Genomic DNA, 56,469 nt, shown 5'->3' with positions numbered 1-56,469 from the left:
ACCGCCGTTGGGCATCGTGAAGGACCCGGTGGTACCGGTTCCGCTGGCGATGACGGTATTGGTGTTCTGGTCGATGCAGCTCCAGGTGGAGGTGTATCCGGCGGCCGTGGGGCTGCTCGGGCGGGCACCGGCACCGGTTTCGGTGATGGTGTAGGTCGCGCCGGTGCGGCCGAAGACCGGGCCGACGACTTCGCTGGGCTGATTCTGCACTCCGGGGTCATTGCCCTCGGTGGTGTCTTCGAGGCCCGCGGGAAGTCCGCCGCCGGCCAGGGACAGTGTCACCTGCTCGCCCTCGACAGCCCGGCCGAGCGGGAAGTTCTTCTGCAGGGTCACAGTGCTGGGCGTCGCACAGGAGGCAAAGTCCACGGACCCTGCCTGCGTCAGGGGAACGGTCCGGACGACGTCGCCGGTTACCGGGTCAACAGCGCGGAGCGCGCTCCCGCTGCCGAGGTAGAGCAGTCCGTCGCTGGAGATCGCGATGCCGTTCACGGGATCCGGCGTGACGATGTTCGCCAGCTGCGTTCCGGTGACGGCGATCGGCGCCCCGCCGGTGGCGGGGATGGGCTGGTCGACGACACTGAGGATGCTTTCGGAATTGCCGCCGCCGACGACATACAGGTTGCCCTGCTGGTCAAAGACCCAGTCCCCGTTGCGCCCAGCCTGCGGGATGGTGCCACTGGCCACCAGGTTCAGGGACGTCCCGGTGGTGACGTCGAAGCCGTAGACCTCGAGCACATTGGTCCGGGTGTTGAACCCGCCGTAGTAGTAGAGACCGTTGGCGGGGTTGATCGCACCATGGGTGACAGGCGTTCCGTTGACGCCCGCTCCAAGGGGGGTTGTCTCGCCTGTGGCCCGGTCGATGCGGTAGATCGTGCGACCGTTGTCATTTGTGTTGGGCAGGACACCGAACGCGGCGGACCCGTCCCGGGATATACCCAGGCCGTTGAGGCTTTGGGTGGAATTCGGAATGGTGGCAGTACCGACGGATGTCTGTGCACCTGTGCCTGTGTCGACCTGCCAGAGGTTGCGGTCGCCCATGCCCTGGATCGAGTAGATCGATCCGCAATCCAGTGCGGGAGCAGCCTGAGCCGGTGTTGAGACCGACGGACTCAGGCTGCCGATGGTGAGCATTCCTGCTGCGAGTGCTCCGGTGGCGAGCAAGCTCAAGCTCTTCCGGGCAGCACGCATTGACGTGTACTTCATGAAATCCCCTCATTGAGTTATGGTCGGGCCCCCAGGCCCAACGAACAACCCTATGCTCAGAAAACCGTGATATTCGGGTCCCGAAATGAACACGGGATAACGGTCCGCTACCAGAACACCGAAGTTTGAAGCAGGATCCACACCTTTTTGAAGCAAGTCCGGACGCTTCCTCAAGAAATCCTTGGGAAAAGGCGAAGAGCGTAACTTTCAGCCGTGGCTCTGCACTGGGCGCCACAATCGTGCGCTTCTACGGATCGAGCAGGCGTGCCGCCACGCGCCGGACAGAACAGCGGCACCTCGGCGGAGCGGGATCAGAGGAAATCCTGCGCACTCGCGTGATGTTCCTCGATGGCCGGTGTACCGAGAAAGTCGTCGTCGCTGGCGTCGAGGGTGAGTGAGTCCAGATGCCCTATGTAGTCAGGCACGAGCAGCGCGTCGTCATCGCTGTAGTAGGCGCCACCGATCGTCAGATCGGCACAGTCGATCAACTCATTGATCGTCTGTGTGAGAAGGTCACGTTCCCTTTCGGGAAGCATCACCACTCCATCGAGATACTGCCGGACGTCCAAGGCATCGGCGCGTCCGGTCACGCTGATATACGCGGCGACGATGTCATCGAACTCCAGACCCGACGCCTGGAGCGCGTTGATGGTGCTCCATCGCTGCGCAAAGCCGCCCAGCACGCTACTTCTCCCTGATCACGAGCGAGACCCGCACCGGGAGGGGATCAACGAGTGCCATCAAGCACGGCACCCGTCGCTGAAGGATCTGTTGGCCCCACCGCACCGGCGGCTGCAGGAGCGCCCTCCTGCTCGACGTCCTCCTCAGCCTCCTCAGCATCCTGACACGGAGGGAGAGCTGGATCGCCCTCGATCTCCTCCGTGGTGCCCGGCGCAGGTACAGGAGCCGGCACGTCCTCTTCGCACGTGGGCTCGGGCTCGGGCTCCGGCGTGGGCGTCGGTGTGGGCTCAGGGCTGGGCGTAGGCGTTGGAGCGGCTTCCGGTGTCGGCTCAGGCTTCTCTTCCGGTTCGGAGTCGGGAACGGGTGCCGGAGGTACTGCCTGCGGCTGACCGGGGTTCGGGGCAGGCGAAGGAACCGTGACCGGTGGGCCTGGCCGTGGTGACGTCGGCGGTGTCTGGGGGGCCGAGGTAGTGCCGGTGGGCAGCTTCTCCGGTGTGGGCGGAACTCCTGAGTCGATCGGCGTTCGAGGAGCGGCCTCTGGTTGCCCCGTTCCAGAAGGTGCAACGGGTGTCGTGTGGCCCGCGCGGGTGACTGATTGCGCCCAGGACGGGATGTCCGTGGCTGAACCGGCACCAGGCGTGTAGTCCTTGAAGTGCTGCGGGCCGCTGTCGTGCGCGGCGGGTTGCAGCTTCCAGCGCTGGGGGTCGACGTGTTCGCCGTCGAGGATCGTCTCGAAGTGCAGGTGGCAGCCGGTGGAGGATCCGGTTGTTCCGATCGTCGCAATGGTCTGGCCGCCGTTGACGGTGTCTCCTGTGCTGACCGAAATGCCCTGAAGGTGGTTGTAGGTGGTGATGAGGCCGTTTCCGTGGTCGACCTCGATACGGTTTCCTCCACCCCAGGGGTGCCAGCCCACGGCTCGCACCGTGCCTGCGTCGGCTGACTGGACTGGGGTGCCGCAGGGGGCTGCGTAGTCCTGGCCGGTGTGGAACTCTCCTGCTTCACCGGTGATGGGGCTGATGCGGTAGCCGAACGCCGACGTCGGAACGAGAACCTCCAAGGGTGCGAAGAGCATGCCCTCCGCCGGTCGTTTCGTAGGCCCGGCTGCAAGTGCTCCGGCTTCCTTCAGGGATGCCGCGCGTACCCGGGCCTCTGCTTTGAGGCTTTCAGGTATTCCGCTGGTGGCGGTGCTCGTCGGCAGGAGAGGAGTGCCGACGGAACCTGTCGCCGGTTTGGTCGGACTGCCCGTGATGTCCTGGCTGCTGCCGATCCTCAGGCTGGCGGCGTCATGGGCTGGAGACGGTATGACGCCGGGAACTCCGATGAAGCAGACGACCAGCGCAATGCTGGCATTCGTTCGGACCCGGGACCTGCGACGCCGCGACGTGATTGCGGTGACGGGTGCGGAAATGGCCTGTTTCGGCGCGACGTGTACCACGTGGATATCCCCTTGTGAGTAGTGCTTGACGGCCGAGCAGGAGTGAGACGAGCTTCCCGCACATGAATCAGCCGCTGGCACCGACGTTATTCCAGAAACCTGTTCTACACGAGGCCTCAGGACACACATTACCCACAAGATTTGTCGAAGCTTGACAGGAGATGCCGAAGCTCCCGCCGCCCTTGAAAATGAGCTGAACAATCGGACAACGGCGATCAACGCCAGGGCTACCAGGAGCAGTGCAGCCGCTCGTCAGCGGCAGCAGTTCCCATCCTCTAAATCGGATGATGTGGAACCACTGCCGCTGCAGGTCGTCTCAGCTCTTGCGGAGCAGAGTCACCGTGAGGTGGAAGCCGGTGCCGACCGAGGCGATGACCACGTAGGGACTGTCGATGTCTTCGAAGTGGTGCGAGAGGTTCACGGGGTAGGTGGCCAGCGTCATGTTCCCGAAGCTTTCGAGAGTCTCGAGGTACTCCCGAGGGCGGATCTGCTCTGCCCAGTGATCGAGCAGGCCGCGGGAGCCCTGGTGGGTGATCAGGGCAATATCACCGCCCGTGATGCCGTTCCTCGCAAGGACGGTCCTGACCAGTTCGGGTAGGCCGTCCTTCATGATGCTGAGGTAGACGGCGACACCCTCGGTCGCGTCCATTTCGTAGGTGGGGAGCGGGAGGTTGTCCGGCCCTACCGGCAGGAAGGTGCGGCCGCCGGCGGTGAGCGGTCTGGTGTACATCCGCATGGAGTCGAACTGGTGGCTGAAGGTCCGCGACTGGTAGTCCACGAGCTCCATCCGGGCACCAGCACCAACGACCGCGGCAGCGGCAGCGTCGCTCGCGGTGACAGCGTGGCCCTTCGTGTAGTCGACGTGGCGGGTCCAGTTGGAGCCGCAGACCACCAGGACGAACTCTGCCCGTCCGGCATCGACGGCCTCGCCGGCGAGGATCAGGCTGAGCGCGAAGTTCGAGAACTCGCTGTTCACAGGGACCACCATGACGTCCTCGGACAGTCCGAGGTCCCGGTGCACGGTGAAGAGTGAGTTCGGTGTGGTGAACAGCGGGACGGACGCGTAGCCGTACAGCCTGTCGACCTGGTCAGGGCGGATCCCGGCATGTTCCAGGGCCTGCTGGGCGGCCGTGACCATGAGCGGCTCGATGGTCTCACCCTCGGCCAGATAGCGACGCTCGTGCAGGCCGACGAACAGGTCTGCCTCCACGACGCCCTGGTCGTTGGGTGTCCGGTCCAGCTGGGAGTAGATCGGATCGTCGTTGTCGCGAATGTTCGCCGGCAGGGCATGTCCGACGCCGAGCACCCCGGTTCCGGCTGACTTCTCAGAGAACATTGGTCAGCACCTCCACCCCGACAACATTGGTCGCATCGTCAGGTGCCTTGGGTGCGTGGAGGCCTTCAGCCCGGCCGCGCAGGGCCCAGGGAACCTCTTCGATGTCGACGTGTGCGTCGATCACGAAGGGTCCAGTGGAGCTCAGGGCGGCACTGATTGCAGCATCCAGTGCCTCGAGCGAATCGACCATCACGGCTTCGGCGCCCAGGCCCCGGGCGACGGTCGCGATGTCGATCGGGCGGGCGAAGACCGCGTCGTAGGACTCCGTGTAGATCATCTCCTGGAGGTTATGGACCATCGCGTGGCCGCCGTTGTTGAGCACGACCCAGATGACCGGGACCGAGTACTCCGTGGCAGTGTGGATCTCCATGCCGTTCATGGCGAAGGCCCCGTCGCCGACCAGTGCCACCACGGTGCGGGACGGATCGGCAAGCTTCCCCCCGATGGCGGCTCCCATGGCGTACCCCATGGATCCCAGGTTGAGCGAGACGTGCATGTCGCCGGCGTCCTTGAAATCGTAGAACTGACCGAGCCAGCTCAGGCAGTTGCCGTTGTCCCCGTAGATCACGACGTCCTCGGGCAGCTTCTCGCTGAGCCTTGCCACCACGGCGGAGGCCTGGAGTTGCTCATGGCCCTGCTGGAGTTCGTCCGCGGTAAAGCGGGGCCTCGGGCGCATCAGCGTCGTTCCGGCCGCTGCCTGTGAGGGAGCCGCCGAAAGCTGCTCTACCAGCATCCGCAGGACCTCATCGGCCTCGCCCACGACACCGACGTCCACGGGGACGTGCTTGCCGATCTGCAGCGCGTCCACGTCGATCTGGCAGACCTGCCGGTCCTGGAACAGGCGCTGGTTCCAGCCGTGGGTAGACATCTCGCCGAGTGCGCTGCCGATGACCAGGATCAGGTCCACGTCGTCGGACAGTGCGTGTTCGTGCGCTGCGGGGTTGCCACCGAAGCCGAAGACTCCGAGGGAGAGCGGGTGGTCCTCGGGGAAGACGCTCTTGCCTTTGAGTGTCGTCACCACGGGTATGCCGCCCCATTCGGCCAGCTTCAGGAGTGCCTCGTGGCTGCCTGCGATCTTCGCGCCCTGCCCGGCGAAGATGATCGGGTTCCTTGCGTTCCTCAGCGCATTACCGAGGTCCCACACGGCCATGGGATCAGGATGCGAACGCACCGGGGTGGCGGGCGCATCGACGTCGAGGGCCCCGGCTGGGGCGGGAGCGGTCATGAGGTCGGCAGGGATGTTCAGATGCACCGCGCCGGGCCGGCCATCCAATGCAGTACGGACGGAGTGGCGGGCGAGGCGTACGAGCTCGGCCGGGTTTGTCAGCATCGCCGAGAGTTTCGTCGCCGATCGGTACATCTCGACCAGGTCGATGCTCCAGTTGCCACCGCTGGAGTCCTGGAGCGCACCGGTGTTGAAGTTCGCGGTCGAGACCTGTGCGGTGATGAGCAGGACCGGCACCCCATCACACGATGCGCTGGCCACGCCGGTGAGAGCGTTGGTGCCACCCGGTCCGGTCGTAGCGCAGACCGCGCCAAGACCCCGGCGCGCCTGCGCGTAGCCCAGTGCCATGAACGCCGCGCCCTCCTCGTGCTTCGCCAGAACGGGGCGAACCGCGCTCTGCTTCGACAGGGCTTCGTAGAAGCCGAACAGCGGGCCGCCAGGTACCCCAAACACGTGAGACACATGGTTCGCTGCCAGAGTCCGCACCAGCGCGTCGGCCACACTGGGTTGATTCAGCTTGCTCATCGCGCACCTCGCAGCGCAATCGGGCAGGAACCTACCCCGGCGTACGCAACAGCGCAGCCGGCATCAATCATCGTTTTCAATGTTCCCCTTTGTGGAGTTCTTCCTGAGACGGAACCCATGGTTCCCGACGCAGGAGTCGAAAGACGATTCGACAGGCAATGTGCGCCCTGACGCTTGCGGAATGTCGGAGCCTGTGTGGGGGAGGGGCTGGGTCATCCAGAACCTCCGCCGGCGTCTGCGTGCCGGTCCGGATCTGCTCACCCTTCATGGTCGCGTCATCGATCTGAGCGATCAGGAACTGCCGGGCGATCTCGCGGGCGGAACCCTCGTCGATAACGTCGAGATCGAACGCTGCCCTGATACGGAAGCTGGCCATGACCTCGATTCCGGCACGGCAAGGAGCGGACGCCGGTCCGGCGGTGCAGAAGAGCAGGAAGGACCGCCACCGACGGAGCGGCAGCGGTCCCTCCACCAGGATCAGTCGGAACCGGACACGACGGCGGGACCGCTGGAGCCGTTCATGCTCGGCTTGTCCGCGTTCTTCAGCAGATCGCCCAGCAGCGCGATGATGTCGAGGCCCGTGGTGTCCTTCACCATCTGCGTGGTCTGGTGGACACCGCTGGAGACATTCTTGCTGAGCTGGCCCGCACCGTCGTTCGACACGACGGTCATGGTGTCGATCGCCGCCATCGGTGCTGCGATCTCGCGGGCCATCGCGGGCAGGACCTCGAGGACCTTCGACAGGATGGCTGCCTGGTTGAACTTCTCGTAGGCCTCGGCCTGTGCTGCGATACCTGCGGCTTCGGCCTTTCCTCGCGCTTCCGTCGAGCCGGCCTCGGCCTGACCGCGCGAAGCGATGACAGCGGCATCGGCGCGGCCCTTCGCCTCGTCGATAGCGGCCTCGGCGGTACCGCGTGCGGTGTTCGCGGCGGCGTCCGCCTCGGCCGCCACGCGGTCACCCTCGGCAACCAGTTTGCGGCGCGCGAGGTCGACGCGCGCCTCGATCTCGGTCGCTTCCGAAGCGCGACGTCGTTCCTCGAGCTTTGCGTCGGCCTGCTGGATAAGGCGGTACTTCTCGGCATCCGCCGGCTTGCGCACTTCGGTGTCGAGTTCGCGTTCGCGAAGCTCGGAGCGGCGCTGCGCAACCTGCTGCTCGCGCATGATCACCTGCTCCTGCTGTTCCGCCTGAGCGAGTGGGCCGGCCGCGTCAGCGCGCGCCTGGCGGGCGTCGGCCTCTTCCTTCAGCTCCGCACGGCGGATAATCAGCTGCTGCTGGGCGAGTGCCACCTGCTCGTCGGAGAGAGCGCGGGCCTGCTCGGATTCCTGCATCGAACGTGCTTCGGCGATCTTCGCGTTGCGTTCCGCGAGTGCAGCCTCCGGGCGGCCGAGGTTCTTCAGGTATCCGGAGTCGTCATCCACGGACTGGATCTGGAATGTATCGATCTCCAGGCCCTGGTTGTGCATGGAATGCTCCGCCTCCTCCTTCACGCTCTTCGCGAAGGTGGCGCGGTCACGGATGATCGACTCCACGGTCAGCGTGCCGACGATGGAGCGCAGCGAGCCCGAGAGGGTCTCCTGCGTGTAGTGGTCGATGGCGTCCTGCTGGTTGAGGAAGCGTTGGGCCGCCTTACGGACGGCGTCCGCATCACCACCCACCTTGACCTGGGCCACTCCCGTGAGGTGGAGCTTGATGCCGTTCTTGGAGATGCCCTCGATGCGCAGGGAGACCTGGCGGGACGCGAGGGACAGCGGATAGGCCCGCTGGGAGAACGGATTGATGAAGATGCGGCCGAAGACAACGCGCTGGCTGTCCGGATCCGGCTGCCCCTTGCTGTCCTTGGACGAGATGATGAGCGCCTGGTCCGGGCTGGCGATGTGCAGAGCCATGCGGGCGAGCACGATGGCGACGACGATGGCGACGAGCAATACCACCGCGCCGATGATGAGCGGGATGAACGTGAGATCCACTGCGACCCTTTCAACGGTCTTCGAATTGCCTCCGGCGCAGCTTCTGCCCGCCGGAGGATGATCAAGCTACTGCAAGCACTGTGTGATCTGACCCCCATGTCATTCGAAGTGGATAACCCGCGACCCCGGCGGACGCTGAGTCCTACCGCGTGGCCGCTCCTGCGAGGAACGCCTGCATCAGCGGGCCCCCCGAGGTCGATCCGAGTTCGCCCTCCTCGACGAACACCGCCACGGCGAGGTCACCCTGCAGGGCGACGACCCACGCGTGCGTCCGCGGGGGGTCGTCGCTGCCGAACTCGGCAGTACCGGTCTTCGCGAGCACTGGCTCGCCCGGAACGTCCCGCAGCAGCTGAGCGCCACCCTGCGCGACGACGGCGGCCATGAGCGTCTTGAGCGTGTCCGATTCCGCGGCCGTGAAGCTGCTCGGCGCAGCGTCCCGGGACGACTCGGTATCGGCGGAAGCACTCGCCGTCGCGTCGTCGGAAGGAGCCTGGCTCGCGGCGTCGCTCTCCGAGCCGGGATCGAGCTCCGTGGACTCGCCGGGCGCCAGGAGCGTCGGCGTGATGCGCGAGCCGGCTCCGACTGAGGCGGCCATCGTGGCGAGGGAGAGTGGCGAGACGAGCACCTCTCCTTGCCCGATCATCGCGGCGGCATGTGCGGTTCCTTCGGCCTCGCTCGGAACGGAACCGAAGAAGGCGGGCGTGCCGATGCTGGCCTCGACGCCGATCCCGAGGTCGGTGGCGGCCTTTGCGAGGTCGGCCTGTGTGATCTCGTCCCGCGCGGAGATGAATCCCGTGTTGCAGGACTGGGCGAAGGTCTCGAGAAGCGGGATGGTGCCGATGAACTGGGCGGGGTAGGTGCTGGCATTGTTGAACCGCCGGCCGTCCACGGTGACCTCCTCGGCACATTCCGTGGGCGACTGGGGCGTAAAACCGTTGCGCAGGAGGGCGAGGCTCGTGGCCACCTTGAACGTGGAACCCGGGGGGTATTGGCCGAGGAGCGCGGTCTGCAGGCCCTCACTGCCCGGCCCGTTGGCCGCGGCGAGGATCTCGCCGGTGCTGGGGCGGATCGCCACGATCGACGACGCCGAGGGCTCGTCTGCTAGCACTTCCTCGCCCAGGGCCTGCAGCCCCGGGTTGAGCGTTGTCGCGAGGTCCTCGCCGTCGACCGGGGGTTTCGCGAAGAGCCGCTGCGTCGGTTGTCCCGGGGCTTCCACGGCGACGGCATTGACCTCGAGGCCGGGCGTGCCCCCGAGGTGGGCGTTGTGCTGCAACTGCAGCCCGCTGAGCCCTGTGATGTCGCCGGCCCTGACGGCGCCGTCGGACTGCTCCACCAGTTCCTCGGTGGCTTCGCCGACGCTGCCGAGGAGCTCGCGTGCGAAGGTGCGGGTCGGGGCGAGTTCCAGTGTGTCGGCCTGGCCGAGGGCTCCCGGGATCGCAGCGATCTGGGCATCGGTCACGGTCCTGGTCGCGTCGTCACGCAGGACGAGGGCCACGACGAACGCTTCAGCTCCCGCGGACAGCACCTGTTCCTCGTAGGCGGCCGGATCGAGCTCGAGCAGCGTTGCGAGGGCGCGTGCCGAAGCGCCCTGTTGCTCCTCGGGAACGCGCGTCTTGTCGATGCCCACCCGGACGACGGGCCGCTCGGTGACGATGACCTCGCCGCCTGCTCCGGTGATCTCCCCACGATCCGCCGGCACGCTGGCCAGGGTCAGCTTCTCGTCCGGCATGAGGTTCGGGACGAAGACGGCGGGTTCCCAGGCTGCCTGCCAGACGTCCTCGACGCGCGTGAGCTCCGCCGTCGTGCTGTAGGTCCAGTCCTGATCGGTGTCGTCGAGGTCCCACGTGTAGTCGAGGGTCGCGGTCGCGCTGTCATCACCGGTCTCCTCGACGCCTGCGACCTCGACCTGCGGTGCCTGCGGCGCGAAGCCTTCGGTGATCGTGGCGAGCTGGCCGGTCACCTCGGCGGGTTCCACGGAGGTGAAGGCGGACTGCCCGACGTCGAGCTGGGCCAGTCCCTCGGCGAGCGTGCGGGCGGCGTCCTCGGCGGTCGGACCGTCATCGGTGCACCCCGCCAGCGTGAGGGCCAGGACCGCAGTAGTCAGGACACAGGTGGCGCGCTGGTATTTCCCCATAGGGCCCATTATGTCCGAGAACACCTGACGCCCCCCCTTGCGGGGGAGGTGTGCCGCGGAGGGGAATCTCCACGCTGGTGTTGCCGGCGCCATCGGTACACCCGGCGTACTGGCCCCACATTCGCCGAAGTAGGAGGGCTTGCCACACCTCGGAGCGATGGAATAATTTCTCCCTGGTCAAAGTTGAGTCAAGTACACTCAACACGATCGAGGATTCCCCTTGCCGGAAAGAAAGGAGCCGCGCGTGGATACCAACTTCACCACCAAGAGCCGTGAGGTGCTGTCGGCTGCCGCCATGAACGCATCCACGGCGGGCAACGCCCAGATCGAGCCGCCACACTTCCTGAAGGCGCTCATGGATCAGCGGGACGGCATCGCCGTCGCGCTGCTGAAGGCTGCCGGAGCGGACCCCGACTCCGTGAGCGTGCAGGCCAGTTCAGCGATCAAGGCCCTGCCGTCGTCGTCGGGCTCGTCCGTCGCTCAGCCGCAGTTCTCCCGCGGCGCCCTGCAGGTTGTGAACGCAGCGAAGCAGGAAGCGGAAACCCTCGGCGACCAGTTCGTGTCCACCGAACACCTCCTGCTCGCCCTCGCGGCCGACGGCGGAACCGCCGGCACCATACTGCGGTCGGCCGGGCTGACCCGGGAGGCCCTTGCATCCGCGCTGCCCGGTGTCCGGGGTGACCGCCGCGTCACGACCCCTGATCCCGAGAACACCTTCCAGGCGCTCGAGAAGTTCGGCGTGGACCTCACGGAGGTGGCGCGCAGCGGCAAGCTCGATCCGGTGATCGGGCGTGACGCCGAGATCCGCCGCGTCGTGCAGGTGCTCAGCCGCCGCACCAAGAACAACCCGGTCCTCATCGGTGAACCCGGCGTCGGGAAGACCGCGGTCGTCGAGGGTCTCGCCCAGCGCATGGTCGCCGGTGACGTGCCCGAATCGCTGCGGGGCAAGACCCTCATCAGCCTCGACCTCGGTTCGATGATCGCGGGCGCGAAGTACCGCGGCGAGTTCGAGGAGCGGCTCAAGGCCGTGCTCGAGGAGATCAAGGGATCGAACGGGCAGGTGGTCACGTTCATCGACGAACTCCACACCGTCGTCGGCGCGGGTGCGTCCGAGGGCTCCATGGACGCGGGGAACATGCTCAAACCCATGCTCGCCCGCGGCGAGCTGCGGCTCATCGGTGCGACGACGCTGGACGAGTACCGCGAGAACGTCGAAAAGGACCCGGCGCTGGAGCGGAGGTTCCAGCAGGTCTACGTCGGCGAGCCGTCGGTCTCGGACACCATCGGCATCCTGCGCGGGCTGAAGCAGCGGTACGAGGCGCACCACAAGGTATCGATCGCGGACTCGGCCCTCGTCGCCGCGGCGACGCTGTCACACCGGTACATCCCGGGCCGACAGCTTCCCGACAAGGCCATCGACCTCGTGGACGAGGCCGCGTCGAGGCTCCGCATGGAGATCGATTCCGCGCCCGTAGAGATCGACGAGCTGCGCCGTGCCCTCGAGCGCATGCACATGGAGGAGATGGCGCTGTCCCGTGAGAAGGATGAGGCGTCCGCCGAACGGCTGCAGGCCCTGCGTGCCGAGATGGCCGACCGCCAGGAGGAACTCGACGGGCTGAACGCGCGGTGGGAGGCCGAGAAAGCCGGCCTGAACCGCGTGGGCGACCTGAAGGCGTCCCTGGACGATCTGCGCTCGCAGGCCGACCGCGCCCAGCGCGAGGGTGACCTCGAGACGGCGTCACGCATCCTCTACGGGGAGATCCCGCAGGTGGAGCGTGAACTCCGCGAGGCCCAGGCGGCCGAGGAGCAGTCAACCAACGCGCCGGAGCTCATGGTTGCGGAGGAGGTCACCGCGAACGACATCGCGGAGGTCATCTCCGCGTGGACAGGCATCCCCGCAGGGCGCATGCTCCAGGGCGAGAGCGAGAAGCTCCTCCACATGGAGGACGTAATCGGAGCGCGCCTCATCGGTCAGCAAAAGGCCGTCGCAGCCGTGTCCGACGCCGTCCGCCGGGCCCGCGCAGGCGTGTCCGACCCGAACCGCCCCACCGGTTCCTTCCTGTTCCTCGGCCCCACGGGCGTGGGCAAGACGGAGCTCGCCAAGGCGCTCGCAGACTTCCTGTTCGACGACGAGCGTGCGATGATCCGGATCGACATGTCCGAGTACTCGGAGAAGCACTCCGTGGCGCGGCTGGTAGGTGCCCCGCCCGGATACGTCGGCTACGAGGAGGGCGGCCAGCTCACCGAGGCCGTGCGGCGCCGCCCGTACAGCGTGGTGCTGCTGGACGAAGTCGAGAAGGCACACCCGGAGGTCTTCGACCTGCTCCTGCAGGTGCTCGACGACGGGCGACTCACGGACGGCCAAGGCCGGACGGTGGACTTCCGGAACGTGATCCTCGTGCTGACGTCCAACCTCGGTTCCCAGTTCCTCGTCGATCCGTCGCTCGACGACGCAGCCAAGCGCTCGGCCGTGATGTCCGCGGTGAACGCGAACTTCCGGCCGGAGTTCCTGAACCGGCTCGACGACGTCGTGATCTTCGACCCGCTGAGCCTGGACGAGCTCTCGCGGATCGTGGAACTGCAGGTCAAGGCGCTGGGCGACCGGCTGCGTGACCGCAGGCTGGAGCTCGATGTCAGTGCCGCTGCCAGTGAGTGGCTCGCCCTCACCGGGTTCGATCCCGCCTACGGAGCCCGGCCGCTGCGCAGGCTCGTGCAGCGCGAAATCGGTGACCGGTTGGCGAAGGGCATCCTCGCCGGCGAAATCGTCGACGGTGACACCGTCGTCGTCGACCGCCAGGACCCTGACGTCGACGGTGACGCCGGCCTCGACGCCGGCGGGCTGCTGGTGCACGCCGCCCGGTAGTCCCATACCGGATGAGCGAAGGGGAGGAACATGCGTTCCTTCCCTTCGTGCGTCCTGCCCCGGTGGAGACTCAGGGATTGAGCAGACTCTGGCTCACGGTGTCGCCGTTCTCGATGACGGCGAAGCAGTCCACCCTGCGGTCCCCGTCCGCCCAGGTCTCAGCCGTCGGGGTCGCGCGGAGCAGCGTGACGTCGAGCTCGTCCACGACGACCTCCGGATTGATGTCCGCGGAGGCCGCTGCGCAGGCGGCTTCCGCGCGCAGGCCCAGCTGGTCGCGGCCGGGGAACTCCGCCGCGTCCGGATAGCTCTCGCTGGCGAGGAGTTGGGCGTTGTGGGGCTCCGTGCAGTCGACCAGCACGGCATCCTCGGTGATGTCCGTGAAGTCGGCGAGACATTCACCGGCAGCCAGCGACGACGGATCGACGCGCCCCTCATCGCCGGACCCGCCGAACAGCGACACCAGGAGCCAGATGAGGAGCCCGACGAGCACGACGGCGCCCCCGAGGACGAGGAGTAGCGGCAGGTTGCTGCTCTTGGTCCGTGTCCGGTCCCGTTTGGGATGCCCGTCCGTCTCCTGATCGACTCCGGAGGCTGATGGGATCCAGCTGCGGGGCCCGTCGATGCCGGCATCAGGTTCCGGGGAAGGGCTGACAGCAGACGATCCGGTGCGGCCGACTGCAGCCGGATCGGTGCCCGGGTACAGCCCCGGGTGACCGAGCCCGGGCTCGCCGCCCTCGGGGGAGAAGGCGTAGGGACCACCGACCGGACCGTCAGGGTCATGGTCCGCCTCCTGGCCCTGGCCCTCGTGGGTCTCCCGAGCCGCCTGATGCAGCTCTTCCCTGGCGCCCGGACGCGCGCGTGTCCCTGACGTCGCACCCTCCTCCGTGGCGTCGCCGGATCCTCCTCCGGAATCGGACATCTCCTCGCGCGAAGCGTCCGCATCGAGCTCGGGTGTCGCGGACCGCTCGTCGCCCGTGTCCTCCGGTTCGCCGTCGGAAGGAGCGGCCACGGCTGTGTCGAGGTCCGTCTTTGTGCCCGTGTCGGCGTCCTGATCCCTATCTCCCGCAGGGCCGCCCGGGGGAGCAGTGCCGTCCGGGGCCGCCTCGACGACGGGTGCATCCGCGGGCATCGGACCACCGACGAGGGTGCCGGTCTTCTCCGCCTCGGCGGCCACGGCGCGGGCCTCGGCGGCCGCGTCCTCCAGGGACGCTGCTTCCGCCGTGTCGCTGCTGATCTGCGCGGGTTCGAGCGCAGGTTCTGCCAGATCCAGGGTGTCGGGCGATACCGACAGTTCCGGCTCCAAAGACTGGGCGGAGACGTCGCCGTCGTCCAGCACGACGTCGTCTGGATCGACCACGGTCGGGACGTCCTGAGCGGAATCCAGGCCGGATTCGTGGCCGGGCTCCTCGCCAGAGTCCTGACTGATTTCCTGGCCGGGCTCCTGGCCAGAGTCCTGACTGATTTCCTGCCCTGGACCCTGTCCGGACTCTTGCCCGCGCTCGTGCCCTGGACCCTGTCCGGACTCCTGTCCGGGCTCCTGCGCGGGCCCCTGCCCGGGTCCCCCGGGTACCTGCTCCTCGTTGCTCATGATGGGGCGCTGTCTCCTTGGATTCCTGGTGCCGCGAAGCCGGGGCTCTGGTCTGGCTTCGACTCTATCCAAGATCACCCGCACACGGGCCTAGGTGGGGCCAGTCACGTTATGTACCCCCTGCACCAGCTCGCCCGCACGTGGCGTGCCTCCCACCTGATGGACAGGGCACTCGGATGCCACGGAAAGCATGTAACCTATAGTCACGACAAACTGACCAAATACTCCGGGGCCTCGCTGCAGCCTTGGGCCTCGTGCCCCAGTGACCACCTCCGGATCGACGCACAAAGGGGGTCACGCCATGGGGCGCGGCCGTCAAAAGGCAAAAGCTACCAAGCAGGCCAGGGACATGAAGTACTTCAGCCCGGCCACAGATTATTCGGCACTGCAGCGAGAGCTCACAGGCCCGGGTAGTCGCGCTTCCACTCGACGTACCGAACCTCTCGAGCCGGTTGAACCGGACTACTCGGAGTATGCGGACAAGTACGCCGACGAGCTCGACGACGACGGTGGGGAGAGCGGCACACGCCGCATCGGCTGATTCAGGTCAGTCCTTCTTCTGTGAACCACACACGGCGCATCAGGTCCCTCGGGACGATGCGCCGTTTTGTGTGTCCGGAAGTATCCGGCCGCCCTCCTGAGCGGCTCCCGCATGATCAGGAGGGCGATGCGAGCAGGGGTCGAAAGGCGAGTTCCGCCGCGCCGACGAGCAGGAGCTCGGGGCCGAGCGTTGCACGGCGCACGGTGACTCCGCCGGCCAGCGCCCGCGCATTCACGGCGTCCCCGAGCTGATCGCCGTGGAAGCCGAAGAGGGAGCCGAGGAAACCTCCGAGGACGATCAGCTCCGGGTCGAAGATGTTGACGAAATTCACCAGGGCGACGGCCAGGAGTTCCAGTTGTCGCTCTGCTTCGCGCCGGACCGCCGGGCCGGGGTCGTCGGACAGCACTCCCTCGAGCGCCTCGATGCCGCCGCCCTGGAGGCCTGCGGCGTCGAGCAGGCGCTCAAGGCGCACCTCCGCATCGAGGCAGCCCGAGCGTCCGCAGTGGCACGGGCTTCCGCCGGGGCTTACGAGCGTGTGGCCCAACTCGCCCCCGTAGCCGCGGCTGCCCACCAGCTGGGTGCCACCGGCCACGACGCCGCCACCGATTCCACTCGCGCTTCCGTTGAGGTACACGGCATGACCCACGCCGAGCGCCGCGCCGAAGATGCTCTCGGCGAGGGAGCCGAGCGACGCATCGTTCGCGGCGACCGAGGGAAGGCCGAGTGCGGTTTCGAAGGGGCCCGTGAGGTCGGCGTTCCGCCAGCCCAAGTGTGGTGCGATGAGCACGCGGCCGGAGCCCGCGTTGACGAGTCCAGGAAGGGCGATCCCCACGCCCACGATGCGATCGAGCCGATCGAGTGCGGGTGTCATATCGGCCACGATGGCGCGCGTCAGCTGCACCGCATTGTCAAGGGTGGGCAGTCGACCGGTCTCGCGACGCGCCCGCTCGTGCACTCGCCCTCCGAGTCCGACGACGCCGACGGTCAGCGCATCGATGTCAGGGTTCACCGCGATGACCGCCACGTCGGGATTCGCCTGCACGATGGGGCTCGGGCGCCCTACGCGCCCGCCCATCGCCGGCTCCGTCTCGCGTGCGAGCCCCTTCTCGACGAGCGCGGACACCAGCGCACCGACGGTCGACCGGTTGAATCCGCTGCGCCGCGTCAACTCGGCGCGGGACAGCGGTCCGCTGCGGTGCACCATGGTCAGGATGTGGGAGAGGTTCTGGGTACGAAGACCCTCGGTGCCGTTCACCACGCCTGATAGCGACTGCACAGCCCTGCGTTCTCCTTCGTCCTGCAGGGGCCCTGGCGCACCTGGCACTGTCCTATCGTATCCAGACGAGGTTGCGGCCCCCCGAGTCAGGCCCGCTGCTCGGCGGCTCGCGCTGCCCGTCCTCTCGGCTCGGCCGGCGCCGCCGTGCTCTGCCGCACCACGAGGCTGACCGCGAGGTCCAGGCGCAGATTGTTCGGCCGTTCTCCGTCACGCAACCGCAGGACCATCCGCGTGGCCTCCTCCGCCATCTGGATCAGCGGCTGGTGCACCGTCGTCAGGGCCGGGCTGGACCACTGCGCGAGCTGCAGGTCGTCGTAGCCGACGATGGAGAGCTCATCCGGAACCCGGATCCCTATCTGGCGTGCGGCGTCGAGCACTCCCAGGGCCTGGAGGTCACTGCCGGCGAAGATCGCCGTCGGGCGCTCAGGGCCGCGCAGGAGGGTGAAGGCGTGGTCGCGCCCGCCGTCGACGTGGAAGTTGCCGTACCGGATGAAGTCCGGCTCGATGGGCAGGGACGCCATGTTCATCGCCGAGCGGTAGCCGTCGATCCGGGCGAGGGAGCACATCATGTCCTCGGGGCCGCTGATCGCCGCGATGCGGGTATGGCCGAGGTCGATCAGATGGCGGGTCGCGATCATCCCGCCCGACCAGTTCGCCGAGCCGACCGATGGGACGTCGGGGGCCGGGTCCCCGGCCGGGTCGATGATGACGAAGGGAATGGCGCGGGCGTCGAGCTTCCTGCGGAACTCCTGTGGCAGGTCGGAGAAGACCAGGACGACGCCGGCCGGGCGCCTCGCCATCACTCCCTCGATCCACTCCGCCCCCGGTGCGTGCCGCGTGCCGGTCTCGGTCAGCACGACGCTCATGCCGTGCTCGCGCGCTACGTTCTCAACGCCGCGGATGAGTTCGAGCGCCCACGCGCTCTCGAGCTCGTGGAAGACGAGTTCGACGAGGCCGGCTTTCGCTGCCGACACCTTGCGTCGGCGGTAGCCATGCTCCTCGAGGAGCTCCTCAACTTTCGCCCTGGTTTTCGGCGAAACGTCGGCACGGCCGTTGAGAACTTTCGAGATAGTCGAGAGCGACACGCCTGCCGCCGTAGCCAGCTGGGCCAGTGTGACGCGCGGTTCTTCCGCCGGAATCGACATGTCGACAGCTTACATCCGGGCATCGGGCCGACGAGGAGCTGCCCTTCGTCTCGTCATGTGACCGCTCGCACACATGGTCTTGCGCATTCACGGTGCCGATACATACACTCATGCCATCACATAACTTTCGATAATAATATCGAAACTTTCGAGAGGCGTTCAACGATGAACAACCGAACCTGGATGTCACGCAGCCTTGCGGGCACCGCGGTCATGATGCTCGGCTTCACCCTTGCCGGATGCGGTGGCGGCGGCGGCGACGCGTCGAGCCGGCCTGAGAACGAACTGCACCTCGCCGTCTACGGGGATGCCAGCAACAAGGTCGAGCAGGCCATGGTGGACAAGTTCAACGAGACGTCCGACGTGAAGATCGTGCTCGACACGATTCCCGGCGCGGACTACCAGACCAAGCTGCAGACCATCATCGACACCGATTCCGCTCCTGACATCTTCTTCAACTGGGGAGGGGGAAGCATCGCGAACTTCGTCGAGGCCGACCTGCTGCTGCCCCTCGACGACTTCATCGAGGAGGATGCGCAGCTCAAGGACGCGTTCCTGCCGTCGGTCTTCGAGACCGCCGTCATCGACGACAAGAGCTACGGAATTCCCATGCGCGGGACCCAGCCCGTCATGCTCTTCAACAACTCCGAGGTCCTCAAGCAGGCCGGTATCGACGCACCTCCCGCCACCTGGGACGAGCTCCTCGACGCCGTGGAGAAGCTTAAGGCCGCAGGCGTCACGCCGATCGCACTCGGCGGCGCTGACCAGTGGCCGACCCAGATGTGGTTCCAGTACATGTTCGACCGCGTAGCCGGTGAAGGCCTGTTCCAGGCAGCGCTGGACGGTGACACCGACGTGTGGGAGTCGGAGGAGAGCCGGAAGGCGCTCGGCATGCTGCGCGAACTCGTTGACGCAGGAGCCTTCGGCACCAACTTCGACTCCGTCAAGTTCACCGACGGTGGGTCACCCACACTGCTCTCCAGCGGCCGGGCCGGCTTCGAGCTCATGGGATCGTGGGCCTACGCGACCCACCTCGATGCCAACCCCGAGTTCGCCGAGAACGTGCTCGGCTACAGCGAGTTCCCCGCGATCGAGGGTGGGGAGGGCGATCCGGACAACCTCGCCGGCAACACGAACAACTTCTACTCCGTCCACAAGGACACCCGGTACCCCGAAGAGGCAGCCGAGTTCCTGAAGCTCATGTACTCCGACGAGTTCGTGCAGGAGCAGATCGCCATCGGCAACCTGCCCACCACCACCAACACCGAGCAGTTCCTCGACGAGGCCTCCAACCCGGAGTACGCGAAGTACCAGTTCGACCTCGTCAAGGAAGCACCCCACTTCCAGCTCTCCTGGGACCAGGCCTACCCACCCGAGGCGACCGTGACCATCCACACCGCCGTTTCCCAGTTCTTCAGCGGCCAGATCGATGAAGACGGCTTCATCAAGGCCATGCAGAGCCTTTAGGACACCCCATGACAACGCTTGCCACCCGCAAGCGTCCAGCACCGGGCGGCTCTCCCCAGAGCCGCCCGGCCCGCTCGGGCGCTTCGTCCGTGGGCCGCCCTGGCTTCGCCTGGGCCCTGCCCGCCACCATCTTCTTCGCACTGTTCGCCCTGATTCCGCTCGCGGCGGTCGCCGTCCTGTCCTTCACCTCATGGAGCGGCCTCGGTGACCCGAAGTTCGTGGGGCTCGAGAACTGGGAGACCCTGATCGCCGACCCGGTGATGCTCAAGAGCCTGTGGCTCAGCCTCCTGTTCATCGTCCTCGGCGTGGTCACGCAGACGCCCTTGAGCATCCTGCTGGGCGTATGGGCGGCGGGCAACCAGCGCAACCGCGCGGTACTCAGTGCCATCTACTTCATCCCCTTGCTGCTGTCCTCGGCGGCGATCTCCGTCCTCTGGCGGGCGCTGCTGGACCCCAACTTCGGTATTCCGGGCCAGTTGTCGTGGCTCTTCGGGGACGGCAACCTGCTGGGCACCCAGAGCGGCGCGATCGGCGTCCTGATCTTCGTGGGGATGTGGCAGTTCACGCCCTTCCACACCCTGATTTACCAGGGCGCGGCGAAGGGAATCCCGCCCGTCCTGTACCAGGCGGCAGCGATCGACGGCGCGGGCATGATGCGCCAGTTCTTCTCCATCACGCTTCCGCAGCTGCGGAACACGGCCATCACGTCGATCATCCTCATGGTGGTCGGCGGCCTGACGACCTTCGAGACGGTGCTGATCCTGACCAACGGCGGACCCGGCACCGACACCACCATCACCGCCTTCTACATGTACCAGGAGGCGTTCCAGAGCTTCGACTTCGGTGTCGGTAGCGCGATCGCCCTGGTGCTCGTCGTCGTCGCAACTGTGATCTCCCTCGTGGTGGTCAAGGTGTCCGGCTACGACAAGATGAACAGCTCCCTGGAAGGCCTGTGATGAAGACCCGCCCAAACTACTTCGCCGGCATCGGCTCGTTCCTGTGGTTGCTGATCGTCGCGATCCCGCTGTACGTGATGCTCTCCGGCACCTTCCAGACGCGCGAGGAATTCGGCGACAACGGCCCGCTGTCCTTCCCGACCAGCTTCACGCTGCAGAACTACGTGGACGCGATCACGAGCGGTTTCGGCAGATACTTCCTCAACACCGTCGTGGTGACGGTCGGCGTCGTCGCCATCGTCCTGCTGCTCGTGCCGCCGCTCAGCTACGCGATCGTGCGCAGCCAGAGCCGCGCGGCATCGTTCGTGTTCCGGTTCTTCCTCCTGGGCCTCGCCATCCCGGCGCAGGCGGTGATCGTCCCGGTGTTCTACCTGATCAACACGGTGGGGCTCTACGACAACCTGATCGGCGTCATCCTGCCCACCGCGGCCTTCGCGCTGCCGATCTGCACGCTGATCCTGAGCGGCACCATGCGTGACATCACCGGCGAGCTGTACGAGGCGATGGCAATGGACGGTGCGAGCCCGGCGCGTGCCTTCTTCCGGCTGGTCCTCCCGCTGTCCAAGGGCGGGATCTCCACGATCGCGGTCTTCTCCGCGCTCCAGGCCTGGAACGGCTTCCTCTTCCCGCTGATCCTCACCCAGTCCGAGAGCACCCGTGTGGTCACTCTCGGCCTCTTCAACTTCCAGACCCAGTACGGCATCAACATCCCCGGCCTGCTCGCCGCGGTCACGCTCTCGATGGTGCCCGTGCTGCTCGTCTACCTGTTTGCGCGCCGCGCACTTGTCCAGGGCCTCATGGGCGCTGGCGGAAAGTAACCATGACTGAGACAACATTGAACGACGCCCCCTGGCGGGACACCGCCACCGCACCCGAGGAACGCGTCGAGGCGCTGATCGGGGCGATGACCCTGCGTGAGAAGGTGTCGCAGCTCGTCGGAGTGTGGGTCGGCGCCAACACCGAGGGCGGTGAGGTGGCCCCGCACCAGCACGAGATGAACGAGGCCGTGGATCTCGACGAGCTGCTGCCGCACGGGCTCGGCCAGCTCACGCGCCCCTTCGGCACCGCTCCGGTGGAGCCGGGTCTCGGCGCGCTGTCGCTGCAGCGCACGCAGGAGCGCATCGCGGCAGCCAACCGCTTCGGCATTCCTGCCCTCGTGCACGAGGAGTGCCTTGCCGGCTTCGCCGCGTGGAAGGCGACGGCGTACCCGGTGCCCCTGGCCTGGGGCGCCACCTTCAACCCCGACCTCGTCCGGACCATGTCCACCGCCATCGGCTCCGACCTCCGCTCCGTGGGCGTGCACCAGGGCCTTGCGCCCGTGCTGGATGTGGTGCGCGATGCCCGCTGGGGCCGCGTGGAGGAAACCATCGGCGAGGATCCGTACCTCATCGGAACGATCGCGACGGCGTACGTGCAGGGACTCGAACTGGCCGGCATCGTCGCCACGCTCAAGCACTTCGTCGGCTATTCGGCGTCGAAGGCGGGCCGCAACCTCGCCCCGGTCTCCATCGGCGAGCGTGAGCGGGCGGACGTGCTCCTGCCTCCGTTCGAGATGGCTGTCCGCGAGTCCGGAGTACGCTCGGTGATGCACGCCTACACGGACATCGACGGGGTCCCGACGGCGGCCGACGCCTCGCTCCTGACCTCGCTCCTCCGCGACACGTGGGGCTTCGACGGCACGGTCGTCGCCGACTACTTCGGCATCGCATTCCTCAAGGAACTCCACCGGGTCGCCGCGACGCTCGGAGAGGCGGCGGCCGCGGCCCTCACCGCCGGCGTCGACGTCGAGCTCCCGACCGTCCACACCTTCGGCGAGCACCTGATCGCCGAGATCGACGGCGGCAGGCTGGACGAGGGGTTGATCGACCGCGCCCTCCGCCGGGTCCTGCGGCAGAAACTCGACCTCGGGCTGCTGGATCCTGACTGGTCGCCCGTCCCGTCGGCCCTTCACGGTAGCGGAGCGGGCGTGCCGTCGATCGACCTCGATCCGCCGGGCAACCGTGCCATCGCGAGCGAGCTGGCCGAGCAGTCGATCGTCCTGGTCAGCAACAACGGCATCCTTCCCCTTCCGGAGGCTCCGAGGATCGCCCTGATCGGACCGAACGCCGATACCCACCGCGCCTTCCTGGGCTGCTACTCCTTTCCGGCGCACGTCGGCGAGCAGCACCCCGACGTCGCCATGGGGCTGACCATCCCGACGGTGGCGGACGCGCTCCAGCGTGAGCTCTCCGAGAGCGACATCACCATCGCGGCTGGCTGCACGGTCGACGGCACCGCGACCACGGGATTCGACGAAGCGCTTGCCGTCGCCGGCGGGTCCGACGTCGTCGTCGCCGTGCTGGGGGACCGGGCCGGACTCTTCGGGCGCGGTACGAGCGGTGAGGGGTGCGATGCCGAATCGCTGGCACTGCCCGGCGTGCAGCAGCAGCTGCTCGACGCGCTGATCGCGACCGGCAAGCCCGTCGTGGTCGTCCTGCTGACAGGTCGCCCGTACGCCCTCGGCTCCGCTGCCACGGGTGCTGCCGCCATCGTCCAGGGGTTCTTCCCGGGCGAGGAGGGTGCAGCGGCCGTGGCCGGCGTGCTCAGCGGGCGGACCAATCCGAGCGGCCGGTTGCCCGTCAGCATTCCCGGGACGCCGGGTGCCCAGCCGTCCACCTACCTCGCCGCGCCGCTGGCACAGTCGAGCGGCGTGTCCAACATCGATCCGACGGCGGCCTTCGCCTTCGGGCACGGCATCAGCTACACCCGGTTCACGTGGCACGATGCCGGGTCGACGGCGGACACCGCCGCGACCGACGGCGAGGTCACAGTCACGATGACGGTGACCAACGAGGGCGAGCGCGACGGCGTCGAGGTGGTGCAGCTCTACCTGCACGATCCGGTGGCGTCGGTCGTCCGGCCCGTGCAGCGGCTCATCGGCTATGCCCGGGTGGAACTGGCGGCTGGAGCGTCGGCGCGCGTCGCCTTCACCGTCCCTGCGGATGTCACGTCCTTCACGGGTCGCGACGGGGCGAGGGTCGTCGAGCCGGGGGCGCTCGAGCTGCGGCTCGGAGCGTCGAGCAGCGACATCCGCGCGGCCCTGCCCCTCGACCTGACGGGCACGGTGCGGACCGTGGACCACACCCGCCGGTTGCACTGCGACGTGCGGGTGAGCGCCGTCTGACGCCGGGCCACGGGCAGCCCTGGCATCAGCCTGGACGGGCGGCGGACACGCCGTACACCTGTGCTCCCCGCGACATGTCGATGATGCTCCGCACCGTCGACATGTCGCGGGGAGTTCATTTTTCGTTCATCGGGGCAACAATCGGTGTCATGGTGCCGTGCCTAGCGTCGGAGCCATGGACGCCATCAGCCGCAGAACACTCCTCGGCGCCGGCCTCGGTGCCGGTGCCATCATCGCCCTTCCGGGCGCTGCTTCCGCCAACGTCTCGACCGCTCAGGATTCCGGTCTCCGTACTGATCCGTTCACCCTCGGCGTCGCCTCGGGTGAGCCCTCACCCGACGGATTCGTCCTCTGGACGCGCCTCGCCGTCGACCCGCTCGCCGAGAACGGGCTGGGCGGCATGCCCACGCGTCCCGTCGTGGTGGCATGGGAGGTCGCGGAGGACGCCCGCATGGCGAGGATCGTCGCGCGCGGTGTGCGTAGGACGACCATCGACGAGGCGCATTCGGTGCACGTGGAGGTGTCGGGCCTGAGGCCCGGACGCGAGTACTTCTACCGGTTCCGCGCCGGCCGCCACCTCAGCATGACCGGCAGGACGCTCACGAGCCCCGCGCCGCGCGAGACACCCGCAGCCCTGGCGATGGCCTTCGCCAGTTGCGCCCAGTACGAGCACGGTTACTTCACGGGCTACCGGCGCCTCGCCGAGGACCACCCCGACCTCGTCCTGCACCTGGGCGATTACCTGTACGAGTACCGCAAGGACAGCTACGTCATCGACGGAGGGAATCCGCGCGACCATGCGGGGCCGGAGACGGTCAGCCTCGAGGGCTACCGGCAGCGTCACGCCCAGTACAAGTCCGACCCCGACCTGCAGGCGGCGCACGCGATCGCTCCCTGGCTCGTGGTGTGGGACGACCACGAGGTGGACAACAACTGGGCCGATGACGTCCCCGAGAACATGAACGCCGCGGAACAGAACGACACGCTGGAGCGCTTCCGCCTGCGGCGTGCAGCAGCCTTCAAGGCCTACTACGAGAACATGCCGCTGCGCGCCTCGTCCGTGCCGACGGGCCCGGACATGAAGATCTACCGCACCCTGCAGTGGGGACAGCTCGCCAACTTCCACATGATGGACACACGTCAATACCGCGACGACCAGCTTGCCGGCGACGGCTGGAAGAAGAACGTGGCGGAGCGGCTCGCGGAGAACCGCACCATCACGGGAGACGAGCAGGAGAAGTGGCTGCTCGACGGGTTCAGGAGTTCAACGCAACAGTGGGACATCCTCGGGCAGCAGGTCTTCTTCGCCGAGCGGGACCGCGACCGGGCCCCCGAGGTCGATGACGTGTCCATGGATGGCTGGGACGGGTACGCGGCATCGCGACGCAGGATCACCCAGGGCTGGGTGGACGCCAACGTGCGCAACGCCGTCGTCCTCACGGGTGACGTGCACAGGAACTGGGCGAACGACGTGAAGGTGGACTACAAGGATCCCCAGTCACCGACCGTCGGGACCGAGCTCGTCTGCACGTCCATCACCTCCACGGGCAACGGCAACGGCGCGACGAGCGATCCGGTGCAGGCATGGAATCCGCACCTGAAGTTCTACAACGACCAGCGCGGCTACGTGAACACCCGCATCACCAAGGAGTCGATGGCGGTCGATTTCCGGGTTCTCGACTACGTGACGACGCCGGGATCGCCGGTCGGCACGAAGGCGTCCTTCCGCATCGACGACGGCGTGCCCGGGCTGCAGCCGGCCGGGTGAGCCCCAGGCCCGGACCGGACATTCCGGCACCGCTCGTCCGCGTCAGCTGAGGCCGAACGGAAAGAGGCGCCACCCCGACAGGGGTGGCGCCTCGAGCCATCTCGGCTCGACGACTAGAAGGTCACCGAGTCCGATGCAGCGCGATACTGCTCCCGGATGACCGGTCGATGATCGACAGCGCGATCCTCGACCGTGTCCACCCGCCACTCCGGCCTCGAACCCGTCAGCGTCCACGCCGCCTGCACGGCCGCCCCGCGGGCCACGTACTCGCCCGGTGCGGGAATGCGCACAGGCAGGTCGAACACCTGCGCGGCAACCTCCTGGACGGCCTTGTTCTGCGCCGCCCCACCGATCAGCAGCAGGTGGCGCGGCGCCACGCCCGTCGCGCGCACGGCGTCCAGGGCATCGGCGAGTCCACACAGCATGCCCTCGATCGCAGCCCGGGCGATGTTCTCCCGAGTGCTCGAGGCGATGCTCAGGTTGTGAAAGCTCGCCTTCGCCGTCGGGAGATTGGGTGTGCGCTCGCCCTCGAAATAGGGCAGCAGGACGAGGCCGCCGGCACCCGGATCCGCAGCCTGCGCCAGGGCGGCGAAGCCGTCATGGTCGACGCCGAGGATCCCCGATACGGAGGACAGCACCCGCGCTGCGTTGAGGGTTGCGACCAGGGGCAGGAACAGCCCGCTGGCGTCGGCGAACCCTGCCACCGCGCCCGACGCATCCGCCACCGCATCCGCAGCGACCGCGAAGACCGTACCGCTGGTGCCGAGGGATACGACGACGTCGCCCTCCTCAGCGCCCAGCCCCAGCGCAGCACCCGCATTGTCGCCCGCGCCTGGTGCGAGGACGACCCGCCGGTCTGCCGAAGCGAGGTACGAGGAATGCACGGTGCCGGCGGAGGCGTCCGCCTGCAGGACGCGGGGGAGAACCACCGCGTCCTTGCCCTTGTCCTTGTGCGCGTCGCCCTGCGCCTCACGCGCAGGGCGTCCGAGGATCCGCTCGAACAGCTCGAGGTCGTAGCCATCCGTCGCAGGATTCCAGTAGCCGGTACCACTCGCATCCGAGCGGTCGGTGACCAGTTCCTCCAGCACAGGGCCGAGCGGTGATTCGCCCTCGGGGCCGAAGCCCCTCAGCCGCCAGGTCAGCCAGTCGTGGGGGAGCGCGACGGCGGCGATCGCCGCCGCGATCCCGGGTTCGGCATCGCGCACCCACCGCACCTTGGTGCCGGTGAACGACGCCACGGGAACAAGACCGGTGCGAGCGACGAGTTCATCGGCACCTAACTCGCCGATGAGGTCCCGCGCAGCGTCCGCTGACCGGGTGTCGTTCCACAGCAGCGCGTCGCGGAGGACCCTGCCGTCGGAGCCCAGCAGCACCATTCCGTGCTGCTGTCCCGCGATGGAGAGGGCGTCGACGTCATCCCCTAGTCCGTCGGCGCCGTCCAGTGCGGACAGCAGGGCCTGCCACCACGCCGCGGGGTCCACCTCCGTGCCCTCCGGGTGGAGGGCACGGCCGCTGCGGACCGCGGCGCCGGACAGGGTGTCGACGACGACGACCTTGCAGCTCTGCGTCGACGAATCGACGCCGGCAACGAGGGCCATGGGTCAGCGGGCTCCGAGCAGGTGCTCGATGAAGAGCTGCTGGAGCTTCACGAAACCGAAGCCCTTGCCGTTGAAGTAGGCGTCGGTGTCGAACTCCTCGTAGGAGGCGCGGTCGGCCCGCAGGGCCTCGTAGCCTTCGCCCTCGTTGAGGGTCGGCTCATTGATCTCGGACACGCGTGATGCGGCGAGTGCGGCCTGGACCTCGGGGTCGGCGCGGAACGCTGCAGCGCGTTCCTTGAGCAGGAGGTAGGTCTGCATGTTCGCTGCAGCCGAGTGCCAGACTCCGTCCATGTCCTCGGTGCGGCTCGGCTTGTAGTCGAAGTGGCGCGGGCCGTCGTAGGACGGGCCACCGGCGGGGCCGCCGTTCTCGAGCAGGTCCACGAGCGAGAACGCGTTCTGCAGGTCGCCGTGTCCGAAGACGAGGTCCTGGTCGAACTTGATGCTGCGCTGGCCGTTGAGGTCGATGTGGAACAGCTTGCCCTGGTACAGGGCCTGTGCGATGCCGTGCGTGAAGTTCAGCCCGGCCATCTGCTCGTGGCCGGTCTCGGGGTTGATGCCCACGAGCTCGGGACGCTCCAGCGTCTCGATGAAGGCCATCGCGTGCCCGAGGGTGGGCAGCAGGATGTCGCCGCGTGGTTCGTTGGGCTTGGGTTCGATCGCGAAGCGGATGTCGTAGCCCTTGTCGGTGACGTAGTCGCCGAGCAGGTTGACCGCCTCGCGGTAACGCTCCAGCGCGCCGCGGATGTCCTTGGCGGCGTCGTACTCGCTGCCTTCACGGCCGCCCCACATGACGAACGTCTTGGCGCCGAGCTCTGCCGCGAGGTCGATGTTGTCGAGGACCTTGCGGAGGGCGAAGCGGCGGACGCCGCGGTCGTTGCTCGTGAAGCCGCCGTCCTTGAAGACCGGGTGGCTGAAGAGGTTCGTCGTGACCATGGGAACGATCAGTCCGGTCGATGCCAGGGCGCCCTTGAGCCGGTCGATCTGCGCCTGGCGCTCGGTGGCGCTCGAGCCGAAGGGGAAGAGGTCGTCGTCGTGGAAGGTGATCCCGTAGGCACCGAGGTCGCTGAGGCGGTTGACCGCTTCGACGACGTCGAGCGGCGCTCGGGTTGCGGAACCGAACTGGTCTTGGGCTTCCCAGCCCACCGTCCAGAGGCCGAAGGAGAATTTGTCGTCGCGGGTGGGCTCGATCGCCATTGAGTGCTCCAGGGGTGTGTGACCAATATGTTGTCCTAATAAACATATTGGGTTTGCGCCCGAAGTCAAGCGGAAGTTGCCGGAAGCCGTATCAGCCGGCCGCCCGCACGCTCGCTCGGGTGACGAGGCGGGTGGACACTTCGATCCGGGGGCTCTCGACGGCCTCGCCCTTGATCAGGCGTACGAGCGTCCGGGCTGCGAGCGTGCCCATCTCGGACAGGGGCTGCCGGACGGTCGTCAGCGGGGGAGACGCCCAGCCGGCTTCCGGCAGGTCGTCGAATCCGATCACGCTCAGGTCGTCCGGGATGCGTAGTCCCTGCTGCCGTGCCGCCTCGTAGACGCCGAGCGCCATCTGGTCACTTGCGGCGAAGATCGCGCTCGGACGGTCGCGGAGCGCGAGCAGTTCCGTTCCGGCGGAGAATCCCGACTCGTAGTCGAAATCGCCGCTGATGACGAGTGCCGGATCGAAGGGGATGCCCGCGGCGTCGAGCCCTGCCCGGTAGCCGTCGAGGCGGGCACGGCTGCACCACAGCCCCGGACGGCCGGCCACGAAGCCGATCCGCCGATGGTTCTGCTGGATGAGGTGCTCGGTCGCCGTGACCGCTCCTGTCCAGTTGGTGGCGCCGATCGTGGGCACCTCGAGGTCCGGAACTCCGGCGGGATCCACCACGACCACGGGCAGGTGGAGGCGCTGCAGTTCCGCGTGGAGGAACGAATCCAGGTCGGTGGTCACGAGGATGGCGCCATCACTCGTCCGGGCTCCCAGGATGTCGAGCCACTTCCGCGTCGAGTCGGCGCTGCCGCGCCGGTGGATGGCTGACACGACGACGGACAGGCCGTCAGCGTTCAACGCCTCCTCGACGCCCCGGATGATCTCGACGGCCCAGGGGCTGTCGAGATCGTTGAACACGAGGTCGACCAGGCGTGACGGCGCCTGAGTCGCTCCACGACGGCGGTAGCCGTACTCACGAAGCAGGTTCTCGATGCGTTCGCGCGTCGCGGGGGCGACATCGGAGCGACCGTTGAGCACGCGGGACACCGTGGGGACGGATACTCCGGCCGCCGAGGCGATGGCCGAGATCGTCACGGCTTGCTGGGTGTTCTCCTGCACGAATCCTCCTCGGGCACCCGAAGACGCTGGTGTACACCCCGGGGACATATTTCTGCCGCGCCCTTGACCTCACCTGCGCGGTGTTCCTAACCTACAGCAACGGTATTTCCGGAAACTTCCGGAAACGTTCCGATCAAAGTATCGGACTGCCGCACCTCAGGTACCTCAAAGGAGAGCTCATGAAGGTTTACAAATCCATTGCCGCGGCAGTACTCGCTTCGGCAATGCTTCTTCCCACCGTTCCCGCCCTCGCGGCACAGGACCAGAGATCTCAGGCACCCGGCATCCAGAAGAAGGACACCCTCCGGTGGGTCGCGCCGCAGGATCTCAAGATCGGAACGGCCGTTGCCGGCGGCGGCCACCACGAGACCCAGGGCTATCCCGCTCCGTTCCCGAATGACAAGGAATACCTGCGGCACCTCGCCGCGGAGTTCAACTCGGTGTCGCCCGAGAACCAGCTCAAGTGGGAGTTCGTGCACCCGGCCCGCGACACCTACCGTTTCGCCGAGATGGACGCGATCGTCCAGTTCGCACAGGACAACAAGCAGGTGGTTCGCGGGCACACCCTGTTCTGGCACAGCCAGAATCCCGCATGGCTCGAGCAGGGCAACTACTCGAAGGATGAACTGCGGGCGATCCTCAAGGATCACATCCAGACCGTCGTGGGTCGGTACGCGGGCAAGATCCAGCAATGGGACGTAGCCAACGAGATCTTCGACGACAACGGAAAGCTGCGCACGACCGACAACATCTGGATCCGGGAACTCGGGCCCGAGATCATCGGTGACGCGTTCCGCTGGGCACATGAAGCCGACCCGCAGGCGAAACTGTTCTTCAACGACTACAACGTGGAGAGCCTGAACGCGAAGAGCGATGCCTACGTTGACCTCATCCCGAAGCTGCAGGCCCAGGGTGTTCCCGTAGACGGCTTCGCCGTCCAAGGGCACCTCAGCACCCAGTACGGGTTCCCTGCGGACCTCCAGGCCAACCTCCAGCGCTTCGACGACCTGGGGCTCGAGACGGCCATCACCGAGATCGACGTGCGCATGAGAGTGCCCGCGGGCACCCAGCCGACGGCAGCCCAGCTCGCTGAGCAGGCCTCGTACTACCAGCGTGCCCTCCAGGCGTGCGTGAACGTGGACGAGTGCAACTCCTTCACGATCTGGGGATTCACCGACAAGTACTCCTGGGTCCCGGTCTTCTTCGCGAATGAAGGTGAAGCAACGGTCATGTGGAACGACTTCACCCGCAAGCCGGCCTACTACGCGCTGCAGGACACCCTGGAGCAGGCATCCCCAGGCCGCGGTAACCGCTAGGAACGTGTAGCACCTCCCCCCACAATAAGCACGGCGGCCCGTCCCCATCCCGGGGGCGGGCCGCAACGACAGGAGAATCATGAGACAACGACGTCTGATTGCGGGCGCCACGGCGTTCGGTTTGATGACCGGCGCCGGCGCGCTCGCGCTGCCGGCTGCCTCCGCCGACGAACCGGCGGTGCTGCTGACGGAAGATTTCGAGGATGGCGACTTCAGCCCGCTGAGCCAGAACGGTGGGTCCGCGCTGTCGATCGTCGATGCGGACGGCGACAAGGCCCTGCTGGTGCAGGGCAGGGCGAACGACTACGACGGCTTCAAGACGCCGGCCAACCTCCTGCAGGCGGGAGGCAGTTACACGTTCTCCGCGCAGGTCAAGCTCTCGGCGGCAGCAGGCACGACGACGTCGGCCCGGTTCGTCGTGGAGCCCGCCTACACGTGGGTCGGCAACACCTCCGTCTCGGCGGATGCGTGGACGACTGTGACGGGAACCTTCAATGCCCCTGCCGGTGCCAGCCCTGCCGCGCTGCGGGCCTACCTCGGGACAGGAAACCTGAGTGCGCCCTATGACTACTTCGTGGATGACGTCGTGATCAGCGGGACGGGTGCACCTGCTGACGGCGGCGCCTGGCAGCCCACCCCCGATCCGGCCTTCGTTCCCGGCGGTGCGACCAATCCGACGACAACACCCCTCGCAGCCGCTCGCGGCACGGGCAATGTCGCAGCCCTGACGTTCGACGACGGCCCGAACCCGGGTGAGACCACAGCCCTCCTCGACTTCCTGAAGGACAAGGGCATCACCGCGACGTTCTGCGTCATCGGACAGAATGTGACGGCACCGGGCGGCACCGAGTTGCTGCGCCGCATCGTCGCCGAGGGGCATACTCTCTGCAACCACGGCACGTCCTACGCGGACATGGGCTCCTGGACGCAGGCGCAGGTCGAGGCCGACCTCAAGGAGAACCTCCGGATCATCCGGGCAGCCGCAGGTGATTCAGCGCTGCAGGTGCCATACTTCCGGGCGCCGAACGGTAGCTGGGGTTCTACCGGCGAGGTGGCTGCGGCCCTCGGCATGCAGCCGCTCGGCCTCGGCAACCTCATCGCGGACTGGGACGGCAACGATCTCAGCGAGGCGACCCTCACAGCCAACCTCCGCAAGGCCTTCAGCCCCGGCGCTGTGGTCCTGGCCCACGACGGCGGCGGCGACCGCTCGAACACCGTCAAGGCCGTGGCCACGGTCGTCACGGAGAAGATCGCGGAGAGCTGGACTTTCACGCTCCCTCAGGGGGGCGTGGCAGACGCGCCCGCCGGTGTCACCTCCGACTTCGAGGCGGGTACCGACGGTTGGACTGCGCGTGGTGACGGCGTACAGATCGCTGCAAGCAGCGACGCCCACTCCGGCACCGGCAGCCTGCTCGTGACCAACCGTACCCAGCCCTGGCACGGCGCCGCCCTCGACGTGACCGCGGGCATGCCTGTCGGTACTGCGGTGGAGATCTCCGTGTGGGCGAAGCTCGCACCGGGTCAGTCGTCGGCGTCGCTCAAGGTCTCCGTGCAGCGGGACAACGGCGGGGGAAGCGCGTACGACGGCGTCGCCGGTGCCGGAGCCTCGGTCACCGCGGACGGCTGGACACAGCTCAGGGGCACCTACACCCTCGGCGCTGCCGCGGACAAGGCGCAGGTGTACGTCGAGGGACCCGTCGGCGTCAGCTTCCTGCTGGATGACTTCAGCCTCGCCGCGATCGTCGAGAAGCCCATCCAGACCGACGTTCCGGGGCTGAAGGACGTCCTCGGCGCCGAGGGGATCGAGCACGTGGGAGTGGCTATCGACGCGCGGGAGACCGTCGGCACGGCCGCGGATCTGGTGCGCAAGCACTTCAACGCGTTCACACCGGAGAATGCCGGCAAGCCGGAAAGCGTGCAGCCTGTCGAGGGACAGTTCGCGTTCACGCAGCTCGACCAGCTGCTGGACTTCGCGGACGCCAACGATATCCAGGTGTACGGACACGTCCTTGCCTGGCACTCGCAGACCCCGGCCTGGTTCTTCAAGGACGGCACGCGGGACCTCACCAACAGTGCGGCAGACCAGGCGCTTCTCAAGGCCCGGATGGAAGCGCACATCAAGGGCATCGCGGACCACATCGACGCGCGCTACCCCAATGGGGACAGCCCCATCTGGGCGTGGGACGTCGTGAACGAGGTCATCGCCGACGGCGATACGGCCAACCCGCACGACATGCGCGACAGCCGCTGGTTCCAGGTCCTCGGCGAGGGATTCGTGGACGAGGCCTTCCGCCTCGCCGACCGCTACTTCCCGGATGCAGCCCTGTTCATCAACGACTACAACACGGAGATGCCGGAGAAGCGCGCCGACTACCTCGAGCTGATCGGAGCACTCAAGGCCCGGAACGTGCCCATCGACGGCGTCGGTCACCAGGCCCACGTCGACGTAGCGCGTCCGGTGCAGTGGCTCGAGGACTCCATCAAGGCCGTCGAGGCACTGGACCCGAAGCTCCTGCAGGCCATCACGGAGCTCGACGTGAACTCGTCCACGGAGAACCAGGGCGCCGATGTCAGCGGCGCTCCGGCGGATCCGTACAGTCCCGCATTCGAGGACGACGCCGACGCAGCTGCGGAGGTCGGCTACTACTACCGCGACCTCTTCGCGATGCTGCGGGAGCACAACGCGTCCGTCGATTCGGTCACCTTCTGGGGCATCAGCAACGCCAGGACGTGGCTCCGCACCTGGCCGATGGCACGTCCCTGGGAGCAGCCGCTGCCCTTCGACGACGAGCTGCAGGTCACCCCGGCCTTCTGGGGGATCGTCGACCCGAGCCGCCTGCCTGCCCGTCCGGCGGACGTGCTGCCGCCGCGGATCGCGGACCAGTCGGACATCCGGGCGGTGTCGAACGGTGCCAGCGGGGTCAAGGTGAACTACGCCCTGCCGTCCGCCATCGACACGCTCGACGGCCCCGTGCAGCTGACCTGCACGCCTGCCTCGGGCACGCGCTTCCCGGTCGGTACAACGACGGTGACGTGCACGGCGACGGACAAGGCGGGCAACACCCGCACCACGTCGTTCGACGTCATCGTGACCCGCAAGCAGGCCGGTAAGCCCTGACGGTCCGGGACTGACCAGCGATCGACACAGAAGCCCCTGCTCCCATCCGGGAGCAGGGGCTTCTGTCGTACGAGTTCGTGAGGTTGCGGCTTCCATCCCGTTCCGGCACCCCGACGAGTGGGAATGCTCGAACATACCCACTCCGAGTCGAGCGGGAGTGGGAGATTCGTCAGGCGTAGGCGCCGACCAGCCGCACTGATCCGCCGTCGACGCCCTTGGCGCCCTGCACGTAGTCCGGTCCGTCCGTGCTCCCGGTACCCGCGGCCTGCACCGTGCCCATGACCCAGGACGGTACGCCGGCGGCATTCAGCTGGGCCAGCGCGGTGTCGGCACCCGCTGCTCCGACGATCGCCACCATGCCCACGCCGAGGTTGAGGGTGCGCTCGAGGTCCGGCAGGGGCACGGTGCCGAGCTGCGAGACGAGGGTGAAGATCGGGGGAAGGCCCCAGGTGGAGCGGTCGACCGTGGCTTCGAGCCCGCGCGGGAGCACACGTGCGAGGTTGGCCGCGAGTCCACCGCCCGTGACGTGGCTGAAGCCATGCACCTGCGCGGCGTCGTTCCGGGCCAGCGCGAGGCAGTCCGCGGCATAGACGCGCGTCGGTTCCAGGAGCTCCTCGCCGAGCGTCCGGCCCAGTTCGGACACCTGCCGGTCGAGCGCCCAGCCGGCCTGGTTGATAACGCGCCGCACCAGGGAGTAGCCATTGGAGTGCAGGCCCGACGACGCCATCGCGATGACGACGTCGCCCTCGCGGATGCGCTCCGGTCCGAGCACCCGGTCAGCCTCGACGACGCCCGTCGCCGCACCGGCGACGTCGTACTCGTGCTCACCCAGCAGACCCGGATGTTCGGCTGTCTCGCCACCCACCAGTGCCGTGCCGGCCGCCGAACACCCGGCAGCGATGCCACGGACGATGTCGGCGATCCGTTCGGGAACCACCTTCCCGCATGCGATGTAGTCCGTCATGAAGAGCGGCTCAGCTCCGACCACCACGATGTCGTCAACGACCATACCCACCAGGTCGAAACCGATGGTGTCGTGGATGTCCATCGCCTGCGCAATCGCCACCTTGGTACCCACGCCGTCGGTCGACGTCGCGAGGAGGGGCCGCGTGTACGTCAGGAGGCGGGAGACGTCGAAGAGACCTGCGAAGCCGCCGACCCCACCGATGACCTGTTCCCCGTGCGTCGCGCGGACGGCATCCTTCATGAGCTCGACGGCGCGGTCGCCCGCTTCGACGTCCACTCCTGCACTGGCATAGGTGATGGGATTGGACATCTGGTCCTCGAGGCTCATACCCGCTCTTTCTTGTCTTCGTCTGTCAGTACGGCTTCGAACTCGGCGTCCGGTCCGGGGTCGCATCCCGTGGCGCCGGATTTGTCGGCCGGGTTGGAGCGCTCCAGCAGGTTCTTGCCGAGGCGGTCGTCGTCGGGCAGTTCGATCGGGTAGCTCCCGGTGAAGCATGCGGTGCACAGGCGCTCGCGCGGTTGCTGGGTCGCGTCGATCATGCCGTCCTCGGAGATGTACGCGAGGCTGTCGGCTCCGATGGACTTGCTGATCTCGTCGATCGCAGCGCCGTTGGCGATGAGTTCGGCGCGGGAGGCGAAGTCGATGCCGTAGAAGCATGGCCAGCGCACGGGCGGCGAGGAGATCTTGACGTGGACCTCGGCTGCCCCGGCTTCACGCAGCATCCTGACGACAGCGCGCTGCGTGTTGCCGCGGACGATCGAATCGTCGACGACGATGATGCGCTTGCCGCGGATGACGGACTCGAGGGCGTTCAGCTTGAGCCGGATGCCGAGCTGGCGCAGGGTCTGGCTGGGCTGGATGAACGTCCGCCCCACGTAGGCGTTCTTGACGAAGCCGTGGGCGAACGGGATACCCGATTGTTCCGCGAACCCGACGGCGGCCGGCGTGCCGGACTCGGGGACGGGAATCACGATGTCCGCCTGCGCCGAGTTCTCGCGGGCCAGCTGGCGGCCCATCTCGACGCGGGACTCGTAGACCGAGCGGCCGGCGATCGCGGCGTCCGGCCGGGCGAGGTACACGTACTCGAAGACGCAGCCGGCGGCGGTCGGAGTGGCGAAGCGGCTGCTGCGCACGCCGTCCTCGTCGATCGCGATGAACTCGCCGGGCTCGATCTCGCGGATGTAGCTCGCGCCGACGGTCGCGAGGGCGGCCTGCTCGGAGGCGACCACCCAGCCGCGCTCGAGGCGGCCGAGGACGAGGGGGCGGACTCCGTAGGCGTCGCGGGCGGCATAGAGGGTTCCTTCGTCCATGAAGACGAAGCAGAAGGCACCGCGGATGCTGGGTAGGAGCTCCATGGCCGTCTCCTCCAGCGAGCGGCCGTCATTGCCGGCGAGGAGTGCGGTGACGAGGGCGGTGTCCGTCGTGTTGCCCTGGGCCAGCTCCCCGGAGCGGGGCTTGCCATGCCGGGCGAGGACCAAGTCGTAGAGCTCGGCGGAGTTGGTCAGGTTGCCGTTGTGCGCCAGGGCGACGGTTCCGGCCGCGGTTGCGCCGAGCGTGGGCTGTGCGTTGGCCCAGTGCGAGGATCCGGTGGTGGAGTAACGGCAGTGACCGACGGCGATGTGCCCGGTCAGGGTGTTGAGTGTCGCCTCGTCGAAGACCTGGGACACGAGGCCCATGTCCTTATAGACGTTGATGCGCCGGCCGTTGCTCGTCGCGATGCCTGCGGACTCCTGGCCGCGGTGCTGCAACGCGTACAGCCCGTAATAGGTGAGCTTGGCCACCTCCTCGCCGGGCGCCCAGACGCCGAAAACACCGCAGGCATCCTGTGGTCCTTTTTCGCCGGGAAGTAGTTCATGGGAGAGTTGTCCGTCGCCGCGCACCATGGGCCCATTCTCTCATGGCGAGCAATGCCGCCTCGCGGGAGGGAGGCCGGCGTCGTGCCGACGCGGGAGCCGGCGCTGGGCCTCAGGCGGCGTCGTCGTCGTACGTGCGTTCCGCCCGGGCCCGCTCCGCCTTCCTCACGCTCCGCCGGTCGAAGATCAGCACGAGCAGCGCTGCGAGCAGCAGGCCCGGGATGGCGAAGGCCACGGTGAAGAAACCGAGAATGGACTCGCGGGTGAGCGTCGGATCGGCGGGGCCGGTATAGGCGACCACGAGTGCTGCGAGGAAACCGAGGATCGCGCCGATCGCCATGAAGGGCACGAACTTGGGCGCTCTCCGGACGGTCACCTCGCGGTAGGCGGGAGCCTCGGTGGTGGGAGCGGCGACGGACGCGGCGGGAGCGGCGCCGGGAGCCTCCGCGGCGGGAGCGGCGTCGACCTCGGGGACCCCCGCCGGCGCCACCCCGCGGTCGGCGGGTGCGGGTTGCCCGTCCGCAGGCACCGCGCCGCGCGTGTCGGGCTGCTCGGGCGTGCTGTTCGGCGAGTGCTGCTCGGAGGTCATGGTTTAAGGCTACCGGGCGTCAGCGTTGCCGCTCGACGAGCTGGTAGCCCGCTTCGCCGAAGATGAGCGTGTAGTCGGTGCCGGCGTACCGCTCCTCGGCGTGGGCCTCGGCGTCGCTTGGCCGGACCGGTCCCCAGCTCCAGTCATCGGCGTCCACGATGAGGTAGTCCGGTACCGGGTTGGCGTTCCCGAGCCAGTACACCCGGGTGTCCGGAACGAGGTAGGCCATCAGCACCACGCCGCTCTCGACGCTGGACCCCTCGGGAATGAGGTCCATCATGCGGTGGGCGGCGTCCCAGCGCTCGGACTGCCGGTACGTCTCCGGCTCGAGGAGCACGCCGAACGTCTGGGTTGGCAGCAGGACGAGGCAGCCGACGACGGCCGCCGGAACGCCCACGACTGCGGTGCTGCGCAGCCAGTCGCGGCGGCTTCTCCGAAGCCCGTGCACGCCGTCCACCAGTGCGAGGAAGAGCACCGGCATCAGGACGGCGCTGTAGTGCCACTCCGGTCCCCAGTACCCCTCCTGGCCCGAGGCGAACCGCCACAGCAGGGTCGGCAGCAGGACCAGGGTGAGTGAGGAGCGGAGGAACAGGAATCCGCCGGCCAGGAGGAGCAGCAGGAGGGTCTGGTGCTTCGCCGTCCCGGATACGAGGTCGACGACGGCACCGACGGGATCCGAGATCATCGCGCCGACGTCGATGCGGTCGGAGTAGTCGTACTGCCCGCCGGCATTCAACGCCGGCAGGATCAGCCGCACGGAGATGATCAGCCACAGTGCACCCCAGACGGCCAGCCAGAGACCGACGGCGGTGCGGAGCCGCCACGCGATGATCAGGCCGAGCGCGATGACGGTGAGCCCGAGGTCCTCCTTGACGAACACGAGCAGCCCGCCCCACAGGACGGCGGGCAGAGCTCGACGCCGGAGGACCGCTTCGAGGCTCAGCGCCAGGATCGGCACGGCGAACGCGATCTCGTGGAACTGCGCGGCAACCGCCGACTGCAGTCCCCAGGACAGGGCATAGGCGGCGCCGACGGCGATCCCGGCCGGCGTGCCGATGAGCCGGATGCCGGCCCGGCTTACCACGGCGACCGACAGGCCGAAGAGGAGGTTCTGCACGATCAGGATGGTCAGGCCGGACGGCGCGACGGCGTACGCCGGTCCCAGCAGCACGAGCAGCGGGTGGAAGTGGTCGCCGAGCAGATTGAAGTCCTCGCCCTTGATGGGCACGATCGGGGTGGCGAGGTCGGCATAGGCCTTGGCGAGTTGCGTGAAGATGCCCAGGTCCCAGGAGGGCGAACTCAACCCGTGCCACTGCGTGACGGAGAAGACGGAGTACAGGACGGCAGCCAGGAGGCCGGTCAGCCAGGCGCCGGGGGGCTGGCGGCGCACGGCCGCGACAGTGGCCGCCCAGCCTGCGGAGACCGTGTTCCTCGTAGGAGCACCGGCGCTCACGCGGGTCGCCCGAAGAGGGGCAGCCAGTCGCTCAGGTCGGCGCGCAGTCCCGAGGCAGCGACCTTGCCGGCAGCGACGGCGTCGGACCAGGCCGTCGAGCCGGTGACGAGGGCGAGCCAGGTGGCGGCATCGGTCTCCACGACGTTGGGCGGAGTGCCGCGCGTGTGGCGCGGGCCCTCCACGCACTGGGTGACGCCGAAGGGCGGCACCCGTACCTCGACGCTGTTGCCGGGCGCCAGTTCGGCGAGTTCCTCGAGCGTGAAGCGCACCGCGGTCGCCAGCTCGGAGCGCCCGGCCGAGCCTGCCGCCACCAGTTCCAGAGCGTGGTGGCCGTCCTCGCGCGGAATACGTCGCCGTGCCATTGGTTCTGCCGCTCCTAGTCGAGCAGTGCCATGATCGGGGCGGCGAGGCGGAGGCTGCCGACGGCGCGGCCGCCGCCGAGGACCGGGGGAACGACTTTCTCCAGTACGGGCCCGACCTTGTCGGCATCGATCGCGCCGGATGCGGCGAACAGCGTCAGGCCGACGAGCGTGGCCGCCCGGGCATTGCCGTCGAGGACTTTCAGGGCGAGCGATGCGCCGGTCCGGGCAGCGAGCACGAGGACTCCCTCGGCACCGCTCTTCGCGATGACCCCCAGGTCCTCCATGACCACGGAGTTCTCCCTCCCGTTGCCGTGCACGGCCCACGGGTAGTCGAGCATCGCGGTGGCGATCGTCGCCGCGCGCGCGTCGGCGTGCTTGTCCGACGGCGCCTTGGCGATCTTGCCGATGCCGCGCGCAAGGCCCGTGAGGGACACGGCGGCTACCGGGGCGCCACAGCCGTCCACGCCCCACGCGGCCACGGGCTCCTCCGTGTACTCCTCGATCACGGACGCCACCGAACGCTGGAGGGGATGCGTGGGCTCGAGGTAGGTCGCCGTGTCCCATCCGTTCTCCGTGCAGGCCCAGAGGAAGGCGGCGTGCTTGCCCGAGCAGTTGAAGGCGATGCGCTGCTTGCCCTTGCCGCTGCGCACGAGCTCGTTGCGCGCGTCCTCGTCCTGGGGCCAGTCCTCCGGGCACTGGAGGTCGTTCTCCGTGACACCCGCGGCATCGAGCATGCTGCGGACCACGGCCATGTGCTCGTTGCTGGCGACGTGGCTGGCAGCCGCGAGGGCCACCTGGGGGCCCCGCAGCGGCACGCCGGCCTTCATGCTGGCGAGTGCCTGGAAGGGCTTGAGCGTGGAGCGGGGGAAGATCGGGCTGGCGATGTCTCCGAGTTCAGTCACGACCGAGCCGTCCGCGGCGAGGACGACGGCGGAACCCACGTGGCGGGACTCGATGAAGCCGTTGCGTTCGAGGACGGCGAAGTCCACGGCGTCAGCCGTAGTGAAGGTGGAGGGCATGGTCCCAGTATTCCCTATCCGTCTCCGTGGATCCGATGGCGTCCCCGGTGCAACTGCGCCCACCGGAGAGGACGGTCATCCGGCGGGCGCAGGTCCTGGAGATCTCCGCGGGGATGCTGCTGCTTCACCTACTTCACCGTGAACTGCACCGACTGCCAGCCCGACGCGCCGTTGGGGACCGTGTCGGCCCGCTCGTCCGTCTGGAGGCCGTCGACAGCGTCCGTCGCCCGCGCCCTCACCGTGTGGAGGCCGGGCTCCAGGGTGAGCTCGTGCGACCACTGGCGCCAGGTGTCCACCGATGCTTCGGCCGCCAGTGTCACCGCTTCCCAGTCCCCGCCGTCCACCGAGACCTCTACCTTCGTGATGCCCCTCTGCTGGGACCAGGCCACGCCGCCGATCATGACCGAGCCGGCGTCGAGCGACGCGAAGGATTGCGGAACCTCGACGCGGGCCATCGTCTTGATGGGTCCCATCTCGGACCAGCCGCGATCGGTCCAGTACGCCTTCCTGTCCGCGAACCGCGTGACCTCCAGGTCGACGACCCATTTGGTGGCGGAGACGTAGCCGAAGAGCCCCGGCACCACCATGCGGACGGGGAAACCGTGCTCCACCGGCAGCGGTTCGTCGTTCATGGCGATGGCGAGGATGGCGTCACGGTCGTCCTGCAGCACGGGAAGGGGAGTCGACGCGCTGAAGCCGTCGGAGCTCGTGGAGAGGACCATGTCGGCGCCGTCGAGCGGTTTGGCACGGGCCAGCACCTCCCGCAACGGGTAGCCCAACCACTTCGCGTTGCCTGCGAGGTAGCCACCGACGGGATTGGAGACGCACGTCAGCGTGATGTGCCGCTCGATGAGGTCGGCGTCGAGAAGATCCTGGAACGACAACTCGAATTCCTCCTCCACCATGCCGTGGACGCGGAGCACCCAGTCGTCCGCGGTGAGCTGGGGAACGCTGAGCGCGGTGTCGATGCGGTAGAACTCGCTGTTCGGGGTGACGAAGGGTGTCACGCCCGCAACGGGAGACTGGACTCCGGCGGGTAGTGCCGGCGCGGGACTGGCGGGCGAGGGGAACCGGAGGCTGTCCCGCACCGCGGCGATGTTGTTGCGGGCGCCTGCCAGCAGTCGCCCGCCCCCTGCTGCTGCCACGGCAACGACGGCGGTGATTCCCGCCGCTGCGAAGAACCCGCGGCGGGAGGTGGTGCCGGTCGTCCCCGTCGCCGCAGCTGCGGCCCGTGCGCTGACCGGGGCGCCGTCGTCGTGCCGGTCGGACGGGGTGCGGAACCGTGGTCGTGCCGTGGCGACACCGGCGGCATCGGAACCGTCCGTGACGCCGGTGGTGGGAGAACCCGCGGGGCCGGCGACGGCGGCGTGGCGCAGGCGAGCGATCAGCCAGCGAAGGGCAAGAAGCCCGGCGGCCGTGCCGACGACGGTGGGGATCGCGTCGGGGAGGGATGCCCCCGCGCGGGTGAGGACGCACGCCACGATGATCGAACCCATCAGGAGCACTCCAGCGACCCCGAGGATCCAGCGCTTCATCGCCACGATGCCGAGGATCGCGGCAAGGATCGCGATGGTGACAGCCATCCCGACCAGCAGCGCCAGTTTGTCGTTGGTGCCGAACGTCCGGATCGCGAAATCCTTCATCCAGGGTGGTGTGAAGTCGATGAAGGTCGAACCCATCGCGATGACCGGGGTCGCACTGGCGCGGAAGAAGGCGCCGACGAGCTCGGCGATACCGAGCACCACGCCGGCGGAGAGGACCCCTGCGAGGGCGGCAAGGAGGGTGATGCCGCGGCGGGGCTTGGTGGAGTTGCTCATGCGAGGTATTCGGAGAGGGACGCCGGCAGTATGGGTACTGAGGCCCTCACGAGGACGCACACTGTGTCGCCCTGGGTGCCTCCAGTACGCTGTCCTACTGTGAAGGTACTTGTGCTGGGCCCCGGAGGCCGCGAACACGCCATCGTCCGGGCCCTGGTGGCCGACCCGTTCGTGCGGGAGGTCCATGCGGCACCCGGCAATGCCGGAATAGCGGAGGACGTCCCGACCCACGACGTCGACGCGAACGATCCCGCCGTCGTCACCGACCTCGCGCGCAGCCTCGCTGCCGACCTCGTGGTCATCGGGCCGGAGGCGCCGCTCGCAGCCGGTGTCGCCGATGCACTGCTCGACGCCGGCATCCCCGTCTTCGGTCCCACGAGGGCAGCAGCCCAGCTCGAGGCGTCCAAGGCCTTCGCGAAGCAGGTCATGGCGGCAGCAGGCGTCCCGACAGCCATGGCACGCGTCGCCACCACGGACGAGGAAGCGAACGAGGCGCTGTGCACCTTCGGAGCCCCCTACGTGGTGAAGGACGACGGACTGGCCGCGGGCAAGGGTGTGGTCGTGACGGACGATCTCGAGGCTGCACTGGCCCATGCGTCGGCGTGCTTCCAGGCCGGGGGCAGTGTGGTCATCGAGGAGTACCTCGACGGTCCCGAAGTATCCCTCTTCGTGCTCTCGGACGGACGCACGGTGGTCCCGCTGGCGCCCGCACAGGACTTCAAGCGCATTCACGACGGCGACGAGGGGCCGAACACCGGCGGAATGGGCGCGTACTCGCCGCTCGAGTGGGTTCCCTCAGGCTTGGTGGACGAGGTCATCGAGCGTGTGGCGCAGCCCGTCATCGACGAGATGGCCCATCGCGGAACGCCCTTCGCCGGCGTCCTCTACGTGGGCCTCGCCCTGACCACGCGCGGGGTGCGCGTCATCGAATTCAACGCGCGGTTCGGCGACCCGGAGACGCAGGCCGTGCTGGCCCGCCTGACGACGCCGCTCGGGGGCGTGCTGCTCGCCGCAGCCAAGGGAACCCTCGACCAGATCGACCAGCTCAACTGGTCGCCGAGAACGGCGGTCGCCGTCGTGCTGGCGTCCGAGAACTATCCGGACGCCCCCGCCACAGGGCGCCGCATCCGCGGACTGAAGAAGGCCGCGAAGGTGGCGGGTGCCCAGGTCCTCCACGCAGGCACTGCTTCCCGCGACGGCAAGGTGATCAGTGCGGGCGGCCGGGTGCTCGCTGTCGTCGGCCTCGGCGACTCGCTCCAGGACGCGCGGTCCACCGCCTACGAGAGCCTCTCGCACATCGAGCTCGAGGGTGGCCAGTTCCGTACCGACATCGCCCTCAAGGCCTCACGCGCCGAGGTCACGGTCTCCGGCCCAGCAGCGGCGACGGCATGAGCGTCTTCGCGCCCGCGCACCCCGAACTGCCCGGCTGGCGGCATGTCTATTCAGGCAAGGTCCGGGACCTGTACGAGCCGGAGGACGGGACCGACGACGTCGTGCTCGTGGTCGCCAGTGACCGCATCAGCGCCTACGACCACGTCCTGTCGACAGCTATCCCGGACAAGGGACGCGTCCTGACGCAGCTCAGCCTGTGGTGGTTCGAGCGGCTCGAGGGCATTCCCAACCACGTGATCGCCTCCGACGTCGCCGGAGGTGTGCCGGCCGAGGTCGAGGGCCGGGCCATGATCTGCCGGAAGCTCGTCATGTACCCGATCGAATGCATCGCCCGCGGCTACCTCACCGGCAGCGGACTGCTGGAGTACCAGGCGTCCCGGACCGTGTGCTCCCTGCCGCTGCCGGAGGGGCTCGTGGACGGATCGCGTCTGGAACCCGCGCTCTTCACGCCGTCGGCCAAGGCGGAGGTGGGCGAGCACGACGAGAACATCACGTACGACGCCGTCGTCATGACGGTGGGCGACGACGCTGCCGCGCAGCTCCGGTCGCTCACGCTGGACATCTACACCAGGGCCGAGGCCATCGCGCGGGAGCGGGGCATCATCCTCGCCGACACCAAGGTGGAATTCGGGCTCGATCCCGTCTCGGGCCGCATCACCCTCGGGGACGAAGTGCTGACGCCCGACTCGTCACGCTTCTGGGACGCCGCTTTGTACGCGCCCGGGCAGGCGCAGCCCTCCTTCGACAAGCAGTTCGTCCGGGACTGGCTGACCTCCGACGCCTCGGGCTGGGACCGCCGGTCGGAACCCCCTGCGCTGCCCGACGACGTCGTCGACCGTACGCGCTCGCGCTACATCGAGGCCTACGAGCGACTGACGGGCCAGCGCTTCGCCTGATCGCCTGCGCGTCGCGGGTCCGCCCGGTCACCGTGCCGGACCAGGACCGAGTTCAAAAAATGAAGGCCCGCCGGCAAATGCCGGCGGGCCTTTCCTCACTGGTCGGGGTGACAGGATTTGAACCTGCGACCTCGTCGTCCCGAACGACGCGCGCTACCAAGCTGCGCCACACCCCGATGTCGCGTCCGGAAGGCCAAGCCTCCCGATCGGCAACTGTCCAAGAATAGCCGAGGATCAGCGGCGAGGAAAACCGGGCGGAACCATCCCGCGGGCCGTCAGACCAGGGAATCCTTCCAGGCGGCGTGCAGGGTCGCGAACCGGCCCGTACCGGCGATCAGCTCGGCCGGCGTGCCGTCCTCCACGACGCGACCGTCATGCACCACCAGTACGCGGTCGGCGATCGCCACGGTGGACAACCTGTGCGCGATGATCAGGGCCGTCCTGTTGCCCAGCAGCTTCTGCAACCCCTCCTGCACGAGGCGTTCGCTTGGGATGTCGAGCGAGGACGTCGCCTCGTCGAGGATGAGCACGGCCGGGTCGGCCAGGAACGCGCGGGCGAAGCTGATGAGCTGCCGCTGACCCGCGGAGACCCGGCCACCGCGCTTGTTGACGTCCGTGTCGAAGCCTTCGGGAAGCTCGAGGATGAACTGCTCCGCGCCGACCGCGCGGGCCGCAGCGACAATCTCCTCACGGCTCGCGTCGGGCTTTCCCAGGGCGATGTTGTCCGCCACTGAACCGCTGAAGAGGAAGGCCTCCTGCGTGACCATGACGACCGCGCGCCTCAGGTCGGTCGGTGCGAGGTCCCGGAGGTCCACGCCGTCGAGCGTCAGCCTGCCCTCGGACACGTCGTAGAAGCGCGCGATGAGCTTTGCAAGGGTGGATTTCCCGGCGCCCGTCTGTCCCACGAGCGCGACGGTCTGCCCCGCCTGGATGGACAGGTTCATCGTCGGCAGCACCACGGGCCCGTTGCCGTAGCGGAATGCGACGTCGTGGAACTCGATGGCGCCGTGTGGGCTGGGCAGGGATACCGGGTTCTTCGGCGGCCGGACGGTGGGCACCTCCTCGAGCAGGCCGGAGACCTTCTCGAGCGCCGCGGAGGCGGACTGGAAGGAGTTGTAGAACATCGCCATCTGGTCCACGGGCTGGAAAAAGCGCTTGCTGTAGAGGATCAGGGCGAGGAGGGCTCCCACTTCGAGCGTGCCTCCCAGCACCCTGAACCCGCCGAACACGAGCACGACGGCGACCGTCACGTTGCCGATCAGCACCAGACCGGGCTGGAAGACGCCGTTCAGGTTGATCGAGCGGACCGTCACCCTGCGGTAGTCCTCCGCGAGCTCGTCGTAGCGCTCCGCGTTCACTGCCTCCCGCCGGAAGGCCTTCACGGCGCGGATGCCGGTCATGGTCTCGATGAAGTGGACGATCAGCTTCGCCGACACCACGCGCGACTCGCGGTACGCGATCTGGGAGTGTTTCTGGTACCAGCGCGCCAGGAAGAACATGGGTACTGCCGCCGCCAGGATCAGGAAGCCGGTGCGCCAGTCGAGCGCGAAGATGGTGGCCGCCGTGAAGAGCATGAAGACAGCTCCGGAGGCAAGGGAACTGACGCCGGAATCCAGGAGCTCCCGCAACGCCTCGAGATCCGACGTCTGCCGGGAGATGATGCGCCCGGAGGTGTACTTCTCGTGGAATTCGAGGCTCAGCCGCTGCGTGTGCCTGAAGACCCGCACGCGGAGGTCCAGCAGCATCGCCTGGCTGAGCTGGGCCGTCGCCCGAACGTATCCCGCCGTCAGGACCGAGGCGAGCACGGCTGCCAGCAGGTAGGTGCCACCGGCGACCCACAGCAGAAGCGGATCCCCCGCGATCAGTGCGGGAAGCGCGCGGTCGATCCCGAAAGCGATGATGGCGGGCCCCGCGACCCGGGCAGCCTGCGAGATGACCACGAGCACCACCGTCCAGATGAACTGCCGGCGGTTCGGGCGGATGAGGGAGCCGAGCAGCCGGAAGGACCTCGAGCGGACCGACCTGCTCTGCGCGCGGCCGAGAAGGACGTCGTCCTCGTTCAGGACCCCGGCGGATGTGGCGCCCTGAGCCTCCCTGGTGTTTCTGGCGCTCTTCGGGCCGTCCCCCGGCGCTGCGGTGGTGCGGCTCATGCCAACGCCTCCTCGTCGTCGTGCACGGATTGCTCGGCGCGACCGAGCTGCGCGATCTCCTCGTCATCCAGGCTGGCGATGACGTAGCGGTAGTGGTCGCTGCGGGCCAGCAGTTCGGAGTGCGTTCCGACGTCGGCGATGCGGCCGTCCTGCAGGAGTGCCACGCGGTCGGCCAGGGCGACGGTGGAAGGACGGTGCGCCACGATGAGCGTCGTCGTCGAGCTCAGGACCGCACGGAGCCCCTCCTCGACGCGTTCCTCGGTGGTGACATCGAGTGCCGAGAGAGGATCATCAAGCACCAGCACCGTGGGACGCGCCGCGATCGCACGTGCCAGTGCGATCCGCTGGCGCTGGCCACCGGACAGGCTGAGGCCTTCCTCTCCGATGAGGGTGTCCAGACCTTCGGGCAGGGAGTAGGCGAACTGCGCCTGCGCGACCTCGATCGCCTCCGCAAGGACCCTGTCTGCCTCCGAGCCGACGGCGTCGGAGCCCATGAGGACGTTGTCCCGCACCGAGCTGGAGAAGAGGGTGGTGTCCTCGAAGGCCACGGCGACGAGCGTCCTCAGCTCGTCGAGGCTGAGAGCGCGGAGGTCCACCCCGTCGATGCTGATGCTGCCCCCCGTGACGTCGTAGAGGCGTGGGACCAGCTGGAGGAGCGTGCTCTTGCCGCATCCCGTGACGCCGACCAGTGCCATCGTCTCGCCCGCCCGTAGCTGGAGGTCGATGCCGTCGAGGACGTCATCGCTGTCGTCCTGCGCATCCGGGTACCGGAAGTGCACGTCGCTGAACACGACAACACCGCGCGGTGCCTCGAGGTGCACGGGCTCCGCCGGGTCGGTGATGGTGTTCTCCGACTCCATGACCTCGTAGTGCCTGTCGATGGCGGTCTTCGCCGTGAAGGTCATGGCGAGGAGCGGACCGATGAATTCCACGGGCCCGGCCACCGCGGCCGCCGTCGCGAAGAAGGCCACCAGCGCCCCGATGGAGACGTCGCCGCCGGCCGCCAGCGTGACGCCGACGACGAGCGAGGCACCGAGCGCGAGCTCGGGGAGCAGGGTGACGACCATGGAGAAGTTGGCGAGCGACTTCGCCTTGAAGATCTCGGTCCGGCGGAGCTCCTCCGCCTGCTCCTCAAAGTCCTCCAGTGCCTCGCCGCTCCGACCGAACGCCTTAAGAACGCGGATCCCGTGCACGGACTCCTCGACCGTCGTGGCGAGGTCTCCGGCCTGGTCCTGGCTCTTGCGCGATACCCGGCTGTAGGACGTACGGAAGCGGTAGCCGTAGATCATCAGGGGAACGGCGGCCGCGACGAAGATCAAGGCGAGGGCCCAACTGGTCATGAACATGACGATCACGCCCATCACCACGGTCAGCGAAGTGACCACCAGCATGATGAGGCCGAATGCCATCCAGCGCCGCATCAGGTTGAGGTCGCTCATGGCGCGCGAGAGGAGCTGCCCGCTGCCCCACCGATCGTGGAACTCGACGGTCAGGTTCTGCAGGTGGCGGTAGAAGGACGTGCGCATCCTCGTCTCCACGGTCGTCGCCGGGGCGATGACGAACTGGCGGCGGAGTGCTACGAACGTCGCCTCGAGGACTCCGAGCAGCAGGACGACGCCGGATGCGATCCAGACGGTGCGGGCGGAGGCGCCTTCGGCGAGGGCGTCATTGATGAGGACGCGCAGCACCTGGGGGATGGCGAGGGCCATGACGCTCGCTCCGAGGGCGCACAGCAGACCCAGGACGAGCCGGGGAATGATGGGTTTGACATGCGGGTAGAGCCGCCCGAGCGATTCCCACAGCGTGGTCTGGTTCTTCATGCCAACTCTTCGGTCATCGATGGTTGTTGGTGTCCCTCAGCAACCATCCTAGGTCAGGACGCTGCACAGCAGATCGCGATGTGCAGGACCCGAAGAAACCAGGAAGTGCTGGCTACCGTGCGCTTCGGGGAGTAAGCGTCAGCAGCACGGCTTCCGGGCGGCAGGCGAGCCGGAACGGTGCGAAACGGGAGGTTCCGATGCCGGCCGACACGTTCAGCGGCACGGTCCGGCCGTTCGCCTCCCACTGGGTCAGGCCGCGCGCGCGCCAGGTCGGGAGGTCGCAGTTGCTGACCAGCGCACCGTAGCCAGGGACGCACACCTGGCCGCCGTGTGTATGGCCGGCGAGAATGAGGTCCGCTCCACCGTCGGTGAAGTAGTCGAGGACGCGCTGGTAGGGGGCGTGTGCGACGGCAACCTTGATGTGCGGCGCCTCCGCCGACGTGCTGCTGCCCGGAGGGTAGGGAGTGTAGCGGTCCCGGTCGAGATGGGGATCGTCCACTCCGGTGAAGTCGATGCGGATGTTCTTGAATCCCATCGACTGCGACCTGTTGGTCAGGTCCACCCAGCCGGCAGAACCGAACGCACTGAACATCTCCGCCCAGGGCAGGTCCTTGGGTTTCGACTCCTTCGGTGCGATCGACGGACCTGCGAAGTACCGCAGGGGATTCTTCAGCATCGGGGCGTAGTAGTCGTTCGAGCCCGGCACGAAGACACCGGGAACCTGCAGGAGGGGCTCGAGCGCGTCGAGCAACGGGCCCAGCCCTTTCCTAGAACTGAGGTTGTCGCCCGTGTTGACCACGAGGTCGGGCTTCAGTCCGGCCAGGCTGTGGAGCCAGTCGGACTTCGACTTCTGGCCGGGCACCATGTGGATGTCCGAGAGGTGCAGGACCCGCAGGTCGGCGGCACCTTCCGGAAGGATCGGAAGGGTCTCTTCACGTACCTGGTAGAGCGTGCGCTCGACAGCCGAGGCGTAGGCGAGGGTTGCGGCGGCGGCAGTCAGGGTGAGACCTGCCGCCCAGCCGAGCGGTGCCCCGCTCCGGGATGTCTGAGTCGGTGCCACGCTAGCCGTTCCCTCCGCCGTTGTCGGTGCCGTTGCCGGCGTCTCCTCCAGTGTTACCACCGGTCTCACTCTCGGTGCCACTGTCGGTGCCAGTACCGGGGTTGGTACCGGTGCCAGTACCGGGGTTGATGGTGGTCCCGGTGTTGGTCCCGGTGTTCGAGCCGGGGGCGATCGGGAAGGCCGGACGGAGCGGGTTGACGGGTGTGGTGCTGCGCTGCGTGCCGTTCAGCATGGCGGGAGGCGGTGCAGCGAAGGGAGTCCCCACGTACAGGCCGGGAATCTGCTGCATGAAGCGCGCCCAGGAAGGTGCCGCGATGAGGGAACCGTCAATCTCCGGGTAGACCTGTCCGCCGATCTGCAGCCCACCGAGGGAGCTGCCCTCGCCCTCGCCCTGCCAGTTACCGACCCAGCTCGCCGTGACCATGTCCGAGTTGTAGCCCATGAACCAGGTCTGCGATCGGGCATCGTTCGTGCCGGTCTTGCCTGCCATCGGGATCCCTCCGTACTGGAGTGTCGAGCCCGATCCGATCCGCATGACCTCCTGCGTGGCTGCATTGACGCCCCGTGCGACCTCCTTGGAGATGGTCTGCTTACAGGAGGGAGCAGGAACGGGGTAGCTGGTTCCGTCGACCGCGGTGACCTCCGTGATCGCCCGCGGCTCGCATACCGTCCCCTCGTTGGCGAATCCACCGAAGGCCTTCGCCATGGACATCGGAGCGGCGGCTACACCGCCACCGATGAGGGCCGGGGGGTTGATGGACGGGGCTGCGAGGGAGCCGTCGCTGCTGCTCGCCTCGTGGACGCCCATCTCGTAGGCGATGTCACGGATGCGGCACAGATCGAGCTGCTTCGCAGTAGCCATCGTGATGGTGTTCAGTGACTGCGCGAGACCGTACAGGACGGTATTGGTGCCGTAGTTCTCGTCCCCGTAGTTCTGGGGCGTGTAGCCCTCGAGTTCCGGGGTGTTGATGACGTAATTGCCGCCCTCGACGCAGCTTGCACGCCAGCGGTCCCCTTCCGGGTAGGTCCGCTTGCGTCCGTCCACCTGCTGATTGAGAGCCTTGCCGGCCTCCACCCACGCGGCGACCGTGAAGGGCTTGTAGGTCGAACCGGGCTGGAAACCGCCGCCGCCACCGAGGCTCTTGCTGGGGTCGCCATTCGCGTACTGGTCGACGTTGAAGTTCAGGACCGTGTTCCCCTGGGCTACCTCCGGGTTGTAGCGCGTGTTCTGGGCCATCGACAGGATGTTCCCGGTCTTCGGGTCCAGGCTGAGCATCGTGTGGCCGACGGCGCCGTCCGTGGTGTCCGGGTTGGCCGTCTCGTTGACGGCCGTCTGCGCTGCGGCCTGGACACGGGGGTCGAGGGTCGTCTTGATCGTCAGTCCCGAGCGCTCGAGCACCTTCCTGCGGTCCGCTTCCGTCTCTCCGTAGGCGGGATCGTTCAGGATGAGGTGCGAGACATAGTCGCAGAAGTACGGGGCCTGAGCTGCGCCGACGCACCCGCTCAGTGTCGGCGTGACGACGAGGCCCAGGTCTGTGGCGATGGCGGCGTCGTGCTCCTCCTGCGTGATCTTCCCGCGCGTCAGCATGGCATCGATGACCAGGTTCCGACGCTGCAGCGCGCGCTCCGGGTTGTCCGTCGGGCTGTAGTACGTCGGTCCGTTTACGACGCCGGCGAGCAACGCGCTCTGCTGGATGTTGAGGTCCTTCGCGTCAACGTTGAAGAAGTACTTCGAGGCCGCCTGGACGCCGTAGCTCGTGCCGCTGAACTGCACGATGTTGAGGTAGCCCTCGAGGATCTCGTCCTTCGAGAGCTCCTTCTCGACCGCGATCGCGAGCTTCATCTCACGCAGCTTGTCGCCGACCGACTTGCCGCCGCCGTTCAGGGTGACCTGCCCGCCGTTCTGCCGCGCCGAGTCGTTGAGCACGTTGGTCACGAACTGCTGCGTGAGGGTAGACGCCCCACGTTGTGTCCCGCTGGAGACGTTGCTGGCGATCGCACCGAAGATGCCTTCGAGGTCCACGCCGCCGTGCTCGTAGAAGCGGTAGTCCTCGATGGCTATCAGGGCGTCCTTCATGAACGGGGACACCTGGTCGAGCGTCACCGGCTGCCGGTTCTCCTCGTAGAGAGTCGCGATGAGCGAACCGTCCGCGGCCAGGATATTGGTCGGCTGCGCGAGCGCCTCACGCTCCAGTTCGGCCGGCAGTTCCTCGAAGAACTGGATCGAGGCAGATGCGCCGGTCCCTGCGGCAGCGGCCACGGGAACGAGGAGGCCTGCGGCGAGCACGCCGGCGAGTCCACTGATTCCGAGGAACGCAATGATCTTGCCGAGGGTGGTTGCCGTGTCGAAGAGGGGTGATTTGCGCGCAGCCATTATTCCAGTTTACAAGCAACCGCTAGGCTTTCCCCATGACGAAATGGGAGTACTCCACGATTCCGCTCATCATCCATGCCACGAAGCAGATCCTCGACCAGTGGGGCGATGACGGCTGGGAGCTCGTGCAGGTGGTTCCCGGTCCGGACGGCAATGGTCTCGTCGCCTACCTCAAGAGGGAGAAGAGCTAGCAGTGTCTGCTGGAAACACAGCGGTTTCGGCGGTCGAGACACGTCTCGCAGGTCTCGGTATCACCCTGCCGGACGTAGCTCCGCCGGTCGCCGCCTACGTTCCCGCCGTCGTCACGGGCGCCTACGTGTACACCTCTGGCCAGCTGCCCTTTATTGAGGGCAAACTCCCAGCTTCGGGCAAGGTAGGGGCACCTGGGGGCGGAATCGACGCCGGGACCGCGACCTCCCTGGCCGCGACGTGCGCCGTCAACGCCCTCGCTGCGATCAAGAGCCAGATCGGCGATCTCGACCGCATCACACGCATCGTGAAGGTCGTGGGCTACGTCGCGTCCGACCCTTCGTTCACCGGCCAGCCCGGCGTCATCAACGGCGCATCGGAGCTGCTCGGCGCCGTCCTCGGCGACGCAGGCGTCCATGCCCGCTCTGCCGTCGGCGTGTCCGTCCTCCCTCTCGACTCGCCCGTCGAGGTCGAGGTCATCGCGGAGTTCGTCTAAGCCGTGGATCGTCTCAGCACCAGGCTCTTCCCCGTGCACCCGGACCAGCGCACCGCGGCGCAGAGCTGGATCGAACACGGGGAGCGCACGCCCCTCAAGGCCCGGCCGGCGTCGTCGGTCGTCCTGCTTCGCGACAGCGCCATCGGCACGGAGACCTACCTCTCGTACCGCCGCGGGCAGTCGCCGCTCGGAGTGATCGGGTTCCCTGGTGGCAGCATCGAGGAATCCGACGACGACGACCTCCCGTGGTTCGGCCCCACGCCGTCGGCCTGGGCGAAGACGCTCGGCGTCGACGATCACCGCGTGGCGCGCCGGCATGTGCTCTGCGCGATCCGGGAGCTCTTCGAGGAGACAGGAGTGCTGCTCGCCGGCCCCGATGCGTCGTCCATGGTCGAGGGCACGCAGGCCAAGGAGTGGATGAAGGCCCGCGTGGCCATCAACGAGGGTGAGTGCCGCTTCACCGACATCCTCACGCGTCGGGGCCTCGGCGTTCGCACGGACCTCATCAAACCGCTCTCGCACTGGCTCACCCCCGACTTCGCGCACCGCCGCTTCGACACCCACTACTTCGCTGCAGCGCAGCCGGTGAATCAGGAACCGAGCATCCTCGCCAGCAAGGGTGTCTGGGGGCAGTGGCGCTGGGCTGCGCAGGAGGTCGCGGACCGAGACACCACGAAGCTCGGTGACGAAGTGGGGCAGCCGAACACCGTCGGCCGGACGCTCAGCGAGCTCGCGGTCCCCGCGGTGGAGATCATCCTCGAGAAAATCGGTTCTTCGCGCGGCTGCATCGCGTACCTCTCGCACAAGCGGCCGGTGAAGGTGTACCACCCGCAGCTGTCCGAGCAGGAGGGGAACCTCATGCTGCAGGTCGAGTGTCCGAAGCTCAGCGAGGGCGGATCGTTCCAGCGCGGTCGCTGACTGCAGTGCGCGTACCGACGGGCGCTGCCCGCACGGGTTCGCTTCGACGGTTCCGCCTGTCCTCCCGGCGATGGTAGAGGACGAAGGGTCTCGCATACAGGAACGGCACCTGCCAGGGGCAGGTGCCGTTCCTGTGTTCGACCGACGGGTCAGCGGCTGCGTTGCCGCAGGCGCTGGATGTCGAGGATGACGACGGCGCGCGCCTCGAGGCGCAGCCAGCCACGCTGCACGAACTCGGCGAGGGCCTTGTTGACCGTCTCACGCGAGGCGCCGACCAGCTGCGCCAACTCCTCCTGCGTCAGCTCGTGGGCAACCAGGATGCCGTCCGTGGCAGGCCTGCCGAAACGGTCCGCGAGATCGAGCAGAGCCTTCGCGACCCTGCCGGGGACGTCGCTGAACACGAGGTCGGCGAGGGATTCGTTGGTGCGGCGCAGCCGTCGGGCGAGGGCCTGCAGCAGCTGGGCCGACACCTCAGGACGGGTTTCGAGGAGCGTGCGCAGGTTCTCGTTCTTCAGGCCCGCGAGTCGCGTCTCTGACACGGCGGTCGCCGTCGCGGTGCGGGGGCTGGGATCGAAGAGGGCCATCTCGCCGAACAGCTCGCCCGGGCCGAGGATCGCGAGAAGGTTCTCGCGCCCGTCCTGCGCCGTGCGGCCGAGCTTGATCTTGCCGGAGACGATGAAGTACAGCTGGTCGCCCTGGTCGCCCTCGCGGAAGACCGACGAGCCGCGGGGGAGGTCCACCTCGATCAACTCGTCCGTGAGTGCGGCGAAGACGTCGTCTCCGAGTGATGCGAAGAGGGGCGCCCGGCGCAGTACCTCGATGTCCATGAATTCTCCTGATGCGTCTCTAGTGCGTCGTCCTGCGGCTGTCCCCGCTGTCTTCTCCTGTCCATCTTGCCGTACGGGAGCGGCTGTGACGACAGATACACGGCGTGCGGCTCGTATTCCCGGCGATGCACCCCTTCCTCCCACCGTGCTCCCATGCTTGACGGCTAGAATCGCTCGCAGTGCCGGGAGCCACGCCGCGCCCCGTCGTTCATAGCCAGGAGAGAATGTACGTGCCGGAATTCAACCTCGCCGAGTTCACCCTCCTGGACCTCATCCTGGTGGTGGTCCTCCTCGGCTACCTCGTGAGCGGACTCCGCAACGGGTTCCTCGTCACGCTGGGTGGCATCGCCGGCTTCGTCGCAGGAGCCGTTGCGGCATTCTTCGCCATCCCCCTCGTCAGCGCCTGGGTGCCCGACAACCCCTGGCGCCTCATCGCGGTCATCGGCACGGTGATCATCCTCATCATCGTCGGACAGGCCGTCGGTTCGGCGCTCGGCGCATCGATCCGCCGCTGGTCCGACTTCCCGCCCCTGCGCGTCATCGACCGGATCCTCGGCGGCGTGGTGAACGTCGTCGTCGCCGCTCTGGTGCTGTCGATGCTCGCTTTCAGCGTGGGGACGCTCGGCGTCCCGTTCCTGTCCCAGCAACTCGCAGCCTCCCAGGTCATCCGAGCCATCGACACAGCGACCCCCGGGCCGGTACGCACCTGGATGGCGCAACTGAGGACCATCGCGGTCGACGACGGCATCCCCACGATCCTCGAGAGCGTCGGCCCCGTGGCCCCTGCCGAGATCCCCGACGAGTCGGTGGACACTCCCGAGCTCGCAGCGGCCGCCGCGTCTGTCGTCCGGATCACCGGCACCGCCTTCCAGTGCGGGCAGAACCAGACGGGCTCGGGGTTCGTCGTGGCGCCGGGCCGGGTGGTCACCAACGCGCACGTCGTCGCCGGAGTGAACGAGCCGGTCGTCGAGGTGCCCGGCGGTGGCGCGCTGCCCGGCCGCGTCGTCCAGCTCGACACGGCCCGCGACATCGCCGTCATCGCCGTGGACGACCTCGAGGCGGCGCCGCTCCCGCTCGGCGGGGAACTCGACACCGGATCGACGGTGGCCTTTGCCGGCTACCCGGCGGGTGGGCCCTACAGGATCCAGCCCGCGAGCGTGCAGGGCCTGTCGCCCGTGCTCGTGAACAACATCTACGGCGCCGACCCCCGGCCCCTGCAGGTGTACAGCCTCGCCGCGAATGTCCAGCAGGGGAACTCGGGCGGGCCGCTGCTCGACCTGCAGGGCCGCGTCGCCGGAGTGGTCTTCGCCAAATCCACCGCAGAGGCCCCGGTCGGGTACGCCCTGTCGCTGGAGGAGCTCCGGCCGATCGCCGAGAGCGCTCCGGCGTTGAACGACGCCGTCTCGGCAGGGCAGTGCACCCGCGGCTGACGCCCGGCTACAGCCACTCGATGGATTGCCCGTGCGGTCCTGTCCGCGCGACGGTCCGCCCGTTGTGCTGCAGGACGAAGCGGCCATCCCGTTCCCCGGGCGCCTTCTCCATCGCCCCGGCCACGCCGGCCAGGGTGCCCTGGCCCTCGTGTGAGAGCCAGTGCAGCGGACGGGCTCGGTCCTCCGCGAGCCGCAGCATCGTGGTACGGAAGCGCTCCCGCCCGGCGGGGTCGAGGTAGGCGAGCACCGCGCTGTGGAAGACGACGACGACGGCGTCCGACGGCGCACGATCGATCAGCGGAAGGACGTGCTCGTTGAGGTCGCCGCGGACGAGCAGTGGCGGTTCTGCCCTGACGACCCCCAGTGCGGCGCGCAGCCGCTCGGCACGGAAGCCGTGCTCCGGCCAGACGAGCGCCTCGAGCCACCGGGTGTCGTCGTCGTTCGCGGCGTCCAGGGGGTTCAGGTCGACGCCACTCCGCGACACGACCTCGGGGAGCCGGGACGGCCACGGCACGTCCCCCGACGCAGAGCATGCCAGAGGGGGTACCGGGGAACCTCCTGCGGGTTCCAGCACGGGGCCGGGGGAGTAGGAATAGGCGTACCGGTCGGGGTACAGGCACACGCCGGCCGATGCGCCGACCTCGATCAGGGCCAGCGGCCTTCCCTCGGACGCACTGATCGCAGCCAGCGACGGGAGGAGGACGGCGCAACGGCCGGCCTCGTTGGTCTGCGTGCTGCGGCTCGCCATGACGTCGCGGATGCCGGGCCAGCGGTCGAGGACGAACGAGCGGAAGGAGGCGTAGCCGCCGAGCGGGGCACCCACGAAGCGGGCCGCGCCCAGGAACAGGTTGGGCTGGCGGCGGGGTGGGGGAAGGGTGTCGAGCAGGGCAAGGAGTTCCGGGTCGCCACTGATGCCGATGCACCACTCGTCGTACGTCGGCGAGTAGCCCCGAGCCTCGATCTCCGCGAACCGCCTGTAGCGTACCGATGTCGCGGCGTCTGTTTCAGTCATCGGTCCTCCGGTTTCCGGGATGTATCGTGAGGATGACGTCCTCCGGGCGGGTGTTCCGCGATGCCAAATCGTAACCATGGATGCCCCGAAAATACCGCCACGGGACTCTCCGGAAGTTAGGCTCGTCACACGGATCAGCGCGTTCGCCGCTGTGGTCCCCATGGATACCGGTTACATCCGGTAGGAATCACTCGTTCACCAGGGAGCAACACATGTCTAACCGAGGCACATCCG

The 56,469-nt window shown here is 67.8% G+C and carries 42 protein-coding genes and 1 tRNA gene (1 of these 43 cut by a window edge); 16 read left to right on the top strand and 27 right to left on the bottom strand.

Features of this window, described 5'->3' with window-relative positions; genetic code table 11:
- From FDK12_RS14095 to FDK12_RS14065, 7 genes are all read right to left on the bottom strand, one after another.
- A partial coding sequence (locus FDK12_RS14095; RefSeq protein WP_137370132.1) for a lactonase family protein occupies positions 1 to 1,203 on the bottom strand: 1,203 nt, incomplete at its 3' end.
- Positions 1,204 to 1,514: 311 nt separating this feature from the next.
- Positions 1,515 to 1,886 carry a hypothetical protein gene (locus FDK12_RS14090; protein ID WP_137370131.1) on the bottom strand — a complete coding sequence of 124 codons (372 nt, stop codon included), beginning with the start codon at positions 1,884 to 1,886 and terminating at the stop codon, positions 1,515 to 1,517.
- A 44-nt stretch (positions 1,887 to 1,930) separates the two neighbouring features.
- Positions 1,931 to 2,956 carry a M23 family metallopeptidase gene (locus FDK12_RS15095; RefSeq protein ID WP_189636352.1) on the bottom strand — a complete coding sequence of 342 codons (1,026 nt, stop codon included), beginning with the start codon at positions 2,954 to 2,956 and terminating at the stop codon, positions 1,931 to 1,933.
- Positions 2,957 to 3,635: 679 nt separating this feature from the next.
- Positions 3,636 to 4,655 (bottom strand): 3-oxoacyl-[acyl-carrier-protein] synthase III C-terminal domain-containing protein, encoded by a 1,020-nt coding sequence (locus FDK12_RS14080; protein ID WP_137370130.1) that lies wholly within the window; start codon positions 4,653 to 4,655, stop codon positions 3,636 to 3,638.
- On the bottom strand, positions 4,645 to 6,405 hold the full coding sequence (locus FDK12_RS14075; RefSeq protein ID WP_137370129.1) for a thiamine pyrophosphate-binding protein: 1,761 nt from the start codon (positions 6,403 to 6,405) through the stop codon (positions 4,645 to 4,647). Before FDK12_RS14075 ends, FDK12_RS14080 begins: the two co-directional genes overlap by 11 nt.
- 477 nt (positions 6,406 to 6,882) lie before the next feature.
- Positions 6,883 to 8,373: a flotillin family protein gene (locus FDK12_RS14070; protein ID WP_104116323.1), complete on the bottom strand. Its 1,491-nt coding sequence runs from the start codon at positions 8,371 to 8,373 to the stop codon at positions 6,883 to 6,885.
- 142 nt (positions 8,374 to 8,515) lie between these two features.
- A complete protein-coding gene (locus FDK12_RS14065; RefSeq protein ID WP_137370128.1) occupies positions 8,516 to 10,507 on the bottom strand; it encodes a penicillin-binding transpeptidase domain-containing protein in 1,992 nt (663 codons plus the stop codon).
- A 244-nt stretch (positions 10,508 to 10,751) separates the two neighbouring features.
- Between FDK12_RS14065 and clpB the strand changes: the two genes are divergently transcribed.
- Complete coding sequence (gene clpB / locus FDK12_RS14060; RefSeq protein ID WP_137370127.1) at positions 10,752 to 13,370, top strand: ATP-dependent chaperone ClpB; 2,619 nt, start codon at positions 10,752 to 10,754, stop codon at positions 13,368 to 13,370.
- A 70-nt stretch (positions 13,371 to 13,440) separates the two neighbouring features.
- Here clpB and FDK12_RS14055 read toward each other — a convergent pair whose 3' ends face one another.
- A complete protein-coding gene (locus FDK12_RS14055; protein WP_137370126.1) occupies positions 13,441 to 14,727 on the bottom strand; it encodes a septum formation family protein in 1,287 nt (428 codons plus the stop codon).
- Positions 14,728 to 15,259: 532 nt separating this feature from the next.
- On the opposite strand from FDK12_RS14055, the gene FDK12_RS14050 reads away from it, so the two are divergent.
- Positions 15,260 to 15,499 (top strand): DUF3073 domain-containing protein, encoded by a 240-nt coding sequence (locus tag FDK12_RS14050; RefSeq protein WP_104116327.1) that lies wholly within the window; start codon positions 15,260 to 15,262, stop codon positions 15,497 to 15,499.
- A gap of 115 nt (positions 15,500 to 15,614) precedes the next feature.
- On the opposite strand, the gene FDK12_RS14045 is transcribed toward FDK12_RS14050, so the two are convergent.
- Together FDK12_RS14045 and FDK12_RS14040 are read right to left on the bottom strand one after the other, a co-directional pair.
- Positions 15,615 to 16,775, bottom strand: a complete 1,161-nt coding sequence (locus FDK12_RS14045) for an ROK family transcriptional regulator (protein ID WP_137370125.1) — start codon at positions 16,773 to 16,775, stop codon at positions 15,615 to 15,617.
- A gap of 86 nt (positions 16,776 to 16,861) precedes the next feature.
- Positions 16,862 to 17,920, bottom strand: coding sequence for a LacI family DNA-binding transcriptional regulator (locus FDK12_RS14040; RefSeq protein WP_104116329.1), 1,059 nt, complete (start codon positions 17,918 to 17,920; stop codon positions 16,862 to 16,864).
- Positions 17,921 to 18,085: 165 nt separating this feature from the next.
- On the opposite strand from FDK12_RS14040, the gene FDK12_RS14035 reads away from it, so the two are divergent.
- The 5 genes from FDK12_RS14035 (at position 18,086) to FDK12_RS14015 (ending at position 25,274) form a co-directional block, all read left to right on the top strand.
- The gene (locus FDK12_RS14035; protein WP_137370124.1) at positions 18,086 to 19,387 is read left to right on the top strand and encodes an extracellular solute-binding protein; all 1,302 of its coding nucleotides are present in this window, start codon (positions 18,086 to 18,088) and stop codon (positions 19,385 to 19,387) included.
- An 8-nt stretch (positions 19,388 to 19,395) separates the two neighbouring features.
- Positions 19,396 to 20,343: a carbohydrate ABC transporter permease gene (locus FDK12_RS14030; RefSeq protein WP_137370123.1), complete on the top strand. Its 948-nt coding sequence runs from the start codon at positions 19,396 to 19,398 to the stop codon at positions 20,341 to 20,343.
- Complete coding sequence (locus FDK12_RS14025; protein ID WP_104116332.1) at positions 20,343 to 21,161, top strand: carbohydrate ABC transporter permease; 819 nt, start codon at positions 20,343 to 20,345, stop codon at positions 21,159 to 21,161. Before FDK12_RS14030 ends, FDK12_RS14025 begins: the two co-directional genes overlap by 1 nt.
- A 2-nt stretch (positions 21,162 to 21,163) precedes the next feature.
- A complete protein-coding gene (locus tag FDK12_RS14020; RefSeq protein ID WP_137370122.1) occupies positions 21,164 to 23,506 on the top strand; it encodes a glycoside hydrolase family 3 N-terminal domain-containing protein in 2,343 nt (780 codons plus the stop codon).
- A 175-nt stretch (positions 23,507 to 23,681) separates the two neighbouring features.
- The gene (locus FDK12_RS14015; RefSeq protein ID WP_137370121.1) at positions 23,682 to 25,274 is read left to right on the top strand and encodes an alkaline phosphatase D family protein; all 1,593 of its coding nucleotides are present in this window, start codon (positions 23,682 to 23,684) and stop codon (positions 25,272 to 25,274) included.
- Between the two features lie 113 nt (positions 25,275 to 25,387).
- On the opposite strand, the gene FDK12_RS14010 is transcribed toward FDK12_RS14015, so the two are convergent.
- From FDK12_RS14010 to FDK12_RS14000, 3 genes are all read right to left on the bottom strand, one after another.
- The gene (locus tag FDK12_RS14010; protein ID WP_137370120.1) at positions 25,388 to 26,872 is read right to left on the bottom strand and encodes a xylulokinase; all 1,485 of its coding nucleotides are present in this window, start codon (positions 26,870 to 26,872) and stop codon (positions 25,388 to 25,390) included.
- A 3-nt stretch (positions 26,873 to 26,875) separates the two neighbouring features.
- On the bottom strand, positions 26,876 to 28,066 hold the full coding sequence (gene xylA, locus FDK12_RS14005) for a xylose isomerase (RefSeq protein WP_137370119.1): 1,191 nt from the start codon (positions 28,064 to 28,066) through the stop codon (positions 26,876 to 26,878).
- A gap of 91 nt (positions 28,067 to 28,157) precedes the next feature.
- A complete protein-coding gene (locus FDK12_RS14000) occupies positions 28,158 to 29,177 on the bottom strand; it encodes a LacI family DNA-binding transcriptional regulator (RefSeq protein WP_223263296.1) in 1,020 nt (339 codons plus the stop codon).
- Positions 29,178 to 29,356: 179 nt separating this feature from the next.
- Here FDK12_RS14000 and FDK12_RS13995 point away from each other — a divergent pair, with 179 nt between their 5' ends.
- Both FDK12_RS13995 and FDK12_RS13990 read left to right on the top strand, forming a co-directional pair.
- Positions 29,357 to 30,493, top strand: coding sequence for an endo-1,4-beta-xylanase (locus tag FDK12_RS13995; RefSeq protein WP_137370117.1), 1,137 nt, complete (start codon positions 29,357 to 29,359; stop codon positions 30,491 to 30,493).
- Between the two features lie 79 nt (positions 30,494 to 30,572).
- Complete coding sequence (locus FDK12_RS13990) at positions 30,573 to 33,611, top strand: endo-1,4-beta-xylanase (RefSeq protein WP_137370116.1); 3,039 nt, start codon at positions 30,573 to 30,575, stop codon at positions 33,609 to 33,611.
- 169 nt (positions 33,612 to 33,780) lie between these two features.
- Here FDK12_RS13990 and purM read toward each other — a convergent pair whose 3' ends face one another.
- From purM to FDK12_RS13955, 7 genes are all read right to left on the bottom strand, one after another.
- Positions 33,781 to 34,905, bottom strand: a complete 1,125-nt coding sequence (gene purM / locus FDK12_RS13985; protein ID WP_137370115.1) for a phosphoribosylformylglycinamidine cyclo-ligase — start codon at positions 34,903 to 34,905, stop codon at positions 33,781 to 33,783.
- Complete coding sequence (purF, locus tag FDK12_RS13980) at positions 34,902 to 36,461, bottom strand: amidophosphoribosyltransferase (RefSeq protein WP_137370114.1); 1,560 nt, start codon at positions 36,459 to 36,461, stop codon at positions 34,902 to 34,904. Before purF ends, purM begins: the two co-directional genes overlap by 4 nt.
- Positions 36,462 to 36,543: 82 nt before the next feature.
- Entirely contained in the window at positions 36,544 to 37,020 is a 477-nt protein-coding gene (locus tag FDK12_RS15275; protein WP_223263295.1) for a hypothetical protein, read from the bottom strand.
- Positions 37,021 to 37,039: 19 nt separating this feature from the next.
- On the bottom strand, positions 37,040 to 38,410 hold the full coding sequence (locus FDK12_RS13970; protein WP_189636351.1) for a DUF2079 domain-containing protein: 1,371 nt from the start codon (positions 38,408 to 38,410) through the stop codon (positions 37,040 to 37,042).
- Positions 38,411 to 38,469: 59 nt separating this feature from the next.
- Positions 38,470 to 38,835, bottom strand: a complete 366-nt coding sequence (locus FDK12_RS13965; RefSeq protein WP_137370112.1) for a sterol carrier family protein — start codon at positions 38,833 to 38,835, stop codon at positions 38,470 to 38,472.
- A gap of 14 nt (positions 38,836 to 38,849) precedes the next feature.
- A complete protein-coding gene (locus FDK12_RS13960; RefSeq protein WP_137370111.1) occupies positions 38,850 to 39,854 on the bottom strand; it encodes an asparaginase in 1,005 nt (334 codons plus the stop codon).
- 128 nt (positions 39,855 to 39,982) lie between these two features.
- The gene (locus FDK12_RS13955; RefSeq protein ID WP_137370110.1) at positions 39,983 to 41,671 is read right to left on the bottom strand and encodes a molybdopterin-dependent oxidoreductase; all 1,689 of its coding nucleotides are present in this window, start codon (positions 41,669 to 41,671) and stop codon (positions 39,983 to 39,985) included.
- 99 nt (positions 41,672 to 41,770) lie between these two features.
- Between FDK12_RS13955 and purD the strand changes: the two genes are divergently transcribed.
- Together purD and FDK12_RS13945 are read left to right on the top strand one after the other, a co-directional pair.
- Positions 41,771 to 43,063: a phosphoribosylamine--glycine ligase gene (purD, locus tag FDK12_RS13950; RefSeq protein WP_137370109.1), complete on the top strand. Its 1,293-nt coding sequence runs from the start codon at positions 41,771 to 41,773 to the stop codon at positions 43,061 to 43,063.
- Positions 43,060 to 43,959: a phosphoribosylaminoimidazolesuccinocarboxamide synthase gene (locus FDK12_RS13945; protein ID WP_137370108.1), complete on the top strand. Its 900-nt coding sequence runs from the start codon at positions 43,060 to 43,062 to the stop codon at positions 43,957 to 43,959. Before purD ends, FDK12_RS13945 begins: the two co-directional genes overlap by 4 nt.
- A 99-nt stretch (positions 43,960 to 44,058) precedes the next feature.
- On the opposite strand, the gene FDK12_RS13940 is transcribed toward FDK12_RS13945, so the two are convergent.
- The 5 genes from FDK12_RS13940 to FDK12_RS13920 all read right to left on the bottom strand — a co-directional run bounded on the left by FDK12_RS13940 (position 44,059) and on the right by FDK12_RS13920 (position 51,363).
- Positions 44,059 to 44,135, bottom strand: a tRNA-Pro gene (locus FDK12_RS13940).
- Between the two features lie 99 nt (positions 44,136 to 44,234).
- Positions 44,235 to 46,109 (bottom strand): ABC transporter ATP-binding protein, encoded by a 1,875-nt coding sequence (locus tag FDK12_RS13935; protein WP_137370107.1) that lies wholly within the window; start codon positions 46,107 to 46,109, stop codon positions 44,235 to 44,237.
- Positions 46,106 to 47,929 (bottom strand): ABC transporter ATP-binding protein, encoded by a 1,824-nt coding sequence (locus FDK12_RS13930; RefSeq protein WP_137370106.1) that lies wholly within the window; start codon positions 47,927 to 47,929, stop codon positions 46,106 to 46,108. The genes FDK12_RS13935 and FDK12_RS13930 overlap by 4 nt, the downstream gene beginning before the upstream one ends.
- A gap of 112 nt (positions 47,930 to 48,041) precedes the next feature.
- Positions 48,042 to 48,989: a metallophosphoesterase gene (locus tag FDK12_RS13925; protein WP_137370105.1), complete on the bottom strand. Its 948-nt coding sequence runs from the start codon at positions 48,987 to 48,989 to the stop codon at positions 48,042 to 48,044.
- Position 48,990: 1 nt separating this feature from the next.
- A complete protein-coding gene (locus FDK12_RS13920; protein ID WP_137370104.1) occupies positions 48,991 to 51,363 on the bottom strand; it encodes a transglycosylase domain-containing protein in 2,373 nt (790 codons plus the stop codon).
- A gap of 35 nt (positions 51,364 to 51,398) precedes the next feature.
- Here FDK12_RS13920 and FDK12_RS13915 point away from each other — a divergent pair, with 35 nt between their 5' ends.
- From FDK12_RS13915 to FDK12_RS13905, 3 genes are read left to right on the top strand one after another with little or no spacing between them, the layout of a single operon-like run.
- Positions 51,399 to 51,554, top strand: coding sequence for a DUF4177 domain-containing protein (locus FDK12_RS13915; RefSeq protein WP_137370103.1), 156 nt, complete (start codon positions 51,399 to 51,401; stop codon positions 51,552 to 51,554).
- Positions 51,555 to 51,556: 2 nt separating this feature from the next.
- Positions 51,557 to 52,048: a RidA family protein gene (locus tag FDK12_RS13910; protein WP_137370102.1), complete on the top strand. Its 492-nt coding sequence runs from the start codon at positions 51,557 to 51,559 to the stop codon at positions 52,046 to 52,048.
- Positions 52,049 to 52,051: 3 nt separating this feature from the next.
- On the top strand, positions 52,052 to 52,966 hold the full coding sequence (locus FDK12_RS13905; protein WP_137370101.1) for an NUDIX hydrolase: 915 nt from the start codon (positions 52,052 to 52,054) through the stop codon (positions 52,964 to 52,966).
- A gap of 149 nt (positions 52,967 to 53,115) precedes the next feature.
- Here the strand turns inward: FDK12_RS13905 and FDK12_RS13900 are convergent, their stop codons facing one another.
- On the bottom strand, positions 53,116 to 53,793 hold the full coding sequence (locus FDK12_RS13900; RefSeq protein ID WP_087028341.1) for a Crp/Fnr family transcriptional regulator: 678 nt from the start codon (positions 53,791 to 53,793) through the stop codon (positions 53,116 to 53,118).
- 230 nt (positions 53,794 to 54,023) lie between these two features.
- Between FDK12_RS13900 and FDK12_RS13895 the strand changes: the two genes are divergently transcribed.
- Positions 54,024 to 55,223 (top strand): MarP family serine protease, encoded by a 1,200-nt coding sequence (locus FDK12_RS13895; RefSeq protein WP_223263294.1) that lies wholly within the window; start codon positions 54,024 to 54,026, stop codon positions 55,221 to 55,223.
- 7 nt (positions 55,224 to 55,230) lie between these two features.
- Here the strand turns inward: FDK12_RS13895 and FDK12_RS13890 are convergent, their stop codons facing one another.
- Positions 55,231 to 56,235: a DUF2332 domain-containing protein gene (locus tag FDK12_RS13890; protein WP_137370099.1), complete on the bottom strand. Its 1,005-nt coding sequence runs from the start codon at positions 56,233 to 56,235 to the stop codon at positions 55,231 to 55,233.
- 212 nt (positions 56,236 to 56,447) lie between these two features.
- Here FDK12_RS13890 and FDK12_RS13885 point away from each other — a divergent pair, with 212 nt between their 5' ends.
- Positions 56,448 to 56,469, top strand: partial view of an ABC transporter substrate-binding protein gene (locus FDK12_RS13885; protein ID WP_137370098.1) — the beginning only. 1,673 nt of this gene lie beyond the right edge of the window; 22 of the gene's 1,695 nt are visible here — the first part of the coding sequence; the start codon lies at positions 56,448 to 56,450; its stop codon lies off the right edge, out of view.

Source organism: Arthrobacter sp. NamB2, assembly GCF_005281365.1.
GTDB lineage: Bacteria > Actinomycetota > Actinomycetes > Actinomycetales > Micrococcaceae > Arthrobacter_D.
The sequence above is the reverse complement of the archived record's forward strand: the minus strand, read 5'-3'. Positions and strand labels throughout refer to the sequence as shown.

Excerpts from the sequence above, each read along its gene's own strand:
- FDK12_RS14075 (WP_137370129.1), bottom strand. The coding sequence starts at position 6,405 with ATGAGCAAGCTGAATCAACCCAGTGTGGCCGACGCGCTGGTGCGGACT.
- FDK12_RS14050 (WP_104116327.1), top strand. The coding sequence starts at position 15,260 with ATGGGGCGCGGCCGTCAAAAGGCAAAAGCTACCAAGCAGGCCAGGGAC.
- FDK12_RS14030 (WP_137370123.1), top strand. The coding sequence starts at position 19,396 with ATGACAACGCTTGCCACCCGCAAGCGTCCAGCACCGGGCGGCTCTCCC.
- FDK12_RS15095 (WP_189636352.1), bottom strand. The coding sequence starts at position 2,956 with ATGCTCTTCGCACCCTTGGAGGTTCTCGTTCCGACGTCGGCGTTCGGC.
- FDK12_RS13900 (WP_087028341.1), bottom strand. The coding sequence starts at position 53,793 with ATGGACATCGAGGTACTGCGCCGGGCGCCCCTCTTCGCATCACTCGGA.
- FDK12_RS13930 (WP_137370106.1), bottom strand. The coding sequence starts at position 47,929 with ATGAAGAACCAGACCACGCTGTGGGAATCGCTCGGGCGGCTCTACCCG.
- FDK12_RS14040 (WP_104116329.1), bottom strand. The coding sequence starts at position 17,920 with ATGTCGATTCCGGCGGAAGAACCGCGCGTCACACTGGCCCAGCTGGCT.
- FDK12_RS13965 (WP_137370112.1), bottom strand. The coding sequence starts at position 38,835 with ATGGCACGGCGACGTATTCCGCGCGAGGACGGCCACCACGCTCTGGAA.
- FDK12_RS14015 (WP_137370121.1), top strand. The coding sequence starts at position 23,682 with ATGGACGCCATCAGCCGCAGAACACTCCTCGGCGCCGGCCTCGGTGCC.
- FDK12_RS13995 (WP_137370117.1), top strand. The coding sequence starts at position 29,357 with ATGAAGGTTTACAAATCCATTGCCGCGGCAGTACTCGCTTCGGCAATG.
- FDK12_RS15275 (WP_223263295.1), bottom strand. The coding sequence starts at position 37,020 with ATGACCTCCGAGCAGCACTCGCCGAACAGCACGCCCGAGCAGCCCGAC.
- FDK12_RS14080 (WP_137370130.1), bottom strand. The coding sequence starts at position 4,655 with ATGTTCTCTGAGAAGTCAGCCGGAACCGGGGTGCTCGGCGTCGGACAT.
- FDK12_RS14065 (WP_137370128.1), bottom strand. The coding sequence starts at position 10,507 with ATGGGGAAATACCAGCGCGCCACCTGTGTCCTGACTACTGCGGTCCTG.
- FDK12_RS13935 (WP_137370107.1), bottom strand. The coding sequence starts at position 46,109 with ATGAGCCGCACCACCGCAGCGCCGGGGGACGGCCCGAAGAGCGCCAGA.
- FDK12_RS13945 (WP_137370108.1), top strand. The coding sequence starts at position 43,060 with ATGAGCGTCTTCGCGCCCGCGCACCCCGAACTGCCCGGCTGGCGGCAT.
- FDK12_RS13960 (WP_137370111.1), bottom strand. The coding sequence starts at position 39,854 with ATGCCCTCCACCTTCACTACGGCTGACGCCGTGGACTTCGCCGTCCTC.
- FDK12_RS13920 (WP_137370104.1), bottom strand. The coding sequence starts at position 51,363 with ATGGCTGCGCGCAAATCACCCCTCTTCGACACGGCAACCACCCTCGGC.
- FDK12_RS14020 (WP_137370122.1), top strand. The coding sequence starts at position 21,164 with ATGACTGAGACAACATTGAACGACGCCCCCTGGCGGGACACCGCCACC.
- FDK12_RS14010 (WP_137370120.1), bottom strand. The coding sequence starts at position 26,872 with ATGGCCCTCGTTGCCGGCGTCGATTCGTCGACGCAGAGCTGCAAGGTC.
- FDK12_RS13955 (WP_137370110.1), bottom strand. The coding sequence starts at position 41,671 with ATGAGCAACTCCACCAAGCCCCGCCGCGGCATCACCCTCCTTGCCGCC.
- FDK12_RS13915 (WP_137370103.1), top strand. The coding sequence starts at position 51,399 with ATGACGAAATGGGAGTACTCCACGATTCCGCTCATCATCCATGCCACG.
- purF (WP_137370114.1), bottom strand. The coding sequence starts at position 36,461 with ATGGTGCGCGGCGACGGACAACTCTCCCATGAACTACTTCCCGGCGAA.
- purM (WP_137370115.1), bottom strand. The coding sequence starts at position 34,905 with ATGAGCCTCGAGGACCAGATGTCCAATCCCATCACCTATGCCAGTGCA.
- FDK12_RS14025 (WP_104116332.1), top strand. The coding sequence starts at position 20,343 with ATGAAGACCCGCCCAAACTACTTCGCCGGCATCGGCTCGTTCCTGTGG.
- FDK12_RS13990 (WP_137370116.1), top strand. The coding sequence starts at position 30,573 with ATGAGACAACGACGTCTGATTGCGGGCGCCACGGCGTTCGGTTTGATG.
- xylA (WP_137370119.1), bottom strand. The coding sequence starts at position 28,066 with ATGGCGATCGAGCCCACCCGCGACGACAAATTCTCCTTCGGCCTCTGG.
- FDK12_RS13890 (WP_137370099.1), bottom strand. The coding sequence starts at position 56,235 with ATGACTGAAACAGACGCCGCGACATCGGTACGCTACAGGCGGTTCGCG.
- FDK12_RS14035 (WP_137370124.1), top strand. The coding sequence starts at position 18,086 with ATGAACAACCGAACCTGGATGTCACGCAGCCTTGCGGGCACCGCGGTC.